Below are 56,321 nucleotides of genomic sequence, written 5' to 3' on the forward strand. Positions count from 1 at the left end.
CCGTGAACGGACTCATCGAACTCCACCGCCGCGTCGCCCGAGGATTCCGCAACCGAGACAACTACCGCCTACGCATGCTCCTCATCGGCGGCGGACTCAGCCACTCCCACCTCAAGTAAGAAGAGCCCGTAAAGGTCCGCGGCGTGATTCTCAGTCATCAAACCCAAGGTAGTCGGTACCGTCAGGATCCCGCTGAGGACCCACGGCAACGAGTCTTCCTGCAGACGTGCCTTTAAGGTTCAGATCGAACTGGTGTCGGGCGTCATCGTCAGAGAACCTCTTCCATTCGAGATGGTGAGCGTGTTCTCGTCCCACGAGTAGTTCAGCGGTAGCTCTGTGACCCTGCGAACTCACCGGTCGTAACCGTTCAGCGGAGGTTCGCAGAAGATAGCGGCAATCTGCATCTTTGACTTATCAAGGATGATTTGTTTCTCAGTGACAGTGACGGCCGCCTGAAACCCGACGCATGGTGTGCCGACAGCAACTACGCGATCAGCACCGCGGTCAGTGATCCAGGCCCGTCTTCGGTTCAATCCTGGGGCCTGCACTGCTCCCATTGGCTCGGAGCGCGGAGTGAGAGAGCCCTACTAGGGCTTTCCCCCGGTTCTCCCATCAGTGAGAGTGCAATCTGCGCCGTCAACGATGAGACCCATCGACGGTAGGTCGGAAGTGAGTTCGGCCTGAACCGTACACGTCGTCCCGGCGCTGACGGTTACCCACCCCAACGGGATATCTCCGTAAGACAGGGAATGGCCGGTTCCCATGTCCTGCGAGACAATCAAATTCCCATCCGGCCCGACGACGCGAACGTCATAGCTGCTGCCCTGTACGTCAGGCAGAACTGACCGAACCTCTACAGCGACGCTTCCGGGTTCGAGTGCTGATCCACAACCACTCAAGGAGCCGCTGAGTGTGAGCACAACGATGTAGCCCGCGCAGCTTCTACTCTTCATGGCCCTACCTTTCAGCACTTCGCGCAACGTGGCTAAAGGACAATCATCGATCGGCTACCGAATGACGATGAACCGCTCGAGAACTACGAGTGTGTCGTCGGTCAGCTCGACATCGGATCCAAGTTCTGCCCTCATAGCTGCTGAGGACCAAAACCTACTATGCGCCTCCCGCCACTGAGCCACGGACTCGTACCCCTCGCCCTCGGACACCGCGTGTTCCAGAGGAACATCGCCCAACCGAACCGTAGCTATTTCAGTCGTTTCAATGACAAACGATTCCTTGCCCTCCGAGTCGATGACGACACCACGCTGACCGATCATCGGCAGAGACTCATCCTCGATCTCGTACTCGCGTAGAAGCGACGTTGTCGTGGTCTTGGCGCCGGACCGCATGGCAGCGATCAGCGCATCGCGGAGCGGCCCGGGGAAGCCGAACTCAACAGGCGGAAGGTCAGCATTCATATCACCAGCTAAACAGAGCCCGGCAGGTTCGTCGGCCGATCGTCGTGACACGACCGATCCTCAGAGTGAACGACCTTCGATCTAGACTCGCCGAGTGGAGTCATTTGAGGTCACTGTCGAGACCTTGGCCTCCGTGCCGCATATGACGCGTGAAGAGCTCGTGGAGGAGGCACGAAGTTTTATAAGGAGGATCCATGCTCGATGACGTCGGTAACGCATATTCACGTCGTGCAGGCGAGTACACCGAGATCCTCGGTTCGATGAATGCAGTCCACCCCTCGGACCGTCAGCTCGTTTCCTGTTGGGCTGATGGTATCGATGGCCACATCATCGACGCGGGCTGCGGGCCAGGTCACTGGACGAACTTCCTTTGTAAGCGCGGAGCTGCCGCAAGCGGTGTGGACCTGGTGCCCGAGTTCATCGACAGGGCACGCAGTGCGTATCCCGGTGTGACTTTCAGCGTCGGCAGTCTCGAGACCCTTGATTCCGCGCCAGGAACAGTGAGCGGGATTCTGTCGTGGTACTCGCTCATCCACTACGGGCCCAGCACGATCAGGATCCCCCTCCTGGAGTTCGCCTGCGCGCTTCGCCCTGGCGGCGCGCTGCTCCTCGGCTTCTTCGAATGCGCCGTCATTGAGAAGTTCGCTCACGCCGTGGTCCCGGCATACGGATGGCCGGTCAGCGACCTCACCGACGAACTGACCTCGGCCGGCTTCGATGTAATCGAAACCCACGCAAGGACAGCAATCGGCCAGCGGCCCCACGCAGCGATCATCGCGCAGCGCAACAGCATCCGGTAATCGATTGTTTCTCGGAGGCCGGTGTTGTCTGCGGGACAGGTCCCCCTCATCGGTAGGATCAGCGGATGCTCATATGTCCGGCAACCTCAGACGACGTCGAAGGTGCCCGAGGCATCAGTGCAGCGAGCGGCCGTGATGCCTGGAGCGTAGAGATGCTCAGCATCACGCCGAAGCGACTGGTCCTGGCAGCGGAGGTGGCAGGTGAACTTGTGGGTGTAGCCAAAACGCACTTCCATGCGTACCCGGATGGCGATGCCCCTGGCGGCCATTATCTCGGAGGGGTGATGGTCAAGCCTTCCAGCCGCCGACAGGGAGTCGCATCAGCCCTTACGAGTGCGCGCCTGGGGTGGATATGGTCCCGGGCCGGCCATGCCTACTACTTCGCTAATGAGCACAACATCGCCTCAATCCGCCTACACGAGGCGTTCGGGTTTCATGCACTCGGGAACTTCTCCGCGATCCACGGCGTCGTAGCCGACGACGGGCAATCAGACCTCGTCCTCTTCATGGCGTCCCCCTGAGGACCGGCAAATTAAGACCCTCGTGGCTCGGGCAGAGGCAGTTCGGCCGTGGTGGTACTTGGACTTTCATGCGAGGAGTCTTCGTATCAAAGTCCTCCTCCTCTGCAGCTTCTTCCTGACTCGCTCGAGCCAGATTTGCGGAACGGACAAGGCCCGCCAGCGGATCCCTGAAGTAAACCGAGTCGTCATACCTACGGGCCGGGCTCCGGGTCTTCCATGAGATGCCTTGTGAGCTGCGCGAATTCACGATCGAACCCATCCCGCTCATAGGCGGCGGTGTGAGTTGAGCCGATCAGCACCGTTGCGATGGGGTGCACTCCAATGCCACACCTGCGACGCGGGGCAAAAGTTGTTCGAGTCCCAGCAAGACTGGGGTGAGACGTCGGTACCAGTGGTGGACTCGCAGCCACTTCGAGGTTGTGACTTTTCGTCAGGCTGGTGGGCTTCCTCAAGGGCGATCGGCGGGATTCGACGGCGCCAACGCGCTGTGACGCGTGCGAGACTTTCAGCGGAAGCACCTGCCTGAATCGGCTTGGTCTGGGGCAGGATATGAGGGGTGGTCAAGAAAGCGTCCGATGACGCGAGCCCCCGGGTCCTGTCCAAGAAGGAGTACGCGAAGGAACTGCTGCGGTTGCAGGAGGAACTCGTCGCGTTGCAGGAGTGGGTGCGCCAGACCGGGACACGGCTGGTTGTCCTTTTCGAAGGGCGTGACACAGCCGGCAAGGGGGGAACGATCCAGCGCATCAGCGGTGCGCTGAACCCGCGCTCGTGCCGGGTTGTCGCACTTCCCGCGCCAACGGAACGCGAACGTTCGCAGTGGTACTTCCAGCGCTACATTGCCCATCTGCCAGCAGCCGGCGAAATGGTGCTCTTTGACCGGTCCTGGTACAACCGGGCCGGGGTGGAGCGGGTGATGGGCTTCTGCACCGATGAGCAGTATGCCGACTTCGTCCACACCGTGCCCATGCTCGAGGAAGCGCTGGTTACTGACGGAATTGTCGTGGTGAAGTACTGGTTGAGCCTCTCCGACTCCGAGCAACGACGCCGATTCCGGGCCCGCATCGATAATCCGGCCAAGCGGTGGAAGCTGAGCCCCATGGACCTTGAGGCACAGGCCCGGTGGGTCGATTACGCCGAGGCGAAAGACAGGATGTTCGAGTTCAGCGACACTGAGCACAGCCCGTGGTGGGTGGTGGATGCCGACAACAAGAAGGAGGCCCGGCTCAACCTGATAGCTCATCTGTTGTCGCTGTTCCCCTATGAGCAGCCGGAGTTACCCGATATCGAGTTGCCCGCGCGCCAGAACCGGGCCTATCAGCGGCCACCGTTGGAGCGCCAGCGGTTCGTGCCCCAGCGCTATGAGATCGGAACGTCGAAGAAAGAGCCGAAGGGCGAAGAGGAAGATTCCCGCTGAGCTTGAAGCCCGACAAGGGGACCGAAAGCCGACTACCGCGACAAGGACCTCGTCGTCGGGTTTTGTAGCCGCCTGCATGAAGCAGCCGACTAGCGCCCGATTGCGGATTCTTCGCCGTTGCAGGCCGATGCAGTCAGCACTGCGGTGCTCGACTCTGAATCCCACCCAGGAGACCCCGCCCTTACAGTCCACGATACTGGCGTGAATCTCGAGCGCTTCCGACTCATCAGGCGAACGAGACGGTTCTGCGGCGTCCTACTCAGGGATCGGCTCACTGACAGCTTCTTCTCCTGCATCGGTCTTTCTCCCACTGCACCAAGCGCGGTGGCTACGATTCTCGAAGCCGATGACGGCGCACGTTCGGTCTACAACGATCCTGCCGTTCTGCGCGCCGGTGACTCGGGCCAGACCCATACCGGCACATTAGCGCCCGCGCCTGAGATCGATCTCGCGGACTTTTTCGATCCCGGCGGCGCCGACGGTGACGGCGAGTAGTAGCACCGCCGCGCGTGTGCCGGATGATTCTCGCTCAGTCCAGGTTCTGCCTCACCGGAAAAGACAAATTCTGGTTCGATCGGGCATCACAACCCCGCGCGGACGGCGATCGTCCTGAGGACACATGGTGTCAGGTGATCGCTTGTTGGGTGAGTCGCAGGACAGTGTCGGTCATGGTCTGGTCCGCGGGCTCTGTGGTGGAGAGGATGAGCGATGCGGCGAGGAGGCCGTTGACCGCCGTGACTCTCAGGTAATGCGTGGTCGAATCGTTCTCGGTGACGCTGTAGTGGGCGCTGCTGGCACGGTCCCCCAGAGGCGGTGCGTCCACCGTTGTGTAGGAAAAAGCCTGCGTGGTGTCGACGACCGTGACGCTGAACTCAGTGCACTGCATCGGAGACTCGGATTCGGTGCCGACGAAATAGCTGGCGAGCTCCTCGGCGTCCTCCGCCGTGTAGATCTCCACCCTCAACCGCGACTGGTCCTCGTTGAGGTTGCTCCGCCCCAGGACGCCGTCCAGACCACCCGGAGGCGCGGTGAAAGCAGCCTCCGGCGCACACTCGGCCGGCGAGTACAGGCGCTCGAACAGCGGTGGTCGTGCCAACGCGTCGAGATGGCTGCGCGTCTGAGCTGCCGGGACGACGTACAGCGGCGCTCCCTGCAGATCGGTCAGCCCGACCATCCGATTGCGCAGACGCTCCCCGGTTGCGCCTCGCTGGTGGCTGATGCGGTGACCACCACACGGGGTCCCTCGCGGTCCCCGTCATCAGCCGTACGCGCGGTCGACACCAGGACGGCGGCCGCGGTGATGCTCGCGCGCAGGAGCGCTTTCCTTCTGGTGCCCATAATTCATCCAACCACGGGCCGATGCTCCACCCCGGGCAGCAGCCGTCACCACGTCCGCGCCAGGCGCGTGATTGGTGGGTACGCTGACTCTCATGTCCCGCATCTTGATTACTGGCATGTCAGGGGCAGGGAAGAGCACCCTCCTCCTCGAACTGTCCCGGCGGGGGCCACGAAACGATCGACACCGACTACGACGGCTGGGTGCTCCCCGGCGGCACTTGGGATGAAGCGCGCATGGCGGCCCTACTGGCCTCTGATCGACCCGTGGTCGTCTCGGGGACTGTCGAGAACCAGGGCCGCTTCTACGATCGCTTTGAAGCCGTCATTCTCCTCAGCGCACCAGCGGACATTCTTCTCGAGCGGGTCGCGGCCCGGACGAACAACCCCTATGGCCAGGCAGAGGCAGAGCAGTCCTTGATCCGCCACCATGTTGCCGACGTCGAACCGCTGCTCCGAAAGGGTGCATCCCACGAACTCGATAGTCGCCGACCGATCTCGGAACTTGCAGATGAAGTTCAGCGTCTGATCCACAGTTCGCACCAGACGTGATCCCGCAGGCGGATGGACTTCCGGACGTCGAGGGCGCGGGGCTCCTCGTCCTGAGCTACGGCCGGGCAGGCCGCAACCGGCGTCGGCTACGAGTCCCGATCGGATAACCAGAAGATGGGCCTGTCCGCTGTGAAGACTTATATCCGCGCACTTCCCGGCGCAACCGCGCTGCTCGCCTCATTTCTCTCCGGATACTCCTGGACTTGGTCAGGGGACCCGTCCTCCTTTGCCGTTGCGCACGTCGTGTCGACGATCCTGTGCTTGGGCGCACCCCTGGCATTCGTCATCGTCGGGCGGCTGCTGAGTTGTCGGCTCGACCTGCTGAAGCTCGGTGCGGTCCTGCTCTCAATCGCGAGCATCCCACTGCTCGTCGCGAATGGAATCTACGTGTTCGACATCCGTACGCCTGAGAATGCAGCCGGCGACATCGGTGGGATCAGTCTTGCACTCTTGGGCTGGGCGGCTTTGCTCGTCACCTCGTTGGCGTGCACTATCGGCTTACCCGTGGCCAGGAACGTCACCTCTGAACAACGCAGCAGCGACACCTTCTCTGCCAGGTAGAGCCACGAGCCCTTGAGCAACGGACGATGCCCGCCAGGGATCGCCCTCTGGGGCCGTTCTCGCGCATGTGCGAGAGTGGGCGTCATGCCTTTGGACGAAGAGCTCGACCGGATCTTCGCGGAACGGGACCGCGACGACATGCAACCAACCATCAATGCGTTGCTCCCGCTTTATGCTTCGCACCCGGAGAACGCGCGGGTGCTCTACGAAATCGGTGGCGCCTATGACACGGCTGGGCAGGAGGACATCGCCCGGAGGTTCTACGAGAAGGCGTTGACTGCCGGATTGGAGGGCAACCTGCTGCGCCGGTGTTATCTCCAGTACGGATCGACACTGAGGAACGTGGGCGAGTATGAGAAGTCGAGCGCGATCTTCAGCAAAGCCCGCGCGGTTTTCCCCGGGTCCCCGGAACTAGGAGTCTTCGAAGCGATCACCCTTCACGCCGCAGGCCAACCAAACGAATCCATCGCCCTGCTACTTGAGGTGGTGGCAGAATCTGTAGCCACCCCGGACATTGAACTGTACAAGCCCGCGATCAGCGGGAATGCAGATTACATTCGCTCTTTGAAGTAGGCGCGATCGCAGTAGCGGGCGAACTCCGCCGAGCGATCCAACAATGGACTGCGACGAGGTCGTGCGACAGGTAGCGATCACCAAACGCGGTCCTTCATTGGTGCGGTCCACCGCTATGTAGCGATTCACGAGGGTCGTTGGCCAAGGAAGGCGGTAATGGCTTTGCCGACCGCTCGGTCGGCACTGTGGTGCGCGGCGTGGGGTGCACCGTTGATGGTGCCTGCTGTCCCGTCGTGTGCGATGTGGGCGAGCCGAGTCGACCACGCGGCGCCGGCGACAACGTCTCGTGAACCGCGCAGGACGAGGACAGGCTGGCGAGCCAGGGGCAGCCGAAACTCGATCGGGTAGCTCATGGCGAGTTTCAGTTGAGCAAGGTACCAGCGCGGCCCGCACCGCAGGACATCGAAGGACTGCACCATGCTCAACAATGGCTTCTCGAGGACTGAGTTGACCCCGAGCCTCAGGGCCTGCTGACGAACGGTGCGGTGCTCGACGTCGACGGCAGCACCGATGAGGATCAGGTGCGATACGAGATCAGGGCGTTCGATGGCCAGTTCCGTAGCACTCTGGACTCCCATGGAATGACCGATGACGACGCAGGACGAGGCCCCGGCGTCGTCGAGGAGTTTCCCGATCAGGTCTGCCGTTGCCGCGTTACTCGCGGCATGGTCCGGTCTTCTCGTCCAGCCGTATCCCGGAAGGTCGATGAGGTGCACATCACCGTGGGCAGCAAGAACAGCACCCAGTCGGCGGAAGTACCGGTGGGACATGCCGATCCCGTGGATGAGGACGAACACCGCTGCCGGCTCGCTCCTGTCCCGGGTACTGCACGCGACTCCCTTGTCGTAGGCGATGAAGTAGGAACGGCACTGCCGATCCCCCAGCGTGATACTCCTCAGTTCGAGCACCTCGGGGCCCGAACCCACCCCGGGCGTGAAAGACCTGAAGGAACGAGTGGACGCAGTAGACCTTCCCTGCCCCGGCGCCCGCCCCTGCGCCGCCTCGTCGTGTTGCTCCCGGTCCGCTGCCTCTTGATGACGGTTCTTCTCCACCTCTGCTCCAACCTGTGTTCCAGAGCGAGTTTCGGCTTGCTGACCTGCTGCGGTGAGCAGGGCTGCGGTGACCGCGGCGGCTCCGCCGCGAAGTGCGGCGTGGGGCTGTCCTGGTATCTCCACGAGCTGCCCGTCGCCGGCGTTGCTGCTGATTCTTTCGCACCAGTCATGGCCGGAGATGATGTCGCGGGTACCGCGCATGACGATGACGGGGCATGAGACGAGGGAGATCCGCTCGTCAAGGCGGTACCTGAGCATGACGGGTAGTTCCTGCAGGTACCAGCGAGGCCCACATTCGGCGTAGGCGGTGCCGACCATCACAGTCGTGAGGGGACGTTCGATCAGGGTGTCCACGGCGAGCATGAGCGTGTGCTTGACCGGGGAGCGATGCTTGATGTCGGTGACGGGGCCGATCAAGGCGAGCCGGGAGACGAGGTCGGGCCTGTCGATGGCGAGTTCTGTCACGAACTGGGCCCCCATCGAATGACCGATCACCACGCATCCCCCTGCATCTTCCTCGTCCAGGATCCGGCTCAGCACGGCAGCGTAGTCCCCGACACTCATCTGGTGTTCCGGTCGCGGCGTTCCGCCGAAACCTGGCAGATCAACGATGAGCGTGTCCCCATGTTGGAGGAGGTCGCGTTGCAGCTTGTCGTAGTAGCGGTGGGACATGCCCATCCCATGCACCATGACGAACAGGGGTCGGACGCGTCCGGGGTTGGCCGAGCGGCGGGACAAGTGCACCCGGCAGGAGACTGGCTCACGTCCATCCTCGGCCCCGTGAGTGACCGTCCTCGTGGTCGTTTCGGCAGTACGGGAAGTTGGCAAGGAGTTCCTGGTGCTCTCAGGCCTGGTTCAGACCGGTATCAGGTCTTGTCCCGAAGCCGGGTTCTTGTCGTCAGGGTGAGTGCGCAGGAGTTCAGGTACTTCCGTGCTGCTCACCCGTGCGGGGGGTCAGGGTCGGCGGTAGCGGTTGATCATGGGGCAGTCGAACGGGTCACGTGCGGCGAGTCCTACCCGGTTGAGGTAGGAGACCACGGCTCCGTAGGAGGCGGCGACTCCTACTTCGGTGTAGGGGACGCGCAGGCGCTCGCAGTGCTCGCGGACGATCACGGCTGCGCGGCGCAGGTGCGGGCGTGGCATGTCGGGGAAGAGGTGGTGCTCGATCTGGAAGTTCAGTCCGCCGAAGGCGTTGTTCACGAACGAGCCGCCGCGGATGTTGCGTGAGGTGAGGACCTGCTTCTGGAAGAAGTCGAGCGTGCTGTCCCTGGGTACCACGGGCATGCCCTTGTGGTTCGGGGCGAAGCTCGCACCCATGTAGATGCCGAACACGGCCAGCTGGACCCCGAGGAACGCGAAGGCCATGCCGACGGGCAGGAACCAGAACAGGACGCCGAGGTAGGCGCCGAAGCGTGCCCCGAGGAGCGCGAGTTCCACCCAGCGGCCCTTGATGGTGCGGCGGGCGAAGAGCGTGCTGATCGATCGGGCGTGGAGGTTGATGCCCTCCATGGTGAGCAGCGGGAAGAAGAGGTAGCCCTGGCGGCGTGTGATCCAGGCCTGGATGCCCGTGGCTTTCGCGGCGTCCTCCTCGAGGAAGGAGATGGTGTCGACCTCGATGTCCGGGTCCTTGCCGCGGGTGTTGGGGTCGTTGTGGTGGCGGGTGTGTTTGTCCATCCACCAGGCGTAGCTGATTCCGACGACGCCGGCGGCGAGGATGCGGCCGGACCAGTCGTTGGCCCCGCGGGTCTTGAAGATCTGGCGGTGGGAGGCCTCGTGGGCGAGGAACGCCACCTGGGTGAGGACCACGCCGAGGACCGCCGCGATGAGGAGCTGGAACCACGTGTCGCCCAGGAGGGCGAATCCCGTCCACGCCGCTCCCATGGCCAGGGCCAGCAGCGCGAACACGGAGACGTAGAAACGGCGTCGGCGGGTCAGCAGGCCCTCCTTGCGGACCTGCTTCAGCAGGACCGAGTAGGAGGCGACGACGTCGTTCGGCTTCGAGATGCGAACGGTGCGCGGTGCGGCGGATCTTTCCGGGCTGGATTGAGCGACTAGATCAGTCATGGGTGTCCTTGGATCGCAGAAACCAACCCCGAAGGAGATACGCAGGGCAGGATGGTCGAGAGGTGGATCGTACGTCGGGTGTGTACTTCGGAGTCACGGGACAATCCGATGGTCTTCACCCGAGGATCGACAGGGCGCGCGGGACGCTTTCGATCGTGATGTCAGTCTGTGCGTCGACGGACTTCACTTCCCCGTCGGTCTGGTAGGGGATCGGTTTCAGGGTCGCGAAGTCGTACTTCGCGTAGCTCGGCTGGTCGCCGAGGCCCCTGGACATCGCTTGGACGGCCGTCAGGAGGATCCGCCACTTGGGCATGTGGCGGAAGGTGATGACCTCGAACTTGCCGTCTGTTGGTTGATCGTCGGCCTCACTCAGGGTCGCGTACTTGGCCATTTGAGAGATGTTCGCGAACACCAAACTGTCGAACTTCCGCAGTCGGCCGTCGCTTTGGCGGATCTCGAAGGGTTTGAACTTGGAGAAGGTCCTCACGACCGAGAACAATTCCTTGATCGCGCCCTTGCTGCCTTTCTCGAGATTGATCGCCACGATCGGAGTCAGCCCGAACCCGATGTAGGAGTGCGCGTAGACCGGTTCAGCGTCGGGCAGCGCCATGCTGATGCGCAGGAGGTCGATACGACGTACCTGACCCTCGACGATCGCGTCCGCCAGCGGCTTCTGGCCTATGACCCGGCTGTGGTCGTTCGCGTTGCCTGCGGCAAGGACGGCGCACACTGCATCACTGCTGAAGCTGGACATGACGCCGTTGACGACTTCGTTGTATCCGCCGTCGCCGCTGACGGACACGATCAGGGCGTTCCCGGCATCCGCGGCCTCCCGGGCGAGGTCCACAGCGTGGCCGGCGTGTTCAGTGGGCTGAAGCCTGATGGCCGTCCAGGGCAGCGACGATGTCAGGTCGTCATGAAGCTTCTTCGCGAGGGAGGGCGCGTCCCCGGTGCTGTTCGGGTTGAAGATGATGGCGATCGTGTCGAAGGTGCGCCCTGCGTCCATGAATAGCTCTCCTGGTCGATCGTTGCTGCAGTGATGCAGGCACTCGTGAAGGCTGCGTGATTGGCCACTTCCAGTAGCTCTGCGGGCTGGGCCCGGGTGTAGGTAGCCCGTAGCCCCGCCGTCGTCGCCTTCCGTTCATCGGACTCCGAGCTTCGATCCCAGTATAGTAAGCCTGCTTCGCATATCGGTGTAGACCAGCGTGTCGGCCCGAGCGATCGGCCACAAGGCGCTGCGCCTGTGGGTGACACATGCCGGTAGAGCGTCTGGCACCCGATGCGCACGATGAGGATTGACAACCACCCGGATGTAAAGGAGCCTTGTCGTGACAAGGAGTCTTTACATCAGGGGTGACGTGCAGAACAGTATTCGTGACCTACGCGCGGAGACCGGGATGTCGCAGCGGGAGCTGGCCGAGGTTCTTCAGGTCTCACGTCAAACCATCAACTCCATCGAGACAGGACGCTACGATCCTTCCCTTCCCCTGGCTATCGCCATCGCCCGTCACTTCCGTCGCTCAGTAGAGGAGATCTTTCATGCAGACTGACACACCAGCACGGCGCAACGCTGTAGCCCTCAGCGTTCTCGCGGTGGTCCTCGTTCTGATGTCCGTTGTCGTGGTGCTGTTGAGGGAGCACGCTCCGGGAAACATGGTTCCCGGGTTCATCATCGGGCTCGGCATCGGTATCGCGGGGGCCCTGGTGATGGCATGGCGGGTCCTCCGCCGGCCGGACCGCGCGTCCACTTTCGAGCGGGCCTGGACGCAGACCGGGGACGAGCGTGAGGATGCGCTCCTCACGCGCGCGCTGGCCGTCGTCGGATTGCTCTCGCTTCCGCTGGTCGGCATCGGCACCCTTGCTATCGGTTTCGGAGCCGAAGCGCCCATGGTCATGACCCTCCTACTGGGAGCCCTGGCTGTCACCGGACTTCTCTCCTTCGCAGTGTTCAACCACCGAAGCTGAAGTCCCGACACCGTTCCCCGACAGCACGTGTCGCTGACCTCGGCCCAGCCTGACGTGGTCATCGGTGAGGTTCCCTCCGGTGGGTACGACCTCGGGCTGGGCCCCGAAGGCCCGGGCGTGACGGGCCGCGGGTTGTTCATCCACCCGGGGATGCCCAACTGCGGGTCGGCCTCTGGCACACGACGACCTTCACCCACTCCAGCGCCCGGGCTCACTAGTCCTGGGTCAGAGAATTGTCCACCTCCTGACCCATGACTGCGCGTCCGTGCGCGCCCGGACAGTAAGCGCATAGGCTCACACTCTGACGGTGTTCGTCAGACCTGGCCGCGGCGAGAAGCAGCGGGCCCGCAAGTGACATGACAGGTAGGGAGAACCGATGAACACCCACAAGGACGCCTTTACCCAGGTCGGACTGTTCGCCTGCGCTGTCATGCTCCTTACGGCCTGTTCCACGGGCTCCAGCACCGCCCCCGGGACAGTGACACCAGACACCGAGACGTCGGCCTCAACTCCCATGACCGGTGAAACAGATGCGACCTCCCTGCCGACGACATCGCGTGCAACGTCTTCTGCAACATCGGATGCGACACCGTCGACGACCGCCCTGAGGACCGCGAACCCCACGGCCTCGGCTACAGGTTCGGCGTCAGCCGGCGGTCAACCCGCCGCTACGATCTCACTTGTTGCAGGGGCGGAGCATAAAATCACCGGCTCCGCGGATCCGGTGACGGTTGAATGCACTGACGGAGGAGACATCGACATCGAAGCCGACAACGTTGACCTGACAATCACCGGTGACTGCGAGGACGTCGAGATTGACGGGGACGAGAACACGATCACCGGCGGCAACGCCGAGACACTCGATATCGAAGGTGACGGTAACACTGTTGCAACAGGAACAGTCCCTGAGGTGAGCGTTGATGGAGACAACAACTCTGTCGAGGTCGACGAGACCAGCGACGTCAGCGTCGAGGGTGATGAGAATACGGTCACCTACCAGTCGGGTGACCCGGCCATCGAGACCGAGGGAAACAACTCCGTCTCCGCCGCCTGACTTCTCTCCCGACCGATCACCTGTCCCGTCCGCAGCCGGTCCTCCAGGGCGGGTATGAGTCGGTGGCTGGTAATTCACCTGCGGCTCTCTTCTACTTCGCGGATACCATGAGGACGATCGTGCCACTGTGGTCCTTGGGTGAAGCTATAAACAGTCCGAACTATCCGCAGCAACACCCATATGCAGACGCTTGCACGAGCGCTGTCGCCGATTACCAGGACGGTGCATCAGGAACCTGGTGACCGCTCTCCAGGATGCTGGAGCGACCGCCGAGGACGTGATCAGTACCCGGTTGCTCGTGGCGTCAACCGAGCGGAATGATCTCGTCCGCGCGAGGGAACTTGTCCGCCGAGCCTTCGGCGCCCATGAGGTCCCGAACTGATCAATCATGCAGAACGAACCGCTCCCCCTGATTCCCCACCGATGCTCTTCGGTCGCTTCCGGTCCGACGGTTTCCCCGCGCGGTGGTTCCTGCGAAGTCGATGGCGCTGAACAGTCAGAACCACGCTGCATGCACGAGGAGCCACGACGACGAGCACCATGCCGACGGGTCGCTGCCCTAGAGCCCCCGGTGATCAGAGCGGGTACCGGGAGGGGCCGTCACCCGATCCGGCAAGCCTTCCGGTCAGATCGATGGCGTAAGCGAAACTTTCGAATAACGACCGGTCTCCCCGCGGACACATCCGTCGATTTGTCGAGGACTCTGGGAGCCGCGGAGAGCGAAACCCCTGCGTCATCGGCTACTTCATGGAGCTCGACCTGACAATCTCAGTCGAAATCCACCTGTTTGTTACCGGAAACCCTTGCGTTCTGACCCTCCACTGTTAGGCTCGCATCACACTACTTGCTTTCGACGTAGGAGTCGAAACTTTCGAGAGGCGTTCAAAGATGAACAAGCACAGCATGAAGAAGCTGCTGACCGTTGGGGCGGTGACAGCAGTCGCCCTCGGCGGCCTGTCCGCGTGCGGCTCCGACAGCGGAGGAACAGAAGACGGCGACGTCACCATGACCTTCTGGCACAATTCGACGACGGGCGCCGGCAAGGCGCACTGGGAAGACACGGTCGCAGCATTCGAGGCGGCCAACCCTGGCGTGACGATCGACATCCAGTCCATCCAGAACGAGGAGATGGACGGAAAGCTCCAGACGGCGCTGAACTCCGGCGATGCGCCCGACATCTTCATGGCGCGCGGCGGCGGCAAGCTCGCGGACGTCGTAGCGGCCGGACAGGCCATGGACATCACGGATTCGATCGACGAGGCCACCAGGGCCGCTGTGCCCGAAAGCGTCTTGAACGCCTTCGCGGTCGACGGCAAGATCTACGGAATGCCGACCGCCTTGCTGCCTGGCGGCATCTTCTACAGCGAAGACCTCTTCACCGAAGCGGGCGTCGAGGGAACACCGTCGACGATCGACGAGCTCGGCTCCGCCGTCGACAAGCTCAAGGGTGCAGGAATCGACCCCATCGCCGTCGGCGCGAAGGATGCCTGGCCTGCAGCGCACTGGTACTACTTCTTCGCGGTCCGCGCCTGCTCGCAGGACGCTCTCAACACGGCCGCCGAGACGATGGAGTTCGACGACCCGTGCTGGCTGGAGGCCGGTAACAACCTGCAGGAATTCGTCGACACGGAGCCGTTCAACAACGGATTCCTCACCACCTCGGCACAGCAGGGAGCAGGCAGTTCTGCAGGTCTGCTCGCGAACCAAAAAGCAGCGATGGAACTCATGGGCGCATGGAACCCAGGTGTCATCGCATCCCTGACCCCTGACCAGAAGCCGCTGCCTGACCTCGGCTGGTTCCCGTTCCCCGAGATCGAGGGCGGCGAGGGTGAGCCTGGCGCCATGATGGGCGGCGTCGACGGATTCACCTGCTCCGCTCAGGCCCCTCAGGAAGAGTGCACCGCGTTCCTGAACTTCTTCATGCAGCAGGAGCACCAGGAAGGCTACGCGGAAGCGTTCCAGACGATCCCCGCCAACCAGGACGCCCAGGCGGCTGTCACTGACCCGGCGCTCCAGTCGATCCTCGCGGCGTACAACGAGGCACCCTACGTCACGGTGTGGCTCGACACGCTGTTCGGACAGAACGTCGGAAATGCGCTCAACAAGGGCGCCGTCGACCTGTTCGCGGGTCAGGGCACTGCCGAGGACATCGTCTCTGCTCTGAACGACGCAGCGGCCAAGGGATAGCAGCAGATCATGATTGAACCTGCAGGGGGTGCTCCGTTGTTGACGGACAAGCAGCCGCCGCAGGGCACGGTTACGGCAGGGGATGGCGCTCACGCGGCGTCCCCTGCCGCACCGCGGCCCAGACGGCGTCCAACTGACTGGCGCAAGCGTCTCGAGATCACGCTCCTGGCCGGGCCGGCGATCCTCGTCTTCGTCAGCTTCGTGATCTTCCCGGTCGTCCTCGCCGGCTACTACGGCTTCTTCCGCTGGAAGGGCTTCGGGCCGGCCACCGATTTCGTCGGTTTCGAAAACTACATGATCATCCTCCAGGACAGCGCGTTCCACGACGTGCTGCGCCACAACGGGTTCATCCTGGTGCTCTCCCTGGTCCTCCAGGGACCCATTGCGATCATCCTCGCGCTCTTGCTCAACCAGAAGATCCGTGGCCGCTCGCTCATCCGCGTGCTCATCTTCGTCCCGTACATCATCTCCGAGGTCATCGTCGGGATCGGCTGGGGTCTCATGCTGCAGACCTCCGGTTCCGTCAATGGGCTGCTCGAGAGCGTCGGGCTGGGGGCTCTCCAGAAAGACTGGCTCTCTGACCCGAGCATCGCCATCTGGTCCCTGATGGTGATCATCTCGTGGAAGTACATCGGCTTCGCCGTCATCCTCTTCCTCGCCGGACTGCAGAGCATCCCGGACGAATTGTTCGAGGCGGCCGCGATCGACGGCGCCAGCTACTGGCAGATCCAGCGCACCATCACGCTGCCGCTCCTCGGACCGACCGTGCGGATCTGGGCGTTCCTGTCGATCATCGGCTCGCTGCAGTTGTTCGACCTGGTCTTCATCATCTGGGGCCAGTACGTGGCCTCGACGGCCGGGACCTCGACCATGGCCACCTACATGGTCGCCAACGGGCGCACGTCGGGGAACTTCGGCTACGGCAGTGCCGTCGCCGTCGTCATGTTTCTGATCTCCCTCGTCATCGCCTTGATCTACCAGCGGTACGTCCTTTCACGCGACACCGCCGGCGCCCTCACAGAAGGAAAGAAGTGATGACTGTTCTCGAAGCTCCCACGCGCCAGCACAAGAAGCGTCCACCGCGTGACCGCCAGGAGTGGGGCAGCCCGGCGACCTACTTCATCGCCTTCGTCTTCATCGCCCTCTGTCTCGGACCCGTCATCTACATCATCCTCGGTGGGTTCCGCGACAACTCGCAGATCACCAACTCGCCCGCGGGATTCCCGAACCCGTGGAACTTAGACAACTACGCCGAGGTGCTCGCTAGCTCGACCTTCTGGCAGCAGGTCGGCAACTCGGCGATCGCCGGGATCGCTACGACCCTCGGTGTGGTGACGCTCGGCCTGATGGCGAGCTTCATCCTCGCGCGGTACACGTTCGCGGGTCGCGGGGCGATGTATTCACTCTTCGCCGCCGGGCTCATGTTCCCGATGACCGTGGCGATCACGCCGCTCTACATCCTCGTCAGGGACCTGGGCCTGATGAACAGCCTGGCTGGGGTGATCCTCCCGCAGATCGCCTTCGGCTTGCCGGTGACGATCATCATCCTGGTGCCGTTCCTCAAGGCCATTCCGGACGAAATCGAAGAAGCGGCGTCCATCGACGGCACCAGCCGGCTGGGCTTCTTCTTCCGGATGGTCGTTCCCTTGTCGCTGCCGGGCGTGGTGACGACGGGCATCCTTGCTTTCGTGGCGAGCTGGAACAGCTATCTCCTGCCGCTGTTCATCCTCAGTGACCAGGCGTCATACACCCTGCCGCTCGGCGTTCAGGCGTTCGCTTCGCAGTATTCGGTGGACACGGCGAAGGTACTCGCCTTCACCTCACTGTCCATGATTCCGGCACTGATATTTTTCACGCTGTTCGAGCGTCGCATCGTCGGCGGACTCACCGGCGCCGTCAAAGGTTAGGACTTCCCTTGAGCACCACCATCTCCACGACGACCACGCCGGCATGGCATGACGTCACCGCACCCGCTTCCGACCGCGTCGAAGCACTCCTGACCGAGCTCACGCTCGAGGAGAAGATCGCCCAGCTGTTCGGCGTCTGGGTCGGCGCGTCCAGTGAAGGCGGGGACGTTGCCCCGCATCAGAACGACATGGACGACGTCGTCGACCTCGACGCGCTCCTGCCGAACGGGCTCGGCCAGTTGACCCGGCCATTCGGCTCGGCTCCGGTCGACCCGGCGCTCGGAGCGCTGTCCCTCCTCCGCAGCCAGCGCCGGATCGCGGCATCCAACCGGTTCGGCATCCCGGCGGTCGCGCATGAAGAGTGCCTCGCAGGCTTCGCCACCTGGGGGGCGACCGCCTATCCGGTGCCCCTCGCCTGGGGGGCATCGTTCAATCCGGGACTCATCGAGCGGATGTCTCACCGCATCGGCTCCGACATGCGCTCGGTCGGCATCCACCAGGGCCTCGCCCCGGTGCTCGACGTGGTGCGGGATGCCCGCTGGGGTCGCGTCGAAGAGACCATCGGTGAGGACCCGTACCTCATCGGCACCGTCGGAACGGCATACGTCCGTGGCCTCGAAGCCGCTGGGATCGTCGCAACGCTCAAGCACTTCGTCGGATACTCGGCGTCGAAAGCCGGCCGTAACCTCGCGCCGATCTCGGTCGGTCCGCGTGAACTCGCTGACGTGCTGCTCGTCCCGTTCGAAATGGTCATGCGGGAAGGCAAGCCGCGTTCGGTCATGCACTCGTACACCGACCTCGACGGCGTCCCATCCGCGGCTGACGAGTCGCTGCTCACCGGCGTCCTGCGCGACACCTGGGGTTTCGACGGCACCGTCGTGGCCGACTACTTCGGGATCGCCTTCCTGAAGATGCTCCATGGTGTCGCGGGTTCGTGGGGCGAAGCCGCTGCTCTCGCCCTGACTGCGGGTGTGGACGTCGAACTTCCGACAGTGAAGACGTTCGGTGCGCCGCTGACCGAGGCGGTCCGGTCGGGTGTCCTGCCCGAGGCGATCGTCGATCGTGCCCTCCGGCGTGTCCTGCGCCAGAAAGTCGAACTCGGACTGCTCGATCCTGACTGGGATGCCACGCCCGAAGCGTTGCGGGACGTCGGCGTGGACAACGCAGAAGGGATCCGCGGCACGATCGACCTGGACAGTGCCGCCAATCGGGCGGTAGCCCGAGAGATTGCCGAGCAGTCCATCGTGCTGGTGAGCAACGACGGGACACTTCCGCTCGCCGCCCCGCGCCGGATTGCCGTCGTCGGCCCGACGACCGACGACCCTTTCGCCGTGCTCGGCTGCTACTCGTTCCCTGCGCATGTCGGCGTGCAGCATCCTGACACGCCCCTCGGTATCGAACTGCCTACCCTGCTGGACAGCCTGCGCATCGAGTTCCCGGAAGCCGACATCGACTACGTGCCCGGCACGACGATCGACGGAGGAGAAACCGCCGGTATCTCCGCAGCCGTGGATGCCGCAACCCGGGCGGACGTCGTCATCGTCGCCCTCGGCGACCGGGCCGGGCTCTTCGGCCGCGGCACGAGCGGTGAAGGGTGCGACGTCGAGTCGCTCCGCCTGCCCGGTGCCCAACAGGACCTTCTCGACGCCGTCCTCGCAACATCGACTCCTGCCGTGGTCACCCTGCTCGCCGGGCGGCCGTACGCGCTGGGATCCGCTGTCACGGGCGCCGCCGCGATCGTGCAGGCGTTCTTCGCAGGCGAAGAAGGAACCGCCGCCGTCGCCGGCATCCTCTCCGGCCGGGTCAATCCGAGCGGACGCCTGCCTGTCAGCATCCCGGCCTCGGAGGGAACGCAGCCGTCCACCTACCTGGCCGCTCCCCTGGCGCGCTCCAACGGCGTGTCGAGCATCGACCCGACCGCGGCTTTCGCGTTCGGGCACGGCATCGGGTACACGACCTTCGACTGGAGCGCCGGCCAGCACGGGCCGGGCACGATCGGAGTCGATGGCACCGCGACCCTCGGCCTCCGTCTCCGCAACACCGGGGACCGTCCCGGGACGGAAATCGTCCAGATCTACGTCCACGATCCGGTCGCCTCCGTGGTGCGCCCGGTGCAGCGTCTGGTCGGTTTTCAGCGCGTTGACCTGAAGCCGGGCGAATCCGTCGAGCTGTCGATCCACGTTCCTGCAGACGTCACCAGCTTCACCGACCGAACCGGCACACGGGTCGTGGAACCGGGAGAGATCGTCCTCGCTCTCGGGGCGTCGAGCACCGACCTACGGATCACGCACTCGGTACAGCTCTCCGGTGAAGCCCGCGTCGTGGGCTTCGACCGGGCATTCCACCCGATTTTCGACGAGATCGCACGGACCGCCCCATGAGTGTCGATCACCGCCGGGTGACCGCGCAGGTCACCGTGCTGGACTCCGCGGGTAACCCTGTGCGAGATGGGGATGTCACTGTCGAGCAGCAGCGTCATGACTTCGCCTTCGGCAACATCGGCTTCGACTTCATCCCGCTCGCCAATGAGGAGACCGCGCAGGATACCGGGGCGGATTCCGTTTTCGGTGGCGCAGAGCTCGCCTGCCTGCCGGAGCTCGAGACGTTGTGGCTCGAGCTCTTCAACACGGCGACCCTTCCGTTCTACTGGCGTGGATTCGAGCCGACCCGCGGCAAGCCCGACACCCGAAGACTTCACCGGACCGCCTGGTGGTTCGCTGAGCACGGCGTGACGGTGAAGGGGCATCCGCTGACCTGGCACACGCTCGCGCCCGAGTGGCTCACGGGCCTGCCCGTGGCGGAGATCGAGCGGCTGCAACGGGAGAGGATCCGACGCGAGGTGACCGACTTCTCAGGGGTCGTCGACACCTGGGACGCCATCAACGAAGTCGTCATCATGCCCGTGTTCACTGCAGAGGAGAACGGCATCACCCGCCTTGCGCAGAGCATCGGTCGCGTTCCCATGGTTCGGCTCGCCTTCGAGGAAGCTCGCGCGTCGAATCCTTCGGCGACGCTCATCCTGAACGACTTCGACCTGTCGAGCGACTACGAAGCTCTGATCGAGGGCGTGCTCGAGGCGGGGATCACCGTGGATGCGATCGGCCTGCAGACGCACATGCATCAGGGGTACTGGGGAGAAGAGACCATGCTCGCGACGGTCGACCGATTCGCCCGCTTCGGCCTGCCGCTCCACCTGACCGAGACGACGTTGCTGTCGGGCGATCTCATGCCGCCGGAGATCGTCGACCTCAACGACTATCAGATCCCCTCCTGGCCGTCGACGCCCGAGGGAGAGGCGAGGCAAGCCGACGAGATCGTCCGGCACTATCGCTCACTCGTGGGCCACCCGGCCGTGCAGGCCATCACGTACTGGGGGCTCACCGACGACGGAGCGTGGCTCGGTGCGCCGGGCGGGTTGGTTCGCACCGACGGCACGCCGAAACCTTCGTTCGACGCACTGCGGTCGCTGATCAAGGGCGAGTGGTGGCTGCCGCGGACAACGATGCGCACGGATCAGGACGGACGCCTGTCGATCACGGGGTTCCTCGGTGATTACGTGATCGAGCGCGACGGCCAGAGTGCACCGGTCTCGCTCTCGCGGGGGCGTGAGACGGCCACCGTCCGATTCCGCTGACCCTGGCGCGACCAGACCTCTCTCATCGTCCGGCGACGTATCGTTAGCGGCAACACGCTGGGTCCAATGAACCACCAGGAGAAACCATGCAGGGCTTGAAAGTACTCTTCATCGGCGGCAGCGGAACCATCAGCGCCCATTGCACCGCAGCGGCAGTCGACGCGGGCATGGACGTCTACCTGCTCAACCGCGGCATCAAGGATTCGCGTCCGGTACCCGAGGGTGTCACCACGTTCGTCGCGGACTCCCGGGACAAGCAAGCGGTCCTCGATGCTCTTGGTGATCACTCCTTCGACTGCGTCGTCAGTTGGGTCAACTTCACCCCGGAACACGTGCAGCAGGACATCGAGATCTTCGCCGGACGAACCGAACAGTATGTCTTTATCAGTTCAGCATCCGCGTACCAGACACCACCGACGCACCTGCCCGTCCTGGAATCGACTCCGCTGAAGAATCCCTTCTGGGAGTACTCGAGGAACAAGATCGCGTGCGAGGACCTCCTCACAGCGGCCTACCGCGAACAGGACTTTCCCGTCACGATCGTCCGGCCCTCGCACACCTACGACGAAACGCTGATCCCGTTCGACGGAGGATGGACCGTTGTCGAACGCATGCGCGCCGGGCGACCGGTCATCGTGCCCGGCGACGGAACATCACTATGGACGATCACCCATAGCCGTGACTTCGCCAAAGGGTTCACCGGATTGCTCGGCCATAGCCACGCCATCGGTGAAGCCGTGCACATCACCGGCCACGAGACACCGTCGTGGAACCAGATCTACCTTCACATTGCGGCGGCCGCAGGCGTCCCGAATCCTCACCTGGTCCACGTCGCCTCGGACTCCATCGCCGAAGCCGACCCTGAATGGGGCGCTGGACTCCTGGGGGACAAATCCCACACGATGATCTTCGACAACACGAAGATCCGCTCCCTCGTCCCCGGATTCACCGCCACCATCCCGTTCGATCAGGGCGCGCGGGAGATGATCGCCTGGCACGATGCGGACCCGACGCGCCGGGTTGTGGACCCCCACATCGACGCCCTGATGGACCGCCTCGCCGCAACCTACGCGCCCCGTTCTCTCTGACACCCCGGCCCCACTCCCCGCGGACCCGCTGGAACGCCCTGACATATCACTACCTCCCGCCTCGAAGGGTTGGGGCAGGTCAGACAGCGGCGCATCGCTGTGTACCCCCGTTGTGTGGCATCGCTGCATGATGACGGCGGCTGGGGTAACGCCCTGTCTCTAGTCCCCTGTTGGATGAAGAGCGGCGAGCAGGATGTTGTCGATCACCGAGACGAAGAAGTCTCGGTGTACGGGCTCGTGGCTGGTGTTCAGGCGGTGAGTACTCATCGCCGGAATGACTTCAGCCAGGACGGGGATGCTCGTGACGAAGTTCGCCGAGATCTCGCCCCTGTCGGTTGCGCGGTGCAAGAGGCGGCGGTAAACCTCGACGTATGGTTCCGTCACCTCCGTGCGAACGACTGCTGCAAGCCTCTCTGAGCTCCGAGTAGCCGAGGCGAGTCCCGCGAAGATCGCCAGCCGTCGGTTCGGGCTGCCGAGCCAGGGAGAATCAATCACCGCAAGCAGATCTTCTCGAAGACTTCCCAGGTCCGGTAGCAGGTCGACCTCAGGGGGTCGTCCGACTGAACGGACGGCGGCCAAGACGAGCTCTTCCTTCGTCGCCCATCTCCGATACAGCGTTGACTTGGCCCTGCCGGTAAGGAGTGACACCTCATCCAAGGTGACCTTCTCGTAGCCCCGCCCGGCAAGAAGATCCAGCGTGCTCGCCAGTATCAATCCATCGCTCGAGTGGTCATACGGACGGCCCGTCCGCTGACCTCGCGAGCCGGGCCGGCCAACCGAAGACATGCCGCCAGGATTGTTCACCAGCAAGAGAATACTCCGATTAGCGCGACTTACGCTACTCAGGAGTATCGTAAGTACGAGGAGAACGCGGCCATGCGGTCACCGATAAGGAGAAATAGTGGACATCAAAGACTCAGTCGTCGTCATCACCGGAGCATCGTCTGGAATTGGTGCCGCGACAGCACGAGCAGCAGCTCGGTCTGGAGCTCGTGTGGTTCTGGCTGCTCGACGTGAGGATCGCATCAAAAAGCTGGCCGCCGAACTCGGCAGGTCAATCGCCGTGCGTTGCGACGTCACCCGGCAGGAACACGTCGATTCGCTCGTGCAGACTGCGCTCGCCGAATTCGGCCGGATTGACATCCTTGTCAATAACGCCGGCCAGGGTCTGCAGGCGAGGACCGAGCAGATCACGCTGAATGACTTCCGCTCCGTGCTCGAACTGAATCTCATAGCGCCGCTGGCGATGATGCAAGCGGTACTGCCGACCATGCGTCGCCAGGAGGCGGGCAGCATCGTCAACATCAGTTCCGGGACGACGTTCGCAGACGTGCCGGGAACCGGCGGCTATGTCGCGTCCAAGATCGCACTCGAACGGCTGTCCGCGATCGCCCGCAACGAACTCGACGGCACAGGAATCACCGTCTCGACCATGATTCCGTTTGCGACCAGCACAGAGTTCCTTACTTCCATCCGGGCAGGTCGCGCTGACGCCGAAGCCATGACGGCCGGCGCAAACTTCGACACACCGGAGCAGGTTGCCGACGCGATCCTCCAGCTGATTGAGAGCGGTGAACCCCACAAGGATCTTGTACCAGCTGCCTACGGTGGAACACGTTGAACTGCCAGTAAACCTGAGCGAGGTAGCCAGAGACAAAGTGTGCCGACGCAGGACGACGACAGTCCGCAACAGGATTGAATTGCGAATATGTCGCGGTCGAACCTCCGAGCGGTGGTCATCCCTCGCTGGCCTTTCCTCACCCTGAAGCTGGCCTTGGATCAGGCGATGCGTGACGGCATAAGCGGTCGCACCGGCACGGCTGGATTGTCCGAGCTTGGGCAGGGTGTTGTCGAGCTGTCGGTGCGCTGTGTGGAAAACTCAGCGCCAGCAGTCCGTCGGGGTTCGGGCGACCATCACGCTCCGAGTGCTGCTCCCCGCTCGTCAACCTGAGGAATGCCCGTCAGGATGACTTCCGGGAGCTGTTGTCCATCCGGTCTGCGTCAGCAGGACCGGCGAGAGGTAGGACGAACGTGAAGACGAGCGAGGTGATCAGCGAGGCGGCCAGGCCCAGCAGCATGAGCAAGGCCCCACCAATATCAGCTCCGACATCCTGCGGTGTCGTTGTTGCCAGGTCCATGATGTTCGCCGCGAGGTGGGGAAGGACACTGATGGACAGGAGCACTGTCCCGGCCTTTGCCCGGTGTTGCTGGCAGTTCGTTCCTTTGCCGATGAGCGCGAAGGCGATCGGGGCGCTCACATACAAAAGTGCTGAGCCGATGTGTGAGGCCGTGTAGACGGCTTGCTGGCTGATAGCGGCGTGGAGGAACGAGCTGAACCAGCGGGAAGGGAGAAACACGCCGAAAGCAACCAAGGAGAGTGCTGTAAGCCCAGGGAGCGCTCGGAGGAAGGCTGTCATGAGCAACTATTGCATGAGCCGGATACCGCACCAGGAGCATGCGCTTCCGACTACCCGTGGAGATTACGATGGCTCAACGCCCTTCGGCGCTGGATCCAGTGTCAGCACCGCACTCCGTAGAAGGAAAGAACTGTGGAACTCAACGACCTACTGACAGCCCTGGATGCCGGCGACACCATCACGGGCGACTCCCCTCTGCATGAGGTGATGCACCAGGTCAGCCAGGAGGCGCTGCGCATTACAGGCGAACTCAACGGCGGCTATCAGGAACCGGCACGCGTCCGTCAACTGCTGTCCCAACTGATCGGTAAGCCCGTCGACGACTCCGTGACAGTGTTCCCGCCGTTTCATTCGGAGTTCGGCAAGAACATCACCCTGGGGCGAAGGATCTTCATCAATGCCGGGTGCAAGCTGCAGGATCAGGGTGGAGTATTCATCGGAGACGACTGCCTGATCGGGCACAACGTGGTGATGGCGACTCTCAATCACGACCTCGACCCCAGCCGCCGTGCCGATATGCACCCGGCCCCGATCGTCATCGGCCGGAACGTATGGGTCGGCTCCAACGCGACCATCCTCCCGAGCATCACCATCGGTGACAATGCTGTGGTTGCAGCCGCCGCCGTCGTCACGAAAGACATACCCGAGAATGCCGTGGTCGTGGGATCACCCGCGCGAGTCGTGCGCCTGGTCACCGACTGACCACAACTGGAGGTTGGACGAATGGAAAATGACAGCCGGACGGAACCACCTGTGGCAGCCGGAGAGCGGGAGACGCTGACCGGCTTCCTGGATTACTTCCGGGCAACGGTGGTGATGAAGGTCAGTGGCCTCAGCGATGCCGACGGAGCCAGGCGGCTCGTCCCCTCGCTGACGACAGTGTCAGGTCTGGTGCAACACCTGACTGATGTCGAGCAGTTCTGGTTCCGGGATCGGATCGACGGGCAGCAGGATGTGCCCACCCGATGGTCCGAGGAGGATCCCGACGGCGAGTTCCGGGTGAGCGAGGAACACAGCCTGGCGAAAATCATCGAGGACTACGAGTCCGCCTGTCGCCAGTCCCGCGACGTGCTCGAGCGGTATGGAGTGGAAGATCGCTGCCGTGGTGGCGACGGCGGAGAGAATGTGCGGTGGGTTCTGGTGCACATGATCGAGGAGACGGGCAGGCACTGCGGCCATCTGGATATTCTTCGTGAGCTGTTGGACGGATCTACCGGAGACTAGCCGGGGAACCTCGGGCTCTACCCGGAACGCCCGGTGCACCTCGGATTGATCACCTCAGTGGAGAGACGCTCGTCGTCCGGTCGGCGAGCTCGACGGTGTGACCCATCGGGTCCTTGATCGCGTAGCTCCAGTAGCCGACCCGGAAAGGCGCGGGCCTCCCGGCGACAATCCAGCGCCCAGAGGCATGAACTGAACTCACCACACGGGTAGTGTTGCGAGCACTTCATCGGTGGGTTCTCGAGTTGTAGCTGGCGGCCCGCGATAGCTCCTACGTCTCAGGAGGTCATTCAGTGACCGGTCGCAGCAGCACTACGTGGAGATCGACTGGCGCACCTCCGCGCTTCGCAGATCCGCGACGAACCGGAACTCTCATCGGACTGCTCGGCGCGTGGGTTTTCGTGTTCTCCTACACGCCGGGGATGGCCGACCCCTTGATCGTCGGCGCACGTACCCTGCTCGTGGCTGCCGTCGCCGGCACCCTGTGGTTCCTCTTCGCCTCTCCGCGTCATCTGGGCCCTTTCACTGCGCCTCGTGGTCGACAGGTCGGGATCTACCTTCTTTGTGTCGTCACGGAATTCGCGCTCATAGCCTTCGGCACCGGAAGACTCACCTCGACGGGCAATCTGGAGCTACAACCAGCGCTGATCGCCCTGGTGGTCGGTCTCCACTTCATACCGTTTGCCTGGGCCTTCAAGGAACGCATGTTTTACACGCTCGGCGGGATTCTTGCTGTTCTCGGTACCGTGGGCCTGCTGATCGGGACGCAGAGCAGTGCTCTAGGAGCAGCCGTTGCGTCAGGGCTTGTGATGTCCTTGATCCTGCTCGCCTACAGTCTTGGAATGTTCGCACCCCGCCTGAAGGACACAGCTCGTCCGTAACTGCTGCTTCATCGCACGTCTTCGATGGCGCCTTTCCTGCAGCTCGCGAGGGGCTCGGTCAGAGGCAGTTCCGTCCGGGATAGGAGAAAGCAAGGCACTGGAAATCACCGTTCGAGCCGAGATCAGGAACTGCTCGGCCCCCGGAATTAGGTGGGAGTAGGGGCGGACCCTATGTCCTTCCGGAGATCAGCGTCCACGGCAGTGATGAGTCCAAGCATCACGGCCGACCCCATCGCGGAGCCGACTGCGACAAGGATGGCACCCACCAGCCACAGGCCGGTGACATCCGCCGACGCAGCGGTGGTGATCCAGGCCAAGGTGAAACAGCTGGGCATCACGAGGAAGGCGACAATGAAACGCAGGAGTCGCTGAGCAAGCCAGAACACGAAGATGCTGCACACGAAGGCCCCGACGCCCTGCCAGATGGCGTACGGGCCGCCCATGCGGCCCGTCGCGCGGTCGTATTGATACTCGGTGTCCCAGGCGAACCAGCCGTACCACAGCGCGGCAGATAGGACGCCGATCAAAAGGACGAGGGCCACTTGCTGCCTCGCGGGTCGAGGATCACGGGTCAGGCGCATGCCTCACACTAAGCCGGACAACAGTCGGTGTCGTGCAGGCGCATGACCTACCCCTCGGCGAGGTCCTCGCACTAGACGGTGCGTAGCGCAGATTTCCCCCACTCGTGTGCGGCGTGACCTCGGTCTGACATGGCACGGTGCCGGGTCCCGAACACTCAGGTCTAGGGTCCGCTGATCAACGTGATGGCGATGACGAGCACTTGAATGAGGACAAATCCCCAGAGGGCGGAGGCGGCAGCCCACCAGGGGTGCCCACTTCTAAGGGCAAGGACCGCCCCAACCAGCCCGAGCACACAGGGGAGAGCGAACACCCAGATGGGGCGGAGATCCCCGGACCGCGTCCAATCCGGAAGGAACAGGACGGTGATCAATGCGAGGAGCATCACGGCCCATGTAGAAACCGGCTGTGCGATGCGCGGGGCACGGTGATAGCCCTGATGAGCGTCGGATGTTGCTTTCTGCACTTCATCTCCCGTCTCTTGGCCGGACCATGCACCGGAGACCGCGGGGGTTGATCACGGGTGGCCTACTGCACGACGGCGAATAGTTCGAGGAGTACCAGTGATTCGTCGGCGAGCGCAAGCGGGTCCGCGATCGGGCAGACCGGACATATGATCGAGCCATGCCGTCGATCCGGAATCTGGCGGTCGGCCTGCCCGTCCGCCGGCGACACGTGCTCGTCTCCGACGGGTATGACTTCGCGACCGATCAAGAGTTCCATCGAGCGATCGGTGGCGGCATAGAGTTCGGCGAGACTGCAGAGTCAGCCCTGCGACGAGTTCGCAGAAGAACTCGGAGTGACGCTCGCGTCGGTGCTGCTGCTCGGTGTTCTGGAGAACCTCTTCGAGTACGAGGGGAAGCCGGGTCACGAAATTGTGCATGTGTTTGCGGTGACATCGGGAGAGATCGACGCGATTCCACTCGACGCAGAGTTGACGGTGCTCGACGAAGGCAGCACCGTCCACTGGACTCCCATCGAACGGATGAGCCGTCCGCTCTACCCCATCGGAACGTTGCACATGCTGCAGGCAACTGTCCCCGACGAATCCTGACTCTGCCCCTACCGACGGACCTGCTGCCGTCGTCGCGCCGTGTCCAGAAGCGTCCGGCACTCCACTTTCGATCGCACCTACTGCCGGATTGTGTCGGCTCGGCGCTTGCTACAGGCAGGACGTCGTCGAGAGCACGAGGACCGTGGTCGTATCCACGGTGTACCGCTTGGTGTCAACGGAATAGGTCACGCGAAGAGCTCGCGCTGTCCCGGCGTCGGGAGTCACGGTGTCGAGGGCAACGACGATATTCGCCCGGGCTCCGGCCGGTAACTGGTATGCACCTGGTTGTTGCGCCGCCGCCCACCGCGCGTTCTCCTGAGGGTCGTCGGATTCGGTTGTACCGGACCCGATGGCGACGTCATCCTCCCCGTCGAGGGGGAAGATGAAGCGGCCGCGCACCCCTTCCAACGGGTAGGGAGCGCGGCTGAAGCAACAGTACGTCTAGGGACGAACAGAACGATTACGTTCGCGGAGACCGACCCGTCAGCGGAGGTCTAGTTGCCTCTCGGTGCGTACAGGCTGTCACTCGTGAACCGGTTGATCACCCAGCGCCTCAGGGCGAAGGCGACGGGCACGAAGGCAACGCAAACGAGAACCCCCAGCAACATGGCCGGGCCGCCGACGTTTGCCACAGAGCCGGCGTGGACGAACACACCCGCGAAGATCAGCACAAGGAAGATGAGGGATGCGGTCATGATGTTGGCCCATCCTGCCGGGCGAGAAGGTACTCCTCTCGCTGCGAGCGCGCCCGATACCACCTGCCAGGCCGCGAAGAGGGCCACCAGGAGACCGACCAGTGCAACCATCACCGCCGTGACATAGAGGGGTTCCAGATACGCGACGTCGGGGTAGACGCTCGCATAGCTTGCCCCGACTCGTGGGACCACCACGAGCTGAATCACCAGGGCCGCAAAGGCAAACAACCCGAGGAAGAAGCGGAGGGGTAATGCTTCCTTCTTGGTCACAGGGCAGTCATCGTCCTTCGGTCCAGCGGGCACGTGCGGCTCGAACCTACAGTCCGGAAAGTTGTGTGACCAGGGAATGAGTACCGTCAGCACGAATCGCGCCTCAATTGAAACGTACTGCGGACGCCCGGCCGCACGGTCCGGCCGTCCGGAGGATGGAAGGTTCCACTGAGTGATCGTCGTAGGCGCCCTGCCCGAGGTCACACAGAACAGATGTCATTCACTCAGCCTCTTCTCGACGCTCGCATCTGTCTCGGTGGCCGCTAGATGTTGGCCACGCTGTTACCGAATCGGGTCGCGTAGCACCACCTGCGACATGGTGGGAAAGCGCAAGGGGTTCAACCGGTCGTCCTGGGACCTGCTCCTGCATACTGAGGCGGTATGGGGAGAAAATGGATCGTCGCCGTCCTGTTGGGAATGCCGCTGGTGTTCGGCGCCGGAATGATCTATTTCTTATGCACCCTCAGCTCACCCTCACACTCGAGGACGTGATGGACGCCGAGTACACCGGAAAAGACATCACCACCGACGTCGTCGAAATCACCGACACGGCTTGTGGCAGCGACATCACATGCGTCGAGGCCTACAGCACAGGTGAGGCCGATTACTACCGCTTCCGCACTCATGCAGCCGCCACCGAGCACGAGTCGACCCTCGACGACGGCTTCCGCGTGAATTACTTCGTCATGGACTTCGCCGGGAAGGACTCCTCGGTGAACGACCAACTGTTTGCAATGCAGGTACTGGCCGGCATGTGGAACGACTACGAAGGAGACTTCCCTGCGCGATGAAGACCTCACCGAGGGTGAATGCCGCGTAATCCAGGTCGGCGGGCAATCGCGCGCCGAGATCGTCAAGGCACTGGCCGATGCGGGCGTACAGCTGAACGTCCACGCCCAGACACTGCTCGCTCATCCTGCATTCGATGATCCCGTGGTCCGGACCCTCAGGATCGTAGAGCGGTCCGTATCCCAGCTCGGGTTGAAGGACGGTGCGGTCCAGTCGCGGGTCTTCGCCGCGGCAAGGGATCAGGGCCTCGAACTCTGTCCGCTGGTGACCGGCCCCTACCTTCGACTGACGATGAAGGACCAGGCGAACGCCCCGGACTCGCTCCTGTCCGCAGGCCGCGGCCTGCGCGGAGCGCTGCACGTGGCCTCCGACCCCCTCAGTGAGAACCCCGAGTACCCCAAGGGGTTCTATCTTCGCGTCGTGGACGGGACGGCATGGCTCAGGGGCTATCGCTGCGATGACGAGTACGTGTTCACTCCCGGGCAACGGCTTGCCTTCCACCGACCCGCTGGCGACGTCGAGGACCAGGTATCGACGCCGGTCCTGCTGGACAGCGCAGGGGTGCGACGTCGTCGAGCACGCGGCACTGTTCGCCCCGGATCACCGCTGAAAGAGCAGGCACGTCGGGCAGCCGTCCGCGCTCAGCCACCCGACGTCGAAAGCCCTGATGGACCCGAGGATCAGCATGGGCCTGGCACTCGTCGGCGACAGGCTCCGCGTGCGCCGGGCAAATCCGCAGTCGTCGGACCTATCGATGGCCCGGGAACGGGCGTACGGTGATCCTCGGGCCGGCAACGGCGCCCGCCCTTTTCAGGAAAGGGAAACTCGTGAAACCCAAGCGCAGAACCCGCACTGTCTCATCCTCCGCCTTGTCCGTGGCAGTGCTACTGATCATAGGATCGGCACAGCCCGTCCACGCCGATAAGGGCGTTGATTCGGCGTTGCTTCGGAGTGCAGTGTCAGCTGAGAACATCACCCGTCATCTGGAGGAGCTCCAGGCGATAGCGGATGCCAATGATGGCAACCGTGCAGCAGGAACCTCCGGACATGTAGCCTCGGCCGAGTACATCGAGGCGCAACTGCAGGCCGCCGGATACGAAACAGGCCGACAGTACTTCACCTACCCGAGGTTCGTCGTGAACCTTGCGGTCCTTGCCCAGATGTCCCCGTCACCGACGACCTACACGTATTCCGACGATTTCCTGGGCATGACCTATAGCGGTGATGGAGATGTCACAGCGGCCGTGACTGCTGTCGATGTCAATCTCGCCGGTGACCGCGCGTCGACCAGTGGTTGCGAGGCCAGTGACTTCGAAGGCTTCCCTGCGGGGAATATCGCCCTGATCCAGCGTGGGACGTGCACCTTCTCGGACAAAACGGCCAACGCGGAAGCTGCGGGCGCCTCGGCGGTCATCATCTTCAACCAGGGGAATGTAATTCCTGATGACGACAGGCTAGGTGTCGTCGCCGGAACGCTGGACGTAGAAGGATCCGCCGTAGCCGTCGTGGGTACGTCCTTCGAACTCGGCGAGGAACTGGCGACGACCGAGGGAGTCGAGGTGCGGGTGGCACTGGACACCGGTGAAGAGGTCGTCGAGACGTTCAATGTCCTCGCCGATACTGCCGGGCGCCCCGACCGTACCGTCGTCGTCGGCGCGCACCTCGACGGTGTGTCCGAAGGCCCCGGGATCAACGACAACGGCAGCGGCAGCGCAGCGATCCTCGAAACAGCCGTCCAGCTGGCCGAACTCGGCATCACCCCCACCAACCGCACCCGGTTCGCGTTCTGGAGCGGCGAGGAGGACGGGCTGATCGGATCCGACTACTACGTGTCCCAACTGTCCCCCAGAGACATCAAGAATCACGCCCTGAACCTGAACTTCGACATGATCGCCTCGCCCAACCCCGTGCGGTTCGTCTACGACGGTGACGGTGGAGCGTTCGGTTCCAAGGGCCCCAACGGTTCCGACGTCGTCGAGGACGTCTTCCTCAAGTACTTCGCAGCACAGGGACTGGCGACTGCCCCCACGGAATTCGACGGGCGAAGTGACTACTTCGGGTTCATCGAGAACGGGATCCCCGCCGGTGGCCTGTTCACAGGAGCCGAGGGCATCAAGTCAGAGGAAGAAGCCGCAGTCTTCGGTGGCACCGCCGGTCGTGCCTACGACCCCTGCTACCACGCCGAGTGCGACACCATCTCGAACATCGACCAGGGGGTGCTCGAGGAGATGGCTGACGCGATCGCTCATGCAACCCTGACCTTCGCCATGACAACCTCGTCGGTGAAGGGAACGGCAAAGGGCGGTGGCGGAAAACCCGGAAAGGACTTCACCTTCAAGGGCAACCTCTCCCTCCGCTAAATCGGACCCGCACGCTGGAAGGGCCCCGGGCGCCAGGCCGGGGCCCTGCCTGCGCGGGGACGCACAGAGCGGGTTCGACGTCTGGAGATTCCATCCCGGGGCTGTTCCCGGTGCCGTCCGGGCGGAGTATAGTTCGCGGCACGGACCCCCATGGGACCGTAGGGAGCAGACCTGCGCTGGGCAGTGTCGTGGTTTGCAACCATTGCCGTGCGTTCGTCGGCGACCTGGAAGCAATCGCACTTCTAGAGATCGAGGCACGTTATGCGCAAGACATCACTACTCGGCGCTGCCGTCTGTGTTCTGGCCCTCTCCGGCCTGAGCACCTCTCCCGCATTCGCCGCCGGCCAGGTCGAGCGAGGACCTGCTCACGCGAATTCCATCTGTTCGTTCTCCGGCCTGAACGACACCCCTGACGCTGCCGCCCCTGAGGGCGGACGTGTCCAGTCCTACGGACAGATCGTGCGGCTAGGGCTGAAGGCTGAGGCAGGAAGCCCGGGAATGCTCTGCAACGGCCACCTCTTCCCCTTCCCCGAAGCCTTCCCACCAGAAGGTCCGTGACCGCCGCGAGCCGGGCCGACCTCCGGGCGGGCCAACACTGTCCGTCGCTTCGACTTTGACGTAGGTTCTTGACCATGGGTGCTCAGCAGCTCACTGTTTCGACTTCGGACGGCAGCCAGCTCGCCGTGACCCGCTGGCACGGGCCTGGGCCCGCCGTCGTCTTCCTGCACGCCGGCGTCGCCGACCGGCGATCGTGGACCGCTGTTGCGGAGGCGCTCGACAGCGACAACCTCGATCTGGTCTCGTATGACCGCCGCGGCTTCGGAGACACCCCAGCCGCAGCGGCCGCATCGTCCTTCACTCACGTGGACGATCTGCTCCATGTCATCGACGAGCTCGCCCTCGATCGAGTGCTGCTCGTCGGCAATTCGATGGGCGGGGCACTTGCTCCCGACACTGCGTTACTGCATCCAGGTCGCGTCGAAGGTCGCCGTGTTGTAGGACACGCCCGCGTCGGTGAGCATCTGCTCGACGTCGGTCTGACCGACGGACGCCTTGTCGTCGCCCGCAGCAGCGGTGTAAATGAAGTTCTCACCGGTGAGGCCCGTGAGCTCGGTGATGTCCCACTGCCCCGAAACGAGGAGTTCCGCGGCGAACAGATCGGGGTACTCGGCCGCCAGAGCCATGACCGTCATGCACCCCATCGACTGTCCGGTGCCGTAGACGCGGTCCTGGTCCACGGCGTACTCGCTCTTGAGGGATTCGATGAACCGCGCGGTCATCTCCACATAGGCGGTCGTGGTGAAATTGTCGTGGTCGTCGATGATGATCTCGGGGTACGACGGGACAACGACGATGCTCTCCTGCTTCGCCTGCTCTGCGGCACCGGCCCAGACCAGGGCCCCGTACTGGGACAGAGCCGCCGTCGGATCGTCGCCGGCGAGGCTGGAATCCGGGATGTACACCACCATCGGGTAGCCCTGGGATTCGTCGTAGTCAGCGGGCAGGTAGACGTTGTAGGTCAGCGTCTCGCCCGTGTCCGGGTCCGTCCACTCGACCTGATCGAAGTCCCCGGCGACCTCGGCCACGAGGGATTCGAGAGTCGGGCTTTCGGTCACCGTGCTCGTCGCTGTGCCGGCAGCACCTGCCGTGCTGGTGGTGGACTCGCCGGAGGATCCGGAAGTCGATTGTGCTGTGGCGCTGCTGGCGGGTTCGGAGGTCGTGCTGGTTGCCGACGTCGCGGCGGACGGGACCGACGAGGCGTCCGTGGTGCCGCAGGCAACAGAGCCGAGGAGGAGGGACGAAACGATGACGCCGGTCGCGACGGTACGGCGAAAGAAGGAGGTCGTTGAATTCATGTCTCTCACCGTAGGAACGCTCCCTAGCTCTGCTCTAGGTCCGGACTGTGGAACCGCTGTGTGAGCAGGCACGCTTTCCTGCGCGAGGTGCTCGGAAGCACGTCAGGACGCGTGCGGTCGACGCGTACCGGATGACGGCCGTTCATGGGTGAGCCTGGTGTCATGACTGGATTTTCTGCAACAGACGTCGCCGCCGAGCTCGCGCAGGTGGAGAAGCATTGGACACCGCGGGTCGTGGGTCGGGTGAACGATCAATACATCAAGGTCGCGAAGCTTCTCGGTGAGCTCGTCTGGCACTCGCACGATGATGAGGACGAGATGTTCCTCGTGATCGCGGGACACCTGCGGATCGAGATCGAAGGGCAGCCGCCCGTCGAGCTGGGCCCTGGTCAGTTCCACGTGGTGCCCCGCGGCGTACGGCACAACCCCGTGGCCCGGGAGGAAGTGCACATCATGCTCATCGAAACGGTCACGACCTCGCACACGGGAAGCATCTCCGTTGCAGGCTCCGTGCCGGTCGAGGAGCAGATCGCTCACCTCACCTGATCAGGAGTACGCCCCTGATGACGACCGCTCGGTACAGTGAAGCACCCCGTGGCGGTGCGCGTCGGTCATCGGCTACCGGATGCAGTGGGCCCTGCGGGGAGAAGCGAGATTGAGGAGAGCCATGTCCGATGAAGCTTCCGCACCCGACCCGCCGCGGTGGCGCGGACCCATGATCAGCCTCGGTCTGCTGGTGTTGGCCTTCGCGCTTCTGGCGTTCACGGGCGAGCCCCTCCTCCTCGCGACACCGATCGTTGTCGGGGGCTGGGCGGTGATGCACGTCCGGAGGAACGCGCTGTACTGGATCCCGCTTGTCCCGTGTCTTCTCGCGCTCCTCTTCTGGGTCTTCATCTTCGTGACGTCTTTGATCGGGGTCCTGGCGCACTGACCGACCGGCACGTCGAAGGACTCAGTCTGGTCACAGCTGTGTCAGATGTCGAGGATGGTGTTGCGGGCGTTCCCCGCCGGTGGAAGTGCTCGTGTGTCGAGGTAGACCCTGCCCGCATCGGCTCAGCCAGAAGCGGCTCGGGCGTCGTGCCGGGGAGTAGAGGAGTACGCCCCTGTCCTCCGCCGGGACGGGGCCCCGACGGAGGACGGGGCCCCCTCCGGGTGTCCCGGTTCCTATCGGCGCCCACCGCCGAGGAGCCCGAGTTCGACTGCCTTGGCAGCGCCGTCGGCTTCTGCCTGCGTCAGGGTTCCGTCGGCCACAGCGGCGTCGAGCTTCTCCTGGACGGCTGCGGAGCGCTCCCCCCGCCCCGCAGCCTCGAGCTCCTCCACAGCGGACCGGACAGTGGCTTCGTCGAGGTCCAGGGATTCGGCGAGGGAGCTGGCGACGGCGCTTTCGACCGCAGCGCGATCGGGCCTCTGTCCGTCGGCCGTGTCGACGGCGTCCCGCGCAGCGTCCTCGGCCGCCTCGAGTGCGTCGCCGACCGTCGCCTTGTCGAGGCCGAGCGCCGTCGCGAGATCACCTGCGTCGATACCTCCGCGGTGACCGTCTCCACCCCTGCCACCGTGCAGATGATCACCGTGCAGGTCATCACCGCGCAGATCATCACCGGGGGTGGCATCTCCGGTCGTAGCCTCGGCCGAGGCGGAGGGTGTGGCGCTCGGTGCTGGGATACTGGCCGCAGACGCTATCGAAGTGGCGCCGAAGCTGAGTCCGGCGGCGACTGCTGCTGCACCCGCGCCGAGTGCGAACTTTCTGGGAGTGAACATGATGTGTCGTCCTCACGTGCCGCTGGGCGGCCTAGATGATGGGCCCGCATGGGTCCGGTCCAGGGGGGCGGACCGGTTCACACTCTGGTGCGGGAAGGTATGCAGGTGCTGTTGCGAACCTGTCACGATGCTGTGAGGCGGAGCTGACGTCGCCGTCGGATCCATGAGTGGGCCGTACACCACCCGAGAACACGCCGGGCCGGAGGACGGAGGAGCCTCCCGACTGGCGTTGCACTATGAGTGCAGTATGCTGCACTCATGGATGAAGGTACGTCTGCCCTGGCGGCAGCGATCGGTACACGGGTTCGGCAGGAGCGGCAGGCGCGGGGGTGGACACTCGATCGGCTGGCCGAGGCGGCCGGAGTGAGCCGACGGATGGTCATCAATGTGGAGCAGGGAGCCGCCAATCCCAGCGTGGGCACCCTGTTGAGGATGAGTGATGCACTCGGCGTCGGGTTGCCGGCACTGGTCGAATCGCCCGAACCGAGAACGCTCGAGGTCGTCCGCAAGGGAGAGGGCCGTGCACTGTGGAGTGGGGAATTCGGCGGCCGTGGGACGCTGGTGGCCGGCACGGAATCGCCGGACGTGGTGGAGCTCTGGGACTGGACGATGGGACCCGGGGATCAGCACGCCAGTGAGGCGCACTCCCCCGGGACCAAGGAGCTGCTGCAGGTCCAGCACGGGTCGATCACCGTGGTGACCGCGGGGCAGTCGATACCCCTTGACACCGGAGATGCGCTGACCTTCCCGGGAGACGTCGCCCACTCCTACATCAATACGGGTACCGAACCGGCGCGATTCTCCCTCGCGGTTTTTGAGCCGGGCGTCGGATCCGGACACCGACCGGAGCCCACCCGATGACCGGCCCTCGCGCGCTTCAGGAGTTCCTCGACTGCGGCACGGTCGACGCCGACGTGTTCGCACTGCGGCCGGACTACCGCGCTGTTCTGCTCGCCGTCGACGGCATTGTGCCGGGCCCCAGCACCGAGCGGAGCGAGGCGCTGCTGGTGGCGGCAGAGGCATCGGCTCGTCGGGCACTCGCGGACCGGAGCGTGGAGGAGCTCGGGCACATTGCCGCGTGGCGGTCCGCGTACGCGTCCTTCGGCGCCAGGCCGCAGCGCACGCGCAACAGCTTGGAGGCGCTGATGCGCCGCGCCGCATCCGGGCTGCCCCGGATCAACCGTCTCACGGACCTCTACAACGCCATCTCGGTTCTCCACCAGGTCCCGCTGGGCGGGGAGGATCTCGCCGGATACGACGGCGCGCCGAGGCTGGTCCGGGCGGTCGGGACCGAGCCCTTCGACACTGTCGCAGGTGGTGCTCCGGCGATCGACTACCCCACGGCCGGCGAAGTCGTCTGGTGCGACGACACCGGAGTAACCTGCAGACGCTGGAACTGGCGCCAGGGGCGGCGCACCCAGCTGCGGGAGGGCACGTCCAGCGCGCTGTTCATCCTCGATGCGCTGGCCCCCATGAGTGACATGGCCCTGCGCGCCGCCGCTGATGACCTCGCCACACAGCTCCTGACCCTCGGCTCCGGTGTCGGCATCGCCACCCGCGTGATCGCCGCTGGGGCCACCCCTTCCGGGGGGACCTGACGTGACCGTCCACCCGCACGAGGCAGCAGCGCGACACAGCCGCCGGTTGTCCGTCCACGCTGACCGCGCGATCCGGAGCTGTCGGTCCGTCCCGGGAGACGGGCATTGACGGCCGCCGTCTCCTCCCACGGGCGGCGCGGTCCGGCTCTTCAGGTGCCGGCATGGGGGCTGGCTGTCACCGCAATGCTGTCGATCCAGCTCGGATCGGCGCTGTCGCTGGACCTGATCGCAGCCGTGGGCCCCGCCGGAACCGGGTGGCTGAGACTGAGCGTGGGCGCCCTCATTCTCCTGGCACTGGTCCGGCCGCCCCTGCGGTCCGTTCGCCGAAGCGATGTACCGACCCTGCTGGGCCTCGGTATCGCGACAGGCCTGATGTCCGTCGCCTTCCTGGCTGCGATCGAGCGCATCCCGCTCGGGACGGCCGTCGCCATCGAGTTCCTCGGCCCATTGACCGTCGCCGCGCTTCGCGGCCGCGGAGGGCGGGCACTCATCTGGCCCGTTGTCGCGCTGCTCGGAGTCGTACTGCTCACCGAGCCCTGGCACAGCGACTTCGATGCTGCCGGTGTCAGCTGTGCCGGCCTTGCCGCTCTGGCCTGGGCGGCCTACATCGTGCTCACGCAGCGGATCGGTGATCGTTTCACCGGGATTGGGACGCTCTCACTCACCGTTCCCATCGCGGCCGGCACCGCAGCGATCGTCGGAATACCGCAGGCTGCAGGACACATCACCCCCGCAATTCTCGCCGCCGCGGCCGGACTGGCCATCCTGCTGCCTGTCCTGCCGTTCGCGCTCGAGCTGCTCGCCCTGCGTCGCATGACCCCGACGGCGTTCGGGACCCTGATGGCCGTGGAGCCCGCGCTCGGCGTCCTGCTGGGGTTGCTGATCCTGCATCAGCAACCGTCGGCCGGTCAGGTTGTCGGCATCCTGCTCGTCGTCCTCGCCGGCGCGGCCGCGCAACGCCACGGCGACCGCGACCAGCAAAGCGTCGGACAGATGGACAGCCGCGCGTAGTCCGAGGTAGCCCTCCGACTCCGGTCCCGGCCTGGCCCGCTTCGTCCCCGAACACGGTGCGGGTCACGTCGTCGAGCCGGTCCCGTTGGCGGCCCGACCACCGCGCGGCGTCACCTTGAGCGCTACCGCAACCGATTGTCCTTCGCTGATGTGTTCCTGCCGGCGCACCATCGCTTTCACCGGGAGCACGTAGCCTCCTCGATAGGGCAGCATCGACGTCTCCCATTCCGTCGCTCCGATACGGACGGAGACGGGGATGGCGCCCCAGCCGTAGGTCGCGCGCGGGGCCTCAACACGGACATCGTCGCAGACGTCCTCAGGCACGATCAGCCAGTAGTACGGGGCCGGCCCCCTCCACTCGAACACCACCGCGCTGAACGTCTGTTCCATACCGGACAGGGTCCCGGTCCCGCATCGAAGCGTCAAGCACCTGGATCGCCCGAGGACAGCCGCCCGCTCGCCAGGCTCATCCTCCGCCGTTACCGGGTCGAGGACGGCGCTCTCACGCTGCCGGTGCGGGGAAGATGCTGTCGAGCTCGGCGAGGTCCTCCTCGCTCGGCGTCCAGTCCGCGGCCGCCGCGTTCTGCCGGACCTGCTCCGGCGTCGTGGCACCCGCGATCACGGAGCCGACGGACGGCTGGGCGGCGAGCCAGGAGAAGGCGACCTGGACCTCGCTGACACCGCGCCCGGCGGCGAAGGCCGAGTACGCCTCCAATTGATCCCAGTCCGCGGTCTCCAGCACATTCTGGCGCGAGTGCGTGAGCCGGCTGCCCTCAGGCACCTCGTTGCGCCGGTACTTGCCGGTCAGGAGCCCGTTGGCGAGCGGGAAGTAGGGCAGCACACCGAGCCCGTAGGCCTCGACGGCCGGCACCACCTCACGCTCGAGGCGCCGATCGAGCAGGTTGTAGGGGTTCTGCGCGGAGATGAACGGCGTGTAGCCGCCGTCGCGAGCTGTGAACTCCGCCTCGGCGATCTGCCAGCCCGCGAAGTTGGAGTGGCCGAGGTACCGGACCTTGCCGCTCGTGACGAGGTCGTCGAGGGCCGCGAGGGTCTCATCGATCGGCGTCAGGGTGTCGGGGGCGTGGTACTGGTACAGGTCGATCCAGTCCGTGCCGAGGCGTCGCAGGGAGGCCTCGGCTGCGCGGATGATGTAGCGCCGGGATCCCCGGGCGTTCCAGTCGGGCCCGTTGACGCCACCCATGTCCAGGCCGAACTTGGTGGCGAGTACCACGTCGTCTCGCCGGGAGCCGAGTGCCTTCCCCAGCTGCGCCTCGCTGACGCCCGGTTCCCTGCCGTACATGTCGGCGACGTCGAACAGGGTGATCCCCGCGTCGATGGCCGCGCGGACGACGGCGTCGGTCCCCTCCTGGGACTCGGAGGCCGTACCGGCCCTGCCCAGATTGTTGCAGCCGAGCCCGACGGTGGAAACGCTGAGCCCGGAGGTACCCAGTCTGCGATAGGTCATCATGGGTTCAACCTACCAAAGCAGTTGCCCCGGGCACAGAACCCGGGGCAACGAAGCGAGCGGACGACCGCGCGTGTCAGGCGAACCAGATACCGATCTCGCGCTGGGCGGACTCTGCCGAGTCGGAGCCGTGCACGAGGTTCTGCTGGACCTTGACACCCCAGTCACGGCCGAGGTCCCCGCGGATGGTGCCCGGTGCTGCGGCGGTGGGCTCGGTGGCGCCCGCGAGGGAGCGGAAGCCCTCGATGACGCGCTGGCCCTCGAACACGGCAGCCACGATGGGACCGCTCAGCATGAACTCGACGAGCGGTTCGAAGAACGGCTTGCCCACGTGCTCGGCGTAGTGCTCCTCGAGCAGCTCACGCGACGCGTGCACCTGCTTCAGCTCGGCGATCGTGTAGCCCTTCGCCTCGATACGGGACAGGATGGTGCCGGTCAGGCCGCGGGCCACGCCGTCGGGCTTGACGAGGACAAGGGTGCGCTCGGTGCTCATGGTTCTCCTAGAAGGTAGGGGCGCCACGGGACGGTGGCGCGGGTATCACAAACGACTCTACTAAACGGCGGGCCCTTCCTCGGGGTTGGCCCTTTCCCACTCGGCCTGGAGCCGGTCCCGCTCCACGTTCTCGCGGTCCACCCGTGCCCCCTGCCGGAGGCCGTAGAACCAGGTGAGCGCGAAAGCGAGGCCGACGACGAACATCGTAGGTTCGAGGAGACCCCCGGCGATGATGACGAGTTGCAGGACCCAGCCCAGGGCGATGCCCCACCGCTTCGTCAGGACCGCGCACGTCAGGATGAGGACGACGCCGAGGATCAGGCCAGAGGTCAGGATGACGGCCGGCGAGATCTCGTCGCGACGCAATCCGAAGACCGCGAGCGTCGCGAAGAACACCACGAACGCCTCGAGCAGCAGCACCGTCGAGGCGAACATGATCCTGGTGGATCGCCGCTTCTTCGGCATGCCCGGCCGCCACTCGCGCTGCGCTTTGGTCATGCGTCGTGCCATGCGTCGCCTACTTCCCTAGGAGCGTGCGGGTCTCGCCGACCACGGCGATCGAGCCGGTCACGAGGATGCCGCCCGCAAGGTCGTTGTTCTCCTCGGCCTTCATGACGGCCCACTCCAGGGCGTCGTCGAGCGCCGGGAGGATGGTGATGTTCTCCTCGGCGAACCCGGCGGACAGGGCCGCCTGCAGCAGATCCGCGGCCGGGACGGAGCGCGGTGACGTGGACTGGGTGAGGCACACGTCCTCGAGGATCCCGCCGAGCTCCTCGTGGAGTTCCGCGAGCATCCCGTCGGCGTCCTTGTCCTGCAGCACCCCGATCACGAGGACGAGGCGGGAGAAGTCGAAGGCCTCCTTGATGCCCTTCGCCGCGGCGCGGGCACCGGCCGGATTGTGCGCTGCGTCGACGATGATGCTCGGCGCGGTACGCACGACCTCGAGGCGGCCGGGCGAGGTGACGGCACGGAGGCCGTTGCGCACGAGCGTCGTGTCCAGCTCCCGGTCCCCTCCCCCGAGGAAAGCCTCGACGGCGGCGACCGCGACGGCAGCGTTCTCGGCCTGGTGCTCGCCGTGCAGCGGCACCAGCAGCTCGCCGTACCGGCCGGCGAGGCCCGTGAGGGACACGACCTGCCCGCCGACGGCGACCGTCCGCGATTCGACCCCGAACTCGACGCCCTCGAAGCGGAACTCCGCCCCGACCTCGCGGGCGCGCTCGAGCAGGGTCTGCGCGGCGTCCCGCGGCTGGATGGCACTGACCAGGAAGGCCCCGGGCTTGATGATCCCGGCCTTCTCGAGCGCGATGTCCTCCACCGTGTCGCCGAGCAGCTCGGTGTGGTCGAGGGAGATCGGGGTGACCACGGCTACCTGGCCGTTCCCCACGTTGGTGGCGTCGGTGATGCCGCCCAGCCCCACCTCGATCACGCCGACGTCGATCGGCTCGTCGGCGAAGATCGCGAACGCGAGGATGGTGACGCACTCGAAGTACGTCAGGCGCGGTTCCCCTGCGACAAGCAGTTCGCCGTCGACGATGTCGAGGTAGGGCTTGATCTCGTCCCACACGCGGACGAATGTCGCGTCGCTCACGGGCACGCCGTCGATGCTGATGCGCTCGGTGACGCGGGACAGGTGCGGGCTTGTGAACCGTCCGGTCCGGAGATCGTGCGCCAGCAGGATGCTCTCGATCATCCGCGCCGTCGACGTCTTGCCGTTGGTCCCGGTGATGTGGATGATCGGGAAGGCCTTGTTCGGCTCCCCTAGGATCTCCATGACCCGGTGCAGCGGCGCCATGCGCGGCTCCATCCTGTTCTCGGGCGCGCGGCTCAGCAGGTCCGCGTAGACGCTCTCCACGGAGAAGCCGTCGGCCCCGAATCCGTTGCTGGTCGCGTCGGCCGGCGTGCCGCCCGTCTCGCTCGTGTCACTCATGGTCCTGCTCCTGCTTCCCGACGGAGATGCTGAATTCGGCGCCCGAGGCTTCGTCCGCGACGATCCGGAGGTCGGTGGTGAGTGTCTCGGCCCGGATGAGGGCCGCGTTCGCCTCGAGGGCCCGTACGTGCTCCGGCGCCACGGCGATCCTGGTGGTGATGCGGTCGCTGATGTCGAGGGCCGCGTCACGCCGCGCCTGCTGGATGGCACGGATCGCGTCGCGTGCCGTCCCCTCCGCCGCCAGCTCCTCCGTGACCTCGGTGTCGAGGACGAGGAATCCCCCGCCCGGAAGCACGGTGACCGCCTTCGACGTCGCATCGTTGCCCTCCACCACGGTGTCGAGCGTGTACTCGTGCGGCTCGAGGGCGAGCCCGCCCGCGATCACGCCGCCGTCGTCGTGCACCGCCCAGTCGCCTGACTTGGCGGCCTTGATCACGGTCTGGACGTTCTTCCCGAGGCGCGGCCCGGCAGCGCGCGCGTTGACGACGAGCCGCTGCGAGATCCCGAACTCGGCGGGCTCCGCATCGGCGGAGTCGACGAGCCGCACACCCTTCAGGTTCAGTTCGTCGGCGATGATCGACGAGTACTGGCCGGAGAGGGTGCGGGCACCGGGTGCGACGACCGTCAGTTCACGCAACGGCAGGCGCACGCGGAGGTTCGCGGCCTTGCGCAGGCTCGAGCCGACGGAGCACACCTGGCGCGTCCGGTCCATCTGCTCCACGAGGTCCGGAGCCGCAGGGAACGACGCCGTGTCCGGCCAGTCGGTGAGGTGTACCGACCGCCCACCGGTCACTCCGCGCCAGATCTCCTCGGTGACGAGCGGCAGCAGGGGCGCCGCGGCCCGGCAGACCGCCTCCAGGCAGGTGTAGAGGACGTCGAACGCGTCGCTGTCCTCCTCGAAGAACCGCTGGCGGCTGCGGCGCACGTACCAGTTGGTGAGCGTGTCGAGGTAGCGGCGCAGCGACTCGCAGGCATCGCTGATGGTGAAGGCGTCGAGGGACGCCGTCAGGTCACGGACCAGGTTGCCGGTGTTCGCCAGGATGTAGCGGTCGATCGGCTCGCTGAGCTGGGCGGCGGCGTCGGCCGTCACGGTCTTCGCCTCGTAGCCCTGCCCGCCGTTCGCCGCGTTGGTGTACAGGCTGAAGAAGTGCCACACGTTCCAGAGAGGCAGGATGACCTGGCGCACGCCGTCGCGGATGCCCTGCTCCGTCACCACGAGATTGCCGCCACGGAGTATCGGCGAGGCCATGAGGAACCAGCGCATCGCATCAGAACCATCGCGGTCGAAGACCTCGGAGACGTCCGGGTAGTTGCGCAGGCTCTTGGACATCTTCTGCCCGTCGGAGCCGAGCACGATCCCGTGGCTGATCACGTTCCGGAACGCCGGGCGGTCGAACAGCGCCGTGGACAGGATGTGCAGCATGTAGAACCAGCCGCGCGTCTGGCCGATGTACTCGACGATGAAGTCGGCAGGATTGTGCGTGTCGAACCACTGCTCGTTCTCGAACGGGTAGTGCACCTGGCCGTAGGGCATGGAGCCGGAGTCGAACCAGACGTCCAGCACGTCCTCGACGCGGCGCATGGTGGACTTTCCTGTGGGGTCATCCGGGTTCGGGCGCGTCAGCTCGTCGATGAAGGGGCGGTGGAGATCCACCTCACCCTGCTTGTTCAGCGGCAGCCGGCCGAAATCGGCCTGCAGCTCGGCGAGCGACCCGTAGACGTCGGTGCGCGGGTACTCGGGATCATCGGACTGCCACACGGGGATGGGGCTGCCCCAGAAGCGGTTGCGGCTGATGGACCAGTCGCGCGCGTTGGAGAGCCACGTGCCGAACTGGCCGTCCTTGACGTTCCCCGGGATCCAGGTGATGTCCTGGTTGAGCTCCACCATCCGGTCGCGGATCTTGGTGACCTCGACGTACCAGGAGGACACGGCGCGGTAGATCAGGGGGTTGCGGCAGCGCCAGCAGTGCGGGTAGCTGTGCACGTAGCTGGCCTGCCGGACGAGCCGTCCCTCGGACTTCAGCACGCGCGTGATGTGCCGGTTGGCCTCGAAGACCTGCAGCCCCACGATCTCGGACAGCGGACCGCGCCCGAACATGGGCAGGAACTTCGCGCCCTCGTCGACCGAGAGGATCACCTGGATGCCGGCGTCCTCGCAGACCTTCTGGTCCTCCTCGCCGTAGGCGGGCGCCTGGTGCACGAGCCCGGTGCCGTCTGTCGTCGTGACGTAATCGGCCACGAGGATGCGGAACGCGTTGCGGTACCCGCCCTCCTCCGGGTCGGCGAGATAGTCCCACAGCGGCTCGTAGGTGAGTCCCGCCAGCTCGGCCCCGACGTGCCGGGAGGTGATGGCCTCGCGGGCAGCGGCGGCGTCGGCGAAGCCGAGGTCTTTCGCATAGGAGCCGAGGAGGTCCTCGGCGATCAGGTAGCGGCCCGCCTTCCCGTCACGTTCGGCGTCCACGACGACGTAGGTGATGTCGGGTCCGACGGCGAGCGCAGCGTTGGTGGGCAGCGTCCAGGGCGTGGTGGTCCAGGCGAGGGCCTGCACGCCGGCGAGGTCCTTCGACAGCTGGGAGTCATCGGCGAGGAGCGGGAAGGTCACCGTGACGGTCTGGTCCTGGCGGTCCTGGTATACGTCCTCATCCATGCGGAGTTCGTGGTTGGACAGCGGCGTCTCGTCGTTCCAGCAGTACGGCAGCACACGGTAACCGTTGTAGGTGAGGCCCTTCTGGTGCAGCGTCTTGAACGCCCAGAGGACGGACTCCATGTACTCGGGGTTGAGCGTCTTGTAGTCGTTGTCGAAGTCCACCCAGCGGGCCTGGCGCGTCACGTAGTCCCGCCACTCCCCCGCGTACTTCATGACGGACGCGCGGGCGGCGTCGTTGAAGTTGTCGATACCCATCGACACGATCTGCTGCTTGTCCGTCATGCCGAGCTGCTTCATCGCCTCGAGTTCGGCGGGCAGCCCGTGCGTGTCCCACCCGAACCGCCGCTCCACGCGGTGCCCGCGCTGGGTCTGGTACCGGCCCACGAGGTCCTTCGCGTAGCCCGTGAGGAGGTGCCCGTAGTGCGGGAGGCCGTTGGCGAAGGGAGGCCCGTCGTAGAACACGAACTCGTTGGAGCCGTCCACGCCGGCGTCTCGGGCGTCGATCGAGGCCTGGAAGGTACCGTCCTGCTGCCAGTAGCGCAGCACGCGCTCCTCGAGCTCGGGGAAGCGCGGGGACGGGCCGTGCGCTGAAGGTGCGCCCGTCTCGTCGGGGGACACGGCTTTGGGGTAGATCTGCGGCATGGGTCTCATTCTGTGGACGGCGGCGTAGGTGGAGCAGGAGTCCTGCCGTGAGGACGGGACCCCGATCGGCCCGCCGCCGGTTGCCTGACCGGCCGCGAGGATCCGGGACCCGCGGTACCACCTCACTTGCCGCCGTCGTCCGCGGTGCCGCTGATCACGTCACTCGCAGCCGGGGCCGCCGCTCGTTCAGGCTGTGACGGGCCGTCCCGTCCGGTTCTACGGGCCGCCGGGGAGGCGGCCTTTCTTCCGGAAGCTCACCGGTGATGGCCGGGTCGAAGCTGGTGTGCCAAGTCTAGCCCGGGGCCGAATTGCTTGTCGAAAGGCCACCGCGCGCAGGGCGCGGTGCGGAAAGACGTTGTCGGAACGGGGCGCAGTTGGCAGGCTGGGGACGGCACCCGACAGCAACAGGATGGACACCCGCATGCCGACCAAGGCTCTTCCCACCGCATCCGCGCTCGATACGGCCCGCCTGCTGCTGGGAGTCTTCCTTCCCACCATCGCCAAAGGTCCCATCATCAGGCGCCCGTGGGCCGTCGGACTGGCGGCACGGCTGGACCTCGACACGAAGTCCGTCGACCTCGTGCGCGCCATCCATGGGAAGTACCCGGACGGCCCGCTGATGCTGAGGGTGCCGATCCGACGGCAGGCCGTGGTCCTGGCGCCCGGCGACGTCCACACCGTCCTGGCGCAGTCGCCGGACCCGTTCTCTCCGGCCAGCAGCGAGAAGCGCGCCGCACTCTCCCACTTCCAGCCCCACAACGTGCTCATCACGCGCGGCCCGGAACGGACCGTCCGCAGGGCGCTGCAGGAGCAGGTCCTCGACACCGACAGCCCCGTCCATCATCTGGCCGACCGGTTCGTCCCGGTGGTCGAGGAGGAGATGGGGTCCCTGCTGGCCTCTGCCACCTCCACCGGTTCCCTCCCCTGGGGGGACTTCCTCGACGCGTGGTACCGGGTGGTGCGCCGTGTCGTGTTCGGCGATCACGCGCGTGATGACACAGAGCTGACCGCCCTGATCATCCGGCTGAGGAAGGACGGCAACTGGGCATTCCTGAAGCCGGTGCGGAAGGCGACGCGACGGCGCCTGCTGCAGCGCATCGGCGAGGAGCTCGCACGCGCGGAGCCCGGGAGTCTCGCCTCCGTCATGGCGGCGGCCCCGACAGCGGACGGCGTGGATCCGGTGCAGCAGGTACCCCAGTGGCTGTTCGCCTTCGACCCTGCGGGGATGGCGGTGTTCCGAACCCTGACGGTCCTCGCCTCCCATCCCGGGGCGATGGCCGCCGCGCGTACCGAGGCCGACGGCGACACGACGGGGCGCCGCGTCCTCCCCTACCTGCGCGCGGCCGTCCTCGAGACCCTGCGCCTGTGGCCGACGACGCCGATGATCCTGCGTCAGACGACGGCGCCCGTCGAGTGGCCGGCAGGTCTCATGCCGGACAGGTGCGGCGTCCTCGTGTACGCACCGTACTTCCACCGCGACGAGCGGAACCTGGCGAACGCCCACGCCTTCGCTCCCGAGCGGTGGCTGACTCAGGAGGACGACGGATGGCCCCTCGTGCCCTTCAGCGACGGTCCCGTGGTGTGCCCGGGCAGGCACCTGGTCCTGCTCGTCACGAGCGCGGCCCTGGCCACGCTGGTCAGCGACACCGACTTCACGGTCGCGGCGGGCCAGGACCTCGACCCCGGGCGGCCGCTGCCCGGGACCCTCGACAACTACTCCGTCACGCTCGGGGTGGCTCCCCGGGCGGCAGCAGCATCCTGAGCGAGGACGGCTCGACGACAACGGTCACGGGAAGCGGTCCCACCAGCTCCCCGTCCGCGTACGCGTTGAGGGGCCGGTCGGCCGCGATCTCCACGCTCGTGCCGCGCTCGACGGTGATCCCGGGCCGGTCGAGGTGACGTCCCCCGTAGGAGAGCAGGAAGGTAATGACGACGTTCGCGATCGAGGACCGTCCGAGGGCCACCACGTCGAGGAGTCCGTCGTCGATCTCCGCACCCGGACAGATCCGAAGTCCGCCGCCGTACCGGCCGCCGTTGCCGACCGCCACGAACCAGCCGGTCACGCGCCGTTCCTGCCCGTCGACCGTCACCGTGAAGGTGACCTCGCGCCAGGCGCGGAAGGCACGGATCCCGCCGTACAGGTAGACGAGCGGTCCGAGGTTCCACCGGGTGGCGTTGCCGTACTCGTTGGCGACGGCATCGAAGCCGACATGCGCGACACCGAGGAACGGACGTCCGCCGACCAGCCCGACGTCGACGGTCCGAACCTCCCACGTTGGCATCGCGCGGACGGCGCGCACCGGGTCGAGGGGAACCCCGAGGCGGCGGACGGTGTCATTCCCGCGCCCGCCCGCCAGGGGCACCAGGAGAGCACCGGACACCCTTGTACCGGCCGCCACGGCGCCGAGGAACCCGTCACCGCCGAGCGCGACGACGACGCTGCCGCTCGGAGCGTTCCGCGCGTAGGCGGTGGCCTCGGCGGGACTCGCCGTCCGGACCACCGACACCTCGGCACAGCTGCGAAGGAGGGCGCGCTCGACAGCAGGGGCACGGCGGTCCGCCCTGCCCCTCCCGGCGGTCGGGTTGACCAGCAGGAGAACCGGCACTGAGGTCAGGCTGGGCATGGGAGCGTCAGCGGCGCAGGACCTTGTGATTGGCTGCCTGCGCCAGGGGTCGCAGCACCAGCTGATCGATGTTCACGTGATGTGGCGCGTTAAGCGTGAACGCCACGGCGTCGGCGACGTCCTCGGCCGTGAGCGGGAACGGTACGCCGTTGTAGACGCTGTCCGCCGCGTCCTGATCGCCGCCGAGCCGGTTCAGTGAGAACTCCTCCGTGTGCACCATGCCCGGCGACACCTCGACGACCCGGATGTTGTGCTCCGCTTCCTCGAGGCGCAGCGAACGGGCCATCGACTGCTGGGCGGCCTTGACGCCGCAGTACCCGGCGCCGCCCTCGTACGCCGCGAGGGCCGCCGTCGAGGTGAGGAACAGGATGCTGCCCTGCCCGCCGTCACGGAGTGCCGGGAGGAGCGCCCTGGTCATCCGCATGCTCCCGAGGACATTCACGTTGTACATCCACTCCCAGTCCTTCGTCACCGCATCGGCCACGGGGTCGGCACCGAAAGCACCCCCGGCGTTGTTGACGAGGGCATGGACAGGACCGGCAGCGGAGACCTCGGCGGCGAAGGCGTCCACGGACTCCTGGCTCGTCACATCGAGGGTCATGGGGACGGCGCCGGTCTCGTCGGCGAGCGCCTGCAGCCGGTCGGCGCGACGCGCCGCGGCGATCACCTCCCACCCGCTGCTGCGCAGGGCGCGGACGGTCGCTGCGCCGATACCGGAGCTGGCTCCGGTGACGACGGCGCGGAGGGCGGAGGGGGCGGGATCTGCGGGCGCACCGAGCGGCGGCTGGGAGGAAGTCATGGGGCCACTGTAGCGAGGCACGCGAGGCTGCGTAGGGTGCCGATACGGCGGTCGCGGCCCCTGAGCGCCCCGCCGGTGCCCCTGCGGCGATGGGGCGGACTCCGGGTCACGGCCCTGCCGGTGACCCGGGCCGCCGTGGACGACGCCGACGACGGGCCCGGCAGGTCGGCTCTCAGCGGGAGGCCCGGTCGACGCGTCGGCGCGTGAACCGGACGAGCCCGGACATGACCGCCTTCACCCAGGCCTTGTCCAGCGTTGCCCCGGCGTCCTGAATGGCGGCGTTCCAGAGGCTGTCGTTGTACGTGGGATAGGCGTGGATGACACCTGCGAGGTCGCGCGTGGTCAGCTTTTGCCTGACCGCCAGCGTGAGTTCGCCGAGCGACTCCCCCGCGCGCGGGCCCACGATCGTCCCACCCAGGATCCGCCCGCCCCGTCCGATGACCAGGCGCGAGAAACCGGGTTCCTGGCCCTCCGTGATGGCGCGGTCGCTTTCGGCGTGGCGGACCGTGGAGATGCGCGTCCCCCGCCCTACGGCCGTGGTCGGTCCCACGGCGGCCACCTCGGGTGAGGTGTAGGTGACCCGGGGAATGGTCCCGGGGACGGCGCGGCGTACCCCGAGGACGGCGTTGGAGGCGGCGGTGCTCGCATGGAACCCCGCAACGTGGGTGAAGTGGGGATGCTGCGTGACGTCCCCGGCGGCCCAGACCGTCGGGGCGGACGTCCGCATCGCCGCGTCGACGATCACGGACCCGTGCCCGTCGAGGTCGACGCCGACCTTCTCGAGTCCGAGGCCTTCCGTCCGGGGATTCCTGCCGGCCGCCACCAGGATCACGTCCGCGGGGTGCAGCGAGCCGTCGGAGGCATGGACCCGCACATCCGCCACGCACCCTGCCGACCGCCGCCGTATCGACCTCGACCCTCGACGTGCCGGTCTGCTCCAGGATGGTCACGCCGTCGTGGCGCAGACTCTCCCGGACGATCGCCGCTGCCTCCCGGTCCTCCTTCGGGAGGATCTCCGAGCGCACCAGCATGGTCACGCGGCTGCCGAGCCGGCCGAAGGCCTGCCCGATCTCGCAGGCGATCGGTCCACCCCCGATGATCACGAGCCGCGACGGCAGCTCCGCCAGGTCCCAGATGGTCTCGGACGTGACGTACCGGGCGTCGCCGAGACCGGGAATCTCCGGGAGGAACGGTTCGCTGCCCGTGGCCACGAGGGCCTGCCGGAAGCGGACGGTGACGCCGTCGAGCTCGGCGGTGCCGGATGCGGTGAAGCGCAGCCTCCCGGATCTCACCTCCACTCCGGCGGCTTCGAGTGTCTCCGGCGCGTCATCCGGTTCGATGGTGGTGATGGCGGCGGTGATCCTGGTCCGCACGGTGCGGAAGTAGTCCTCGTCGGTCTCGTCGTGCACGCGCCGGCCGGCCGCCGCGGACAGGAGGGTCTTCGAGGGCACGCATCCCGTCCACAGGCAGTCACCACCCGTCCGCGAGCGCTCGACGAGGACCGTCCGCGCGCCGAGCCGCGCTGCCGTGCGCGCACCGACGATCCCTGCAGTCCCCCCGCCCACGACGAGGAGGTCGATGATGTTTTGGGAACTCTTCATGCTGCACCTTTCCACGGCCGAACCGGACCCGATGGCGGACGCCTAGGCTGGTTGCCGGCCGACCCCACCAGTTCTCCACCCAACTGTCCACCCAACTCTCCATCGAACCTACGGAGGTAGGACCATCGCCGAGAAGTACAACCGCTTCGCACCCTTCTACGACGCACTGTCCGGGGAGTTTCCCGTCTACCGCGCCGGCCGTCTCCTCGCCGTCCGCGATCTCGACCTCGCGGAGGGCGCCCAGGTCCTCGACGTCGGCTGCGGGACGGGGCTCAACTTCGGCCTCCTGCAGCGGGCTGTCGGACCCACCGGGTGGATCGTGGGCATCGACAGGAGCCCGCAGATGCTCGCCCGTGCCCGCCGGAAGGCGGAGCGCCGAGGCTGGTCGAACGTCATCCTGATCGAAGGAGACGCGACGACCCTTTCCGTCGAGAAAGTACGCGAGGCGGTCCGGGCCAGGGGCGGACGGGGGTCGAGCGACGCCGCCCTCGCGACCTACGCCCTCTCGCTCATGCCCGGGTGGGAGCACGCCTGGGAACGGATGAAGCACCTCGTCCGCCCGGCAGGAACGCTGTCCGTCGTGGACATGCAGGAGCCGCAGGGTGCGTTCGCCGTCTTCGGGCCGCTCGCGCGCCTCGCCTGCCGGTGGGGAGGCGCAGACATCACCGCGGCACCCTGGCGGGGCGTGGAGCGGGACTGCGTCGCTGTCCGGACGGCCTCCGCGCGCGGTGACCATCTGCAGGTCAGGACCGGACGACGCCCCTGACCCACCGCCGACACGTCAGTGGGGCCGACACGCCCCGGAGACGGGAGCGCTCCTCGGCCCCCGCGCAGCCAGTAGGCTGGCGAGCGACGTGGCCCCGAGGCCAGGAGAGGACGGCTCACCCATGAAGAAACTGGACCGCGAGTCACTGCGCGATTCCCTCCGGACGCAGCTGTGGCCGGTGCCGCTGATCGCCGTCGTGCTCGCCGTCGCCCTCGGGCAGTTCATGCCGTTCCTCGACCACATCATCGACGGCAAGCTGTCACCCCTGGTCTCGGGTTTTCTGTTCGGCGGCGGACCGGAGGCGGGCCGTTCGCTGCTGGAGACGATCGCCAGCTCCATGATCACGGTGACGTCCCTGACCTTCTCCCTCACGGTCGTCACGCTGCAGCTCGCCAGCAGCCAGTTCTCACCACGACTCCTCCGGACCTTCACCAGCGACCGGTTCGTCCACAACACCCTGGCGTTGTTCCTCGCGACCTTCTCCTACGCGCTGACGGTGCTCCGCAGCATCCGCGTCGAGACGAGCGCCGGCTCCGGGTTCGTCCCCGAACTCGCGGTGACCCTCGCGTTCCTCCTGACGCTCGCGAGTGTCGTCGGACTCGTCCTGTTCCTCGCCCACCTCGCGCGGCAGATCCGCGTCGAGACCATGCTCCGCGACGTCCACCGCGCGAGCGACCACACCCTCGATCGCATCTTCCCCCGCGACCGGCGCCCGGCAGGCAGGACGCAGCCCCCGGTGTCACCGGGAGCGACGATCACGATCGACACCTCGGGATTCCTCCTCGGGATCGGTCGGGGCACCGTTCTCGCCGCGGCGAAGAAGGCGGACGCCTTCGTGATGGTCGATTCCATCCCCGGCGACTCCCTGGTGTACGGCATGCCCTTCGCCCGCGCCTGGGCGCTGGACGGCTCGCCACTCGAGGCATCCCGCCTCGCCGGTCTCCAGGGGGACCTCAACGACGCCGCACGGATCGGCTTCGAGCGGACCTCGACGCAGGACGTGGCCTTCGGGCTCCAGCAGCTGCTCGACGTCACGAACAAGGCGCTCTCCCCCGGCGTCAACGATCCCACGACCGCCGTGCACGCACTCAGCCACGTCTCCGCCGTCCTGTGCGCCGTGGGCAGGCGCAGCACGGGGCCCGAGACACTGCAGGACGACGACGGACGGCCCCGGGTGGTCCTGACCTACCCCACAGCGACCCAACTCCTCGATCTCGCCATGGACCAGGTCCTCACCTACGCGTTCTCCGATCCCCGGACGGCAGCACGCACCCTGCAGATCCTGGAGGAAGTCTTCACGACCGCGTCCCCCGACTCCATGGACGACCTCCGGCCCGCGCTCCTCCGGCAGGCGCGTCGATGCCGGGCCGCCATCGAGGCATCGGATCTGGAGGACAGCATCCGTGCCCAGCTCCTCGACACGATCGACGAGCTCGAGCAGACACACGCCTGACCGTCGGGCCGGGTCCACGGTCCGCTGCCACCGGTGTCCGGTCGGCCGGCGGCGCGGACCGCGAGCTTCCGCGGGTAGGGAACAATGGGGTCATGGCCGATACGACCCAGGGCACAGACACGCCCTCCTCCCAGACCGTTTCCGTTCCCGACAAACCCGCCCTCGAGGGCCTCGAGGAGAGGCTGTCCCGCCAGTGGCGTGAGGACGGCACCTACGCCTTCCGCCGCGACACCACGCGCGCGGACGTCTACTCGATCGACACCCCGCCGCCCACGGCGTCCGGGTCGCTCCATGTGGGACACATGTTCTCCTACACGCAGACCGACGTGATGGCGCGCTTCAAGCGCATGAACGGTGCCAACGTCTTCTACCCCATGGGCTGGGACGACAACGGCCTGCCGACCGAGCGCCGCGTCCAGAACTACTACGGTGTCCGCTGCGACCCCTCCGTCCCCTACGACGCCGGGTACCGCCCACCCGGCGAGCCCGCCAAGAACCAGCGGGACTTCGACGCCGTCTCCCGCCGGAACTTCATCGAGCTCTGCGAGGAGCTGGCGGTCGAGGACGAGCTGGTCTTCGAGAACCTCTTCAGCACGCTGGGGCTCTCCGTGGACTGGGACCTCACCTACCGGACCATCGACGACACGTCACGCTCGGTGTCGCAGCGAGCGTTCCTGGAGAACCTCACGGCCGGCGACGCATATCTGGCCGAGGCGCCGACCCTCTGGGACGTGACGTTCCGGACCGCCGTCGCACAGGCCGAGCTGGAGGACCGCGGGCAGCCCGGCGCGTACCACCGGATCGCCTTCCACGCGCCCGATGGCTCGCAGATCCACATCGAGACCACGCGGCCCGAACTCCTGCCCGCGTGCGTGGCCCTCGTCGCCCACCCCGACGACGAGCGGTACAAGCCGCTGTTCGGCACCACCGTGACCTCCCCCCTGTTCGACGTCGAGGTGGAGATCAAGGCGCACCCGCTCGCCAAGCCCGACAAGGGCAGCGGTATCGCGATGATCTGCACCTTCGGGGACCTCACCGATGTGACCTGGTGGCGCGAACTCCAGCTGCCCACACGCGCCGTCGTGGGCCGCGACGGACGCGTCCGGTCCGAGACACCCGAATGGATCGCCACCGAGCGGGCACGGGAGAGCTACGCGCAGGTGGCCGGCAAGACCATCTTCAGCGCGAAGGAAGCCGTGGTCGCGATGCTCCGGGAGAGCGGCGACCTCGACGGGGAGCCGAAGAAGATCACCCACCCGGTCAACTTCTACGAGAAGGGCGACAAGCCCCTCGAGGTCGTGACCAGCCGCCAGTGGTACATCCGCAACGGCGGGCGCGACGCCGGCAGGCGGGAGGCCCTCATCGAGCGCGGGCGCGAGATCGAGTTCCACCCGGCCTTCATGCGCTCACGCTACGAGAACTGGATCGAGGGACTCAACGGCGACTGGCTGGTGTCCCGCCAGCGCTTCTTCGGCGTCCCGGTACCGGTGTGGTACCGGCTCGACGCCGACGGCGAGCCCGAGTACGACGCGCCGATCGTGCCGTCGATGGACGCCCTGCCCGTCGATCCCGCGGCCGAACCCGCACCGGGCTTCGAGGAGTCGGCGCGGAACCAGCCCCACGGCTTCATCGGTGACAGCGACGTCCTGGACACCTGGGCCACGTCCTCCCTCACACCGCAGATCGTGGGCGGCTGGGCGCGGGACGAGGACCTCTTCGGGAAGGTCTTCCCCTTCGATCTGCGCCCCCAGGGTCACGACATCATCAGGACCTGGCTCTTCTCCACCGCCGTGCGCGCCGACGCGCTGCAGGATTCCGTGCCGTGGAAGCACGCTGCGCTCTCGGGCTGGATCCTGGACCCCGACCGCAAGAAGATGTCCAAGTCCAAGGGCAACGTGGTGGTCCCCACTGACGTCCTCGAGCAGTTCGGTGCGGATGCCGTGCGGTACTGGGCAGCCTCGGCGAAGCTCGGTGCCGACACGGCCTACGAGATCAACCAGATGAAGATCGGCCGACGGCTCGCGATCAAGCTCCTGAACGCCTCGAAGTTCGTGCTGAACCTCGGGGTGACGGAGGCGTCCATCGGTGCGGGGTCGCTCGACCGCATCTCGAACGCCCTCGACCTCTCCCTGCTCGCGCAGCTGCGCACCGTCACGGAGCAGGCGACCGCCGCGTTCGGCAAGTACGACTACGCCCGGGCCCTGCAGCTCACGGAATCGTTCTTCTGGACCTTCACGGACGACTACGTGGAGCTCGTCAAGGACCGGGCCTACGGGGATGCGGGCGACGCCGGCACCCAGTCTGTGCAGACCGCGCTGGCGACGACGCTCGACGCCCTCCTGCGCCTCTTCGCGCCGTTCCTGCCCTTCGCGACGGAAGAGGTGTGGAGTTGGTGGCGTGAGGGTTCGGTGCACCAGGCCGCGTGGCCGTCGGCTGACGCCCTCCGCGACCTCCCGGAGACGGCAGACGCCGGGATCCTCACCTCGGTGGCGCTAGCGCTGGGCGGTATCCGCAAGGCCAAGTCGGAAGCCAAGGTGAAGCAACGCACCGAGGTCGAGACCGCCGTCGTCACCGCTCCGGCGGTGCAGGTGGAGCAGGTGCGCGCGGGCCTCGCCGACCTGCTCGCCGCAGGCAATGCGCGGAACCTCCGCCTCGCCGAGGGCGAGGGAACCCTGGCGGTCTCCGACGTCGAGCTGGTGCCGCAGCCGGCGGAGTAGCAACCGCACGCAACCACAAAGGGACCCGCCGGTCGATGAACGGCGGGTCCCTCTGTGGTTCAGGCGAGCGGAGTCAGTCGAACGAGGGGCTCGAGGTGCGCGAGCGCTTGAGCTCGTAGAACTCGGGGAACTCGGACATCAGGACGGCTCCGTCGAAGATCCGGCCGGCGGCCTCGCCCCGCGGGATCTTCGTGAGCACGGGCCCGAAGAACGCGGTGCCGTTGAACGCCACCACCGGGGTGCCGACCTCGTCACCCACGCGGTCGATGCCGTCCTGGTGGGAAGCACGCAGCTGGCGGTCGTACTCGTCCGTGTGCGCGTATCGGGCGAGGTCCGCCGGCAGGCCCACCTCGTCGAGCGACTCGCGGATGACGACGTCGAAGTCCTTGTTCTGTCCGATGTGGATGCGCGTGCCCATCGCGTCGTAGAGCTTCTTGACGTACTCCTCGCCGTGGAGCTCGCGCGCCGCGATGATCACCCGGACGGGACCCCAGCCCTTCAGCATGGTCTCCTGGTACTCCTCCGGCAGATCGCGCCCCTCGTTGAGGACGGACAGGCTCATGACGTGCCAGTCCA

General features: G+C 65.7%; 54 protein-coding genes and 3 pseudogenes (1 of these 57 running past the window's edge). 33 read left to right on the forward strand and 24 right to left on the reverse strand.

The genetic code is table 11. The features are described from left to right. Positions 1-1,007: 1,007 nt before the first annotated feature. Positions 1,008-1,415 (reverse strand): ASCH domain-containing protein, encoded by a 408-nt coding sequence (locus FJV46_RS13335; protein WP_087025342.1) that lies wholly within the window; start codon positions 1,413-1,415, stop codon positions 1,008-1,010. Positions 1,416-1,609: 194 nt separating this feature from the next. Here FJV46_RS13335 and FJV46_RS13340 point away from each other — a divergent pair, with 194 nt between their 5' ends. From FJV46_RS13340 to FJV46_RS13355, 4 genes are all read left to right on the forward strand, one after another. After that, entirely contained in the window at positions 1,610-2,215 is a 606-nt protein-coding gene (locus FJV46_RS13340) for a class I SAM-dependent methyltransferase (protein ID WP_087025339.1), read from the forward strand. Between the two features lie 65 nt (positions 2,216-2,280). After that, complete coding sequence (locus tag FJV46_RS13345; RefSeq protein WP_087025336.1) at positions 2,281-2,736, forward strand: GNAT family N-acetyltransferase; 456 nt, start codon at positions 2,281-2,283, stop codon at positions 2,734-2,736. A 556-nt stretch (positions 2,737-3,292) separates the two neighbouring features. Then, entirely contained in the window at positions 3,293-4,150 is an 858-nt protein-coding gene (ppk2, locus tag FJV46_RS13350; RefSeq protein ID WP_087025333.1) for a polyphosphate kinase 2, read from the forward strand. A gap of 201 nt (positions 4,151-4,351) precedes the next feature. Beyond that, positions 4,352-4,645: a hypothetical protein gene (locus FJV46_RS13355; protein ID WP_104150480.1), complete on the forward strand. Its 294-nt coding sequence runs from the start codon at positions 4,352-4,354 to the stop codon at positions 4,643-4,645. A 130-nt stretch (positions 4,646-4,775) separates the two neighbouring features. Here the strand turns inward: FJV46_RS13355 and FJV46_RS13360 are convergent, their stop codons facing one another. Then, the gene (locus FJV46_RS13360) at positions 4,776-5,324 is read right to left on the reverse strand and encodes a hypothetical protein (protein ID WP_087025330.1); all 549 of its coding nucleotides are present in this window, start codon (positions 5,322-5,324) and stop codon (positions 4,776-4,778) included. 398 nt (positions 5,325-5,722) lie between these two features. Here FJV46_RS13360 and FJV46_RS13365 point away from each other — a divergent pair, with 398 nt between their 5' ends. The 3 genes from FJV46_RS13365 to FJV46_RS13375 all read left to right on the forward strand — a co-directional run bounded on the left by FJV46_RS13365 (position 5,723) and on the right by FJV46_RS13375 (position 7,171). Then, positions 5,723-6,037, forward strand: coding sequence for a nucleoside/nucleotide kinase family protein (locus FJV46_RS13365; RefSeq protein ID WP_232008392.1), 315 nt, complete (start codon positions 5,723-5,725; stop codon positions 6,035-6,037). Positions 6,038-6,166: 129 nt separating this feature from the next. Continuing rightward, a complete protein-coding gene (locus tag FJV46_RS13370) occupies positions 6,167-6,598 on the forward strand; it encodes a hypothetical protein (protein ID WP_126130592.1) in 432 nt (143 codons plus the stop codon). A gap of 84 nt (positions 6,599-6,682) precedes the next feature. Beyond that, positions 6,683-7,171 (forward strand): tetratricopeptide repeat protein, encoded by a 489-nt coding sequence (locus FJV46_RS13375; RefSeq protein ID WP_087025345.1) that lies wholly within the window; start codon positions 6,683-6,685, stop codon positions 7,169-7,171. A 125-nt stretch (positions 7,172-7,296) separates the two neighbouring features. Here the strand turns inward: FJV46_RS13375 and FJV46_RS13380 are convergent, their stop codons facing one another. The 3 genes from FJV46_RS13380 to FJV46_RS13390 form a co-directional block, all read right to left on the reverse strand. Then, positions 7,297-8,967: an alpha/beta fold hydrolase gene (locus tag FJV46_RS13380; RefSeq protein ID WP_087025324.1), complete on the reverse strand. Its 1,671-nt coding sequence runs from the start codon at positions 8,965-8,967 to the stop codon at positions 7,297-7,299. A gap of 210 nt (positions 8,968-9,177) precedes the next feature. Continuing rightward, positions 9,178-10,287, reverse strand: a complete 1,110-nt coding sequence (locus FJV46_RS13385) for a fatty acid desaturase family protein (protein WP_126130593.1) — start codon at positions 10,285-10,287, stop codon at positions 9,178-9,180. 115 nt (positions 10,288-10,402) lie between these two features. Then, the gene (locus FJV46_RS13390; protein ID WP_087026414.1) at positions 10,403-11,293 is read right to left on the reverse strand and encodes a diacylglycerol/lipid kinase family protein; all 891 of its coding nucleotides are present in this window, start codon (positions 11,291-11,293) and stop codon (positions 10,403-10,405) included. Positions 11,294-11,645: 352 nt separating this feature from the next. On the opposite strand from FJV46_RS13390, the gene FJV46_RS13395 reads away from it, so the two are divergent. The 9 genes from FJV46_RS13395 (at position 11,646) to FJV46_RS13440 (ending at position 22,122) form a co-directional block, all read left to right on the forward strand. Further along, on the forward strand, positions 11,646-11,837 hold the full coding sequence (locus tag FJV46_RS13395; RefSeq protein ID WP_087026762.1) for a helix-turn-helix transcriptional regulator: 192 nt from the start codon (positions 11,646-11,648) through the stop codon (positions 11,835-11,837). Then, positions 11,827-12,252 (forward strand): hypothetical protein, encoded by a 426-nt coding sequence (locus FJV46_RS13400; protein WP_087026417.1) that lies wholly within the window; start codon positions 11,827-11,829, stop codon positions 12,250-12,252. Before FJV46_RS13395 ends, FJV46_RS13400 begins: the two co-directional genes overlap by 11 nt. A 376-nt stretch (positions 12,253-12,628) precedes the next feature. After that, entirely contained in the window at positions 12,629-13,306 is a 678-nt protein-coding gene (locus FJV46_RS13405; RefSeq protein WP_087026419.1) for a DUF3060 domain-containing protein, read from the forward strand. Between the two features lie 888 nt (positions 13,307-14,194). After that, positions 14,195-15,493, forward strand: a complete 1,299-nt coding sequence (locus FJV46_RS13415) for an ABC transporter substrate-binding protein (RefSeq protein WP_087026425.1) — start codon at positions 14,195-14,197, stop codon at positions 15,491-15,493. Between the two features lie 9 nt (positions 15,494-15,502). Continuing rightward, positions 15,503-16,528 (forward strand): carbohydrate ABC transporter permease, encoded by a 1,026-nt coding sequence (locus tag FJV46_RS13420; protein WP_104150496.1) that lies wholly within the window; start codon positions 15,503-15,505, stop codon positions 16,526-16,528. Then, on the forward strand, positions 16,528-17,400 hold the full coding sequence (locus tag FJV46_RS13425; RefSeq protein ID WP_087026431.1) for a carbohydrate ABC transporter permease: 873 nt from the start codon (positions 16,528-16,530) through the stop codon (positions 17,398-17,400). Before FJV46_RS13420 ends, FJV46_RS13425 begins: the two co-directional genes overlap by 1 nt. Positions 17,401-17,408: 8 nt before the next feature. Continuing rightward, positions 17,409-19,781 carry a beta-xylosidase/alpha-l-arabinosidase gene (locus FJV46_RS13430; protein ID WP_104150497.1) on the forward strand — a complete coding sequence of 791 codons (2,373 nt, stop codon included), beginning with the start codon at positions 17,409-17,411 and terminating at the stop codon, positions 19,779-19,781. Continuing rightward, on the forward strand, positions 19,778-21,034 hold the full coding sequence (locus FJV46_RS13435; protein ID WP_087026434.1) for an endo-1,4-beta-xylanase: 1,257 nt from the start codon (positions 19,778-19,780) through the stop codon (positions 21,032-21,034). The genes FJV46_RS13430 and FJV46_RS13435 overlap by 4 nt, the downstream gene beginning before the upstream one ends. An 86-nt stretch (positions 21,035-21,120) precedes the next feature. Then, positions 21,121-22,122 (forward strand): SDR family oxidoreductase, encoded by a 1,002-nt coding sequence (locus tag FJV46_RS13440; RefSeq protein ID WP_087026437.1) that lies wholly within the window; start codon positions 21,121-21,123, stop codon positions 22,120-22,122. A gap of 159 nt (positions 22,123-22,281) precedes the next feature. On the opposite strand, the gene FJV46_RS13445 is transcribed toward FJV46_RS13440, so the two are convergent. After that, complete coding sequence (locus FJV46_RS13445; protein WP_158250110.1) at positions 22,282-22,836, reverse strand: TetR/AcrR family transcriptional regulator; 555 nt, start codon at positions 22,834-22,836, stop codon at positions 22,282-22,284. 187 nt (positions 22,837-23,023) lie between these two features. Here FJV46_RS13445 and FJV46_RS13450 point away from each other — a divergent pair, with 187 nt between their 5' ends. Next, the gene (locus FJV46_RS13450) at positions 23,024-23,743 is read left to right on the forward strand and encodes an SDR family NAD(P)-dependent oxidoreductase (RefSeq protein ID WP_087026443.1); all 720 of its coding nucleotides are present in this window, start codon (positions 23,024-23,026) and stop codon (positions 23,741-23,743) included. A gap of 340 nt (positions 23,744-24,083) precedes the next feature. Here the strand turns inward: FJV46_RS13450 and FJV46_RS13455 are convergent, their stop codons facing one another. Beyond that, positions 24,084-24,539, reverse strand: coding sequence for a hypothetical protein (locus tag FJV46_RS13455; protein ID WP_087026446.1), 456 nt, complete (start codon positions 24,537-24,539; stop codon positions 24,084-24,086). Positions 24,540-24,671: 132 nt separating this feature from the next. Here FJV46_RS13455 and FJV46_RS13460 point away from each other — a divergent pair, with 132 nt between their 5' ends. From FJV46_RS13460 to FJV46_RS13470, 3 genes are all read left to right on the forward strand, one after another. Then, complete coding sequence (locus FJV46_RS13460; protein WP_087026448.1) at positions 24,672-25,241, forward strand: DapH/DapD/GlmU-related protein; 570 nt, start codon at positions 24,672-24,674, stop codon at positions 25,239-25,241. A gap of 21 nt (positions 25,242-25,262) precedes the next feature. Beyond that, entirely contained in the window at positions 25,263-25,763 is a 501-nt protein-coding gene (locus tag FJV46_RS13465) for a DinB family protein (protein WP_087026450.1), read from the forward strand. 398 nt (positions 25,764-26,161) lie between these two features. Further along, positions 26,162-26,641 (forward strand): DUF7010 family protein, encoded by a 480-nt coding sequence (locus FJV46_RS13470; protein ID WP_087026452.1) that lies wholly within the window; start codon positions 26,162-26,164, stop codon positions 26,639-26,641. Positions 26,642-26,787: 146 nt separating this feature from the next. On the opposite strand, the gene FJV46_RS13475 is transcribed toward FJV46_RS13470, so the two are convergent. Both FJV46_RS13475 and FJV46_RS13480 read right to left on the reverse strand, forming a co-directional pair. Further along, positions 26,788-27,183 carry a hypothetical protein gene (locus FJV46_RS13475; protein WP_087026455.1) on the reverse strand — a complete coding sequence of 132 codons (396 nt, stop codon included), beginning with the start codon at positions 27,181-27,183 and terminating at the stop codon, positions 26,788-26,790. A 565-nt stretch (positions 27,184-27,748) separates the two neighbouring features. Further along, positions 27,749-27,943 (reverse strand): hypothetical protein, encoded by a 195-nt coding sequence (locus tag FJV46_RS13480; protein ID WP_104150498.1) that lies wholly within the window; start codon positions 27,941-27,943, stop codon positions 27,749-27,751. Positions 27,944-28,019: 76 nt separating this feature from the next. Between FJV46_RS13480 and FJV46_RS13485 the strand changes: the two genes are divergently transcribed. Further along, the gene (locus FJV46_RS13485; RefSeq protein WP_087026463.1) at positions 28,020-28,274 is read left to right on the forward strand and encodes an NUDIX hydrolase; all 255 of its coding nucleotides are present in this window, start codon (positions 28,020-28,022) and stop codon (positions 28,272-28,274) included. A gap of 108 nt (positions 28,275-28,382) precedes the next feature. Here the strand turns inward: FJV46_RS13485 and FJV46_RS13490 are convergent, their stop codons facing one another. After that, positions 28,383-28,673 (reverse strand): hypothetical protein, encoded by a 291-nt coding sequence (locus FJV46_RS13490; RefSeq protein ID WP_087026467.1) that lies wholly within the window; start codon positions 28,671-28,673, stop codon positions 28,383-28,385. Positions 28,674-28,768: 95 nt separating this feature from the next. After that, the gene (locus FJV46_RS15420; RefSeq protein WP_087026470.1) at positions 28,769-29,239 is read right to left on the reverse strand and encodes a hypothetical protein; all 471 of its coding nucleotides are present in this window, start codon (positions 29,237-29,239) and stop codon (positions 28,769-28,771) included. Between the two features lie 455 nt (positions 29,240-29,694). Between FJV46_RS15420 and FJV46_RS13500 the strand changes: the two genes are divergently transcribed. The 3 genes and pseudogenes from FJV46_RS13500 to FJV46_RS15815 form a co-directional block, all read left to right on the forward strand. Continuing rightward, positions 29,695-30,030 carry a hypothetical protein gene (locus FJV46_RS13500; RefSeq protein WP_087026473.1) on the forward strand — a complete coding sequence of 112 codons (336 nt, stop codon included), beginning with the start codon at positions 29,695-29,697 and terminating at the stop codon, positions 30,028-30,030. Positions 30,031-30,984: 954 nt separating this feature from the next. Then, positions 30,985-32,388: a M28 family peptidase gene (locus FJV46_RS13510; RefSeq protein WP_232008393.1), complete on the forward strand. Its 1,404-nt coding sequence runs from the start codon at positions 30,985-30,987 to the stop codon at positions 32,386-32,388. A 632-nt stretch (positions 32,389-33,020) separates the two neighbouring features. Beyond that, positions 33,021-33,611: pseudogene (locus FJV46_RS15815) on the forward strand (alpha/beta fold hydrolase); the annotation flags it as partial. Here the strand turns inward: FJV46_RS15815 and FJV46_RS13525 are convergent. Further along, positions 33,504-34,244: pseudogene (locus FJV46_RS13525) on the reverse strand (carboxylesterase family protein); the annotation flags it as partial. The pseudogenes FJV46_RS15815 and FJV46_RS13525 overlap by 108 nt on opposite strands. A 162-nt stretch (positions 34,245-34,406) precedes the next feature. Here FJV46_RS13525 and FJV46_RS13530 point away from each other — a divergent pair. Both FJV46_RS13530 and FJV46_RS13535 read left to right on the forward strand, forming a co-directional pair. After that, positions 34,407-34,790: a cupin domain-containing protein gene (locus tag FJV46_RS13530; RefSeq protein ID WP_087026482.1), complete on the forward strand. Its 384-nt coding sequence runs from the start codon at positions 34,407-34,409 to the stop codon at positions 34,788-34,790. A 121-nt stretch (positions 34,791-34,911) separates the two neighbouring features. Beyond that, positions 34,912-35,175, forward strand: coding sequence for a hypothetical protein (locus FJV46_RS13535; RefSeq protein WP_126130597.1), 264 nt, complete (start codon positions 34,912-34,914; stop codon positions 35,173-35,175). A gap of 233 nt (positions 35,176-35,408) precedes the next feature. Here FJV46_RS13535 and FJV46_RS13540 read toward each other — a convergent pair whose 3' ends face one another. Further along, positions 35,409-36,002, reverse strand: a complete 594-nt coding sequence (locus FJV46_RS13540; RefSeq protein WP_087026488.1) for a hypothetical protein — start codon at positions 36,000-36,002, stop codon at positions 35,409-35,411. Between the two features lie 258 nt (positions 36,003-36,260). Here FJV46_RS13540 and FJV46_RS13545 point away from each other — a divergent pair, with 258 nt between their 5' ends. The 3 genes from FJV46_RS13545 to FJV46_RS13555 all read left to right on the forward strand — a co-directional run bounded on the left by FJV46_RS13545 (position 36,261) and on the right by FJV46_RS13555 (position 38,611). Further along, entirely contained in the window at positions 36,261-36,863 is a 603-nt protein-coding gene (locus FJV46_RS13545) for a helix-turn-helix domain-containing protein (RefSeq protein ID WP_087026767.1), read from the forward strand. Continuing rightward, entirely contained in the window at positions 36,860-37,600 is a 741-nt protein-coding gene (locus FJV46_RS13550; protein ID WP_087026491.1) for a B3/B4 domain-containing protein, read from the forward strand. The genes FJV46_RS13545 and FJV46_RS13550 overlap by 4 nt, the downstream gene beginning before the upstream one ends. 183 nt (positions 37,601-37,783) lie before the next feature. Next, complete coding sequence (locus FJV46_RS13555) at positions 37,784-38,611, forward strand: EamA family transporter (RefSeq protein WP_087026494.1); 828 nt, start codon at positions 37,784-37,786, stop codon at positions 38,609-38,611. Positions 38,612-38,674: 63 nt separating this feature from the next. Here FJV46_RS13555 and FJV46_RS13560 read toward each other — a convergent pair whose 3' ends face one another. From FJV46_RS13560 to ileS, 6 genes are all read right to left on the reverse strand, one after another. Then, positions 38,675-39,001 (reverse strand): DUF1905 domain-containing protein, encoded by a 327-nt coding sequence (locus FJV46_RS13560; protein WP_087026497.1) that lies wholly within the window; start codon positions 38,999-39,001, stop codon positions 38,675-38,677. Between the two features lie 112 nt (positions 39,002-39,113). Then, positions 39,114-40,079 carry an aldo/keto reductase gene (locus tag FJV46_RS13565; RefSeq protein ID WP_087026500.1) on the reverse strand — a complete coding sequence of 322 codons (966 nt, stop codon included), beginning with the start codon at positions 40,077-40,079 and terminating at the stop codon, positions 39,114-39,116. A gap of 73 nt (positions 40,080-40,152) precedes the next feature. Then, entirely contained in the window at positions 40,153-40,569 is a 417-nt protein-coding gene (gene ndk, locus FJV46_RS13570; RefSeq protein ID WP_087026503.1) for a nucleoside-diphosphate kinase, read from the reverse strand. Between the two features lie 60 nt (positions 40,570-40,629). Continuing rightward, on the reverse strand, positions 40,630-41,079 hold the full coding sequence (locus FJV46_RS13575) for a DUF4233 domain-containing protein (RefSeq protein ID WP_232008394.1): 450 nt from the start codon (positions 41,077-41,079) through the stop codon (positions 40,630-40,632). A gap of 7 nt (positions 41,080-41,086) precedes the next feature. Continuing rightward, positions 41,087-42,496, reverse strand: a complete 1,410-nt coding sequence (locus FJV46_RS13580; RefSeq protein WP_087026505.1) for a bifunctional folylpolyglutamate synthase/dihydrofolate synthase — start codon at positions 42,494-42,496, stop codon at positions 41,087-41,089. Then, entirely contained in the window at positions 42,489-45,794 is a 3,306-nt protein-coding gene (gene ileS, locus FJV46_RS13585) for an isoleucine--tRNA ligase (protein ID WP_087026508.1), read from the reverse strand. The genes FJV46_RS13580 and ileS overlap by 8 nt, the downstream gene beginning before the upstream one ends. A gap of 412 nt (positions 45,795-46,206) precedes the next feature. On the opposite strand from ileS, the gene FJV46_RS13590 reads away from it, so the two are divergent. Continuing rightward, positions 46,207-47,547 carry a cytochrome P450 gene (locus FJV46_RS13590; protein WP_087026511.1) on the forward strand — a complete coding sequence of 447 codons (1,341 nt, stop codon included), beginning with the start codon at positions 46,207-46,209 and terminating at the stop codon, positions 47,545-47,547. Here FJV46_RS13590 and FJV46_RS13595 read toward each other — a convergent pair. The 4 genes and pseudogenes from FJV46_RS13595 to FJV46_RS15780 all read right to left on the reverse strand — a co-directional run. Further along, complete coding sequence (locus FJV46_RS13595; protein WP_158250111.1) at positions 47,507-48,391, reverse strand: diacylglycerol/lipid kinase family protein; 885 nt, start codon at positions 48,389-48,391, stop codon at positions 47,507-47,509. The genes FJV46_RS13590 and FJV46_RS13595 overlap by 41 nt on opposite strands. A 25-nt stretch (positions 48,392-48,416) precedes the next feature. Then, the gene (locus FJV46_RS13600; protein WP_087026517.1) at positions 48,417-49,208 is read right to left on the reverse strand and encodes an SDR family oxidoreductase; all 792 of its coding nucleotides are present in this window, start codon (positions 49,206-49,208) and stop codon (positions 48,417-48,419) included. A 172-nt stretch (positions 49,209-49,380) separates the two neighbouring features. Continuing rightward, positions 49,381-50,091, reverse strand: coding sequence for an oxidoreductase dimerization domain-containing protein (locus FJV46_RS15425; protein WP_204840880.1), 711 nt, complete (start codon positions 50,089-50,091; stop codon positions 49,381-49,383). A gap of 61 nt (positions 50,092-50,152) precedes the next feature. Next, positions 50,153-50,809 (reverse strand): annotated as a pseudogene (locus FJV46_RS15780) (FAD-dependent oxidoreductase); the annotation flags it as partial. A 166-nt stretch (positions 50,810-50,975) separates the two neighbouring features. Here FJV46_RS15780 and FJV46_RS13610 point away from each other — a divergent pair. The 3 genes from FJV46_RS13610 (at position 50,976) to valS (ending at position 55,745) form a co-directional block, all read left to right on the forward strand. Beyond that, complete coding sequence (locus tag FJV46_RS13610) at positions 50,976-51,575, forward strand: class I SAM-dependent methyltransferase (protein ID WP_232008685.1); 600 nt, start codon at positions 50,976-50,978, stop codon at positions 51,573-51,575. A 121-nt stretch (positions 51,576-51,696) separates the two neighbouring features. Further along, the gene (locus FJV46_RS13615) at positions 51,697-53,028 is read left to right on the forward strand and encodes a DUF2254 domain-containing protein (protein ID WP_232008395.1); all 1,332 of its coding nucleotides are present in this window, start codon (positions 51,697-51,699) and stop codon (positions 53,026-53,028) included. Positions 53,029-53,120: 92 nt separating this feature from the next. After that, positions 53,121-55,745 carry a valine--tRNA ligase gene (gene valS, locus FJV46_RS13620; RefSeq protein WP_087026523.1) on the forward strand — a complete coding sequence of 875 codons (2,625 nt, stop codon included), beginning with the start codon at positions 53,121-53,123 and terminating at the stop codon, positions 55,743-55,745. A 73-nt stretch (positions 55,746-55,818) separates the two neighbouring features. On the opposite strand, the gene FJV46_RS13625 is transcribed toward valS, so the two are convergent. After that, positions 55,819-56,321, reverse strand: the 3' portion of a protein-coding gene (locus FJV46_RS13625; protein WP_087026526.1) for a mycothiol-dependent nitroreductase Rv2466c family protein. Its footprint extends 115 nt past the window's final position; only the last 503 of its 618 coding nucleotides appear in the window; its start codon lies off the right edge, out of view — the gene reads right to left on this strand; the stop codon is at positions 55,819-55,821.

Origin of the sequence: Arthrobacter agilis (assembly GCF_006494655.1) — a bacterium.
Lineage (GTDB): Bacteria > Actinomycetota > Actinomycetes > Actinomycetales > Micrococcaceae > Arthrobacter_D > Arthrobacter_D agilis.

Bases quoted from the DNA above. Each gene is read 5' to 3' on its own strand.
- FJV46_RS13335 (WP_087025342.1), bottom strand. From the start codon at position 1,415: ATGAATGCTGACCTTCCGCCTGTTGAGTTCGGCTTCCCCGGGCCGCTC.
- FJV46_RS13340 (WP_087025339.1), top strand. From the start codon at position 1,610: ATGCTCGATGACGTCGGTAACGCATATTCACGTCGTGCAGGCGAGTAC.
- FJV46_RS13345 (WP_087025336.1), top strand. From the start codon at position 2,281: ATGCTCATATGTCCGGCAACCTCAGACGACGTCGAAGGTGCCCGAGGC.
- FJV46_RS13360 (WP_087025330.1), bottom strand. From the start codon at position 5,324: ATGGTCGGGCTGACCGATCTGCAGGGAGCGCCGCTGTACGTCGTCCCG.
- FJV46_RS13365 (WP_232008392.1), top strand. From the start codon at position 5,723: ATGGCGGCCCTACTGGCCTCTGATCGACCCGTGGTCGTCTCGGGGACT.
- FJV46_RS13375 (WP_087025345.1), top strand. From the start codon at position 6,683: ATGCCTTTGGACGAAGAGCTCGACCGGATCTTCGCGGAACGGGACCGC.
- FJV46_RS13385 (WP_126130593.1), bottom strand. From the start codon at position 10,287: ATGACTGATCTAGTCGCTCAATCCAGCCCGGAAAGATCCGCCGCACCG.
- FJV46_RS13390 (WP_087026414.1), bottom strand. From the start codon at position 11,293: ATGGACGCAGGGCGCACCTTCGACACGATCGCCATCATCTTCAACCCG.
- FJV46_RS13400 (WP_087026417.1), top strand. From the start codon at position 11,827: ATGCAGACTGACACACCAGCACGGCGCAACGCTGTAGCCCTCAGCGTT.
- FJV46_RS13405 (WP_087026419.1), top strand. From the start codon at position 12,629: ATGAACACCCACAAGGACGCCTTTACCCAGGTCGGACTGTTCGCCTGC.
- FJV46_RS13415 (WP_087026425.1), top strand. From the start codon at position 14,195: ATGAACAAGCACAGCATGAAGAAGCTGCTGACCGTTGGGGCGGTGACA.
- FJV46_RS13420 (WP_104150496.1), top strand. From the start codon at position 15,503: ATGATTGAACCTGCAGGGGGTGCTCCGTTGTTGACGGACAAGCAGCCG.
- FJV46_RS13425 (WP_087026431.1), top strand. From the start codon at position 16,528: ATGACTGTTCTCGAAGCTCCCACGCGCCAGCACAAGAAGCGTCCACCG.
- FJV46_RS13435 (WP_087026434.1), top strand. From the start codon at position 19,778: ATGAGTGTCGATCACCGCCGGGTGACCGCGCAGGTCACCGTGCTGGAC.
- FJV46_RS13440 (WP_087026437.1), top strand. From the start codon at position 21,121: ATGCAGGGCTTGAAAGTACTCTTCATCGGCGGCAGCGGAACCATCAGC.
- FJV46_RS13455 (WP_087026446.1), bottom strand. From the start codon at position 24,539: ATGACAGCCTTCCTCCGAGCGCTCCCTGGGCTTACAGCACTCTCCTTG.
- FJV46_RS13465 (WP_087026450.1), top strand. From the start codon at position 25,263: ATGGAAAATGACAGCCGGACGGAACCACCTGTGGCAGCCGGAGAGCGG.
- FJV46_RS13480 (WP_104150498.1), bottom strand. From the start codon at position 27,943: ATGGAACTCTTGATCGGTCGCGAAGTCATACCCGTCGGAGACGAGCAC.
- FJV46_RS13500 (WP_087026473.1), top strand. From the start codon at position 29,695: ATGCACCCTCAGCTCACCCTCACACTCGAGGACGTGATGGACGCCGAG.
- FJV46_RS13530 (WP_087026482.1), top strand. From the start codon at position 34,407: ATGACTGGATTTTCTGCAACAGACGTCGCCGCCGAGCTCGCGCAGGTG.
- FJV46_RS13535 (WP_126130597.1), top strand. From the start codon at position 34,912: ATGTCCGATGAAGCTTCCGCACCCGACCCGCCGCGGTGGCGCGGACCC.
- FJV46_RS13540 (WP_087026488.1), bottom strand. From the start codon at position 36,002: ATGTTCACTCCCAGAAAGTTCGCACTCGGCGCGGGTGCAGCAGCAGTC.
- FJV46_RS13545 (WP_087026767.1), top strand. From the start codon at position 36,261: ATGGATGAAGGTACGTCTGCCCTGGCGGCAGCGATCGGTACACGGGTT.
- FJV46_RS13550 (WP_087026491.1), top strand. From the start codon at position 36,860: ATGACCGGCCCTCGCGCGCTTCAGGAGTTCCTCGACTGCGGCACGGTC.
- FJV46_RS13555 (WP_087026494.1), top strand. From the start codon at position 37,784: ATGCTGTCGATCCAGCTCGGATCGGCGCTGTCGCTGGACCTGATCGCA.
- FJV46_RS13560 (WP_087026497.1), bottom strand. From the start codon at position 39,001: ATGGAACAGACGTTCAGCGCGGTGGTGTTCGAGTGGAGGGGGCCGGCC.
- FJV46_RS13565 (WP_087026500.1), bottom strand. From the start codon at position 40,079: ATGATGACCTATCGCAGACTGGGTACCTCCGGGCTCAGCGTTTCCACC.
- ndk (WP_087026503.1), bottom strand. From the start codon at position 40,569: ATGAGCACCGAGCGCACCCTTGTCCTCGTCAAGCCCGACGGCGTGGCC.
- FJV46_RS13575 (WP_232008394.1), bottom strand. From the start codon at position 41,079: ATGGCACGACGCATGACCAAAGCGCAGCGCGAGTGGCGGCCGGGCATG.
- FJV46_RS13580 (WP_087026505.1), bottom strand. From the start codon at position 42,496: ATGAGTGACACGAGCGAGACGGGCGGCACGCCGGCCGACGCGACCAGC.
- ileS (WP_087026508.1), bottom strand. From the start codon at position 45,794: ATGAGACCCATGCCGCAGATCTACCCCAAAGCCGTGTCCCCCGACGAG.
- FJV46_RS13590 (WP_087026511.1), top strand. From the start codon at position 46,207: ATGCCGACCAAGGCTCTTCCCACCGCATCCGCGCTCGATACGGCCCGC.
- FJV46_RS13600 (WP_087026517.1), bottom strand. From the start codon at position 49,208: ATGACTTCCTCCCAGCCGCCGCTCGGTGCGCCCGCAGATCCCGCCCCC.
- FJV46_RS13615 (WP_232008395.1), top strand. From the start codon at position 51,697: ATGAAGAAACTGGACCGCGAGTCACTGCGCGATTCCCTCCGGACGCAG.
- valS (WP_087026523.1), top strand. From the start codon at position 53,121: ATGGCCGATACGACCCAGGGCACAGACACGCCCTCCTCCCAGACCGTT.